This is a genomic window from Streptomyces sp. NPDC060031 (genome assembly GCF_042736805.1).
GTDB lineage: Bacteria > Actinomycetota > Actinomycetes > Streptomycetales > Streptomycetaceae > Streptomyces.
Genome location: NZ_JBHWVM010000002.1, coordinates 55,603 through 111,024, shown reverse-complemented (window position 1 = coordinate 111,024; position 55,422 = coordinate 55,603). Strand labels below are relative to the sequence as shown.

Annotated in this window: 52 protein-coding genes, 1 tRNA gene and 1 pseudogene (1 of these 54 only partly in view); 32 read left to right on the top strand and 22 right to left on the bottom strand. The window is 72.4% G+C overall.

Translation table 11 applies throughout. The annotated features are described in order from the left end of the window. Positions 1–1,235 carry the 5' portion of a S28 family serine protease gene (locus ACFWB8_RS01445; RefSeq protein ID WP_385220761.1) on the bottom strand. The gene continues 208 nt to the left of window position 1, outside the view, so 1,235 of the gene's 1,443 nt are visible here — the first part of the coding sequence; the start codon lies at positions 1,233–1,235; the stop codon falls past the left edge of the window. Between the two features lie 84 nt (positions 1,236–1,319). Then, a complete protein-coding gene (locus ACFWB8_RS01440) occupies positions 1,320–1,769 on the bottom strand; it encodes a hypothetical protein (RefSeq protein ID WP_385220759.1) in 450 nt (149 codons plus the stop codon). Positions 1,770–1,943: 174 nt separating this feature from the next. Between ACFWB8_RS01440 and ACFWB8_RS01435 the strand changes: the two genes are divergently transcribed. Together ACFWB8_RS01435 and ACFWB8_RS01430 are read left to right on the top strand one after the other, a co-directional pair. Beyond that, entirely contained in the window at positions 1,944–2,102 is a 159-nt protein-coding gene (locus ACFWB8_RS01435; RefSeq protein ID WP_385220756.1) for a hypothetical protein, read from the top strand. Next, positions 2,102–2,497, top strand: coding sequence for an EF-hand domain-containing protein (locus ACFWB8_RS01430; protein WP_385220753.1), 396 nt, complete (start codon positions 2,102–2,104; stop codon positions 2,495–2,497). The genes ACFWB8_RS01435 and ACFWB8_RS01430 overlap by 1 nt, the downstream gene beginning before the upstream one ends. A gap of 13 nt (positions 2,498–2,510) precedes the next feature. Here ACFWB8_RS01430 and ACFWB8_RS01425 read toward each other — a convergent pair whose 3' ends face one another. Both ACFWB8_RS01425 and ACFWB8_RS01420 read right to left on the bottom strand, forming a co-directional pair. Further along, positions 2,511–6,380, bottom strand: coding sequence for an ABC transporter ATP-binding protein (locus tag ACFWB8_RS01425; RefSeq protein ID WP_385220750.1), 3,870 nt, complete (start codon positions 6,378–6,380; stop codon positions 2,511–2,513). 160 nt (positions 6,381–6,540) lie between these two features. Next, positions 6,541–6,903, bottom strand: a pseudogene (locus ACFWB8_RS01420) (UTRA domain-containing protein); the annotation flags it as partial. Here ACFWB8_RS01420 and ACFWB8_RS01415 point away from each other — a divergent pair. After that, complete coding sequence (locus ACFWB8_RS01415; protein ID WP_385220892.1) at positions 6,848–7,003, top strand: hypothetical protein; 156 nt, start codon at positions 6,848–6,850, stop codon at positions 7,001–7,003. The pseudogene ACFWB8_RS01420 and the gene ACFWB8_RS01415 sit on opposite strands and share 56 nt — an antisense overlap. A gap of 5 nt (positions 7,004–7,008) precedes the next feature. Here ACFWB8_RS01415 and ACFWB8_RS01410 read toward each other — a convergent pair whose 3' ends face one another. Both ACFWB8_RS01410 and speB read right to left on the bottom strand, forming a co-directional pair. Then, positions 7,009–8,691, bottom strand: a complete 1,683-nt coding sequence (locus tag ACFWB8_RS01410) for a thiamine pyrophosphate-binding protein (RefSeq protein WP_385220747.1) — start codon at positions 8,689–8,691, stop codon at positions 7,009–7,011. Between the two features lie 5 nt (positions 8,692–8,696). Then, positions 8,697–9,665, bottom strand: a complete 969-nt coding sequence (gene speB, locus ACFWB8_RS01405) for an agmatinase (RefSeq protein ID WP_385220745.1) — start codon at positions 9,663–9,665, stop codon at positions 8,697–8,699. A gap of 124 nt (positions 9,666–9,789) precedes the next feature. On the opposite strand from speB, the gene ACFWB8_RS01400 reads away from it, so the two are divergent. Genes ACFWB8_RS01400 through ACFWB8_RS01385 form a run of 4 tightly spaced genes read left to right on the top strand, consistent with a single transcriptional unit; the run spans position 9,790 to position 14,270 of the window. Beyond that, positions 9,790–11,280, top strand: a complete 1,491-nt coding sequence (locus ACFWB8_RS01400) for a helix-turn-helix domain-containing protein (protein ID WP_385220742.1) — start codon at positions 9,790–9,792, stop codon at positions 11,278–11,280. A 57-nt stretch (positions 11,281–11,337) separates the two neighbouring features. Further along, positions 11,338–12,495, top strand: coding sequence for an acyl-CoA dehydrogenase family protein (locus tag ACFWB8_RS01395; protein WP_030384786.1), 1,158 nt, complete (start codon positions 11,338–11,340; stop codon positions 12,493–12,495). Positions 12,496–12,523: 28 nt separating this feature from the next. Further along, positions 12,524–13,399 (top strand): acyl-CoA thioesterase II, encoded by an 876-nt coding sequence (gene tesB / locus ACFWB8_RS01390; protein ID WP_385220739.1) that lies wholly within the window; start codon positions 12,524–12,526, stop codon positions 13,397–13,399. A 22-nt stretch (positions 13,400–13,421) separates the two neighbouring features. Further along, complete coding sequence (locus tag ACFWB8_RS01385; protein ID WP_385220737.1) at positions 13,422–14,270, top strand: cation diffusion facilitator family transporter; 849 nt, start codon at positions 13,422–13,424, stop codon at positions 14,268–14,270. 196 nt (positions 14,271–14,466) lie between these two features. On the opposite strand, the gene ACFWB8_RS01380 is transcribed toward ACFWB8_RS01385, so the two are convergent. Then, the gene (locus tag ACFWB8_RS01380) at positions 14,467–15,273 is read right to left on the bottom strand and encodes a phosphatase (protein WP_385220734.1); all 807 of its coding nucleotides are present in this window, start codon (positions 15,271–15,273) and stop codon (positions 14,467–14,469) included. 67 nt (positions 15,274–15,340) lie between these two features. Beyond that, on the bottom strand, positions 15,341–15,919 hold the full coding sequence (locus ACFWB8_RS01375; protein ID WP_385220731.1) for a TetR/AcrR family transcriptional regulator: 579 nt from the start codon (positions 15,917–15,919) through the stop codon (positions 15,341–15,343). Positions 15,920–16,018: 99 nt separating this feature from the next. On the opposite strand from ACFWB8_RS01375, the gene ACFWB8_RS01370 reads away from it, so the two are divergent. The 10 genes from ACFWB8_RS01370 (at position 16,019) to ACFWB8_RS01325 (ending at position 29,296) form a co-directional block, all read left to right on the top strand. After that, a complete protein-coding gene (locus tag ACFWB8_RS01370; protein ID WP_385220728.1) occupies positions 16,019–17,635 on the top strand; it encodes a carboxyl transferase domain-containing protein in 1,617 nt (538 codons plus the stop codon). Between the two features lie 16 nt (positions 17,636–17,651). After that, positions 17,652–19,742, top strand: coding sequence for a biotin carboxylase N-terminal domain-containing protein (locus tag ACFWB8_RS01365; RefSeq protein WP_385220725.1), 2,091 nt, complete (start codon positions 17,652–17,654; stop codon positions 19,740–19,742). Further along, entirely contained in the window at positions 19,739–20,671 is a 933-nt protein-coding gene (locus ACFWB8_RS01360) for a hydroxymethylglutaryl-CoA lyase (protein ID WP_385220721.1), read from the top strand. Before ACFWB8_RS01365 ends, ACFWB8_RS01360 begins: the two co-directional genes overlap by 4 nt. A gap of 8 nt (positions 20,672–20,679) precedes the next feature. Beyond that, the gene (locus tag ACFWB8_RS01355; protein ID WP_385220719.1) at positions 20,680–21,840 is read left to right on the top strand and encodes an acyl-CoA dehydrogenase family protein; all 1,161 of its coding nucleotides are present in this window, start codon (positions 20,680–20,682) and stop codon (positions 21,838–21,840) included. Between the two features lie 169 nt (positions 21,841–22,009). Next, on the top strand, positions 22,010–23,047 hold the full coding sequence (locus ACFWB8_RS01350) for an ABC transporter substrate-binding protein (protein ID WP_385220716.1): 1,038 nt from the start codon (positions 22,010–22,012) through the stop codon (positions 23,045–23,047). A gap of 52 nt (positions 23,048–23,099) precedes the next feature. Next, positions 23,100–24,002 carry a siderophore-interacting protein gene (locus ACFWB8_RS01345; protein ID WP_385220713.1) on the top strand — a complete coding sequence of 301 codons (903 nt, stop codon included), beginning with the start codon at positions 23,100–23,102 and terminating at the stop codon, positions 24,000–24,002. A gap of 144 nt (positions 24,003–24,146) precedes the next feature. Beyond that, entirely contained in the window at positions 24,147–25,646 is a 1,500-nt protein-coding gene (locus ACFWB8_RS01340) for a pyridoxal phosphate-dependent decarboxylase family protein (protein ID WP_385220711.1), read from the top strand. Continuing rightward, on the top strand, positions 25,630–26,931 hold the full coding sequence (locus tag ACFWB8_RS01335; RefSeq protein WP_385220709.1) for a lysine N(6)-hydroxylase/L-ornithine N(5)-oxygenase family protein: 1,302 nt from the start codon (positions 25,630–25,632) through the stop codon (positions 26,929–26,931). The genes ACFWB8_RS01340 and ACFWB8_RS01335 overlap by 17 nt, the downstream gene beginning before the upstream one ends. After that, on the top strand, positions 26,928–27,518 hold the full coding sequence (locus ACFWB8_RS01330) for a GNAT family N-acetyltransferase (protein WP_385220706.1): 591 nt from the start codon (positions 26,928–26,930) through the stop codon (positions 27,516–27,518). The genes ACFWB8_RS01335 and ACFWB8_RS01330 overlap by 4 nt, the downstream gene beginning before the upstream one ends. Next, positions 27,515–29,296, top strand: coding sequence for an IucA/IucC family protein (locus tag ACFWB8_RS01325; RefSeq protein ID WP_385220703.1), 1,782 nt, complete (start codon positions 27,515–27,517; stop codon positions 29,294–29,296). Before ACFWB8_RS01330 ends, ACFWB8_RS01325 begins: the two co-directional genes overlap by 4 nt. Positions 29,297–29,359: 63 nt before the next feature. Here ACFWB8_RS01325 and ACFWB8_RS01320 read toward each other — a convergent pair whose 3' ends face one another. Further along, positions 29,360–30,937 carry a beta-N-acetylhexosaminidase gene (locus tag ACFWB8_RS01320; protein ID WP_385220700.1) on the bottom strand — a complete coding sequence of 526 codons (1,578 nt, stop codon included), beginning with the start codon at positions 30,935–30,937 and terminating at the stop codon, positions 29,360–29,362. A gap of 63 nt (positions 30,938–31,000) precedes the next feature. Here ACFWB8_RS01320 and ACFWB8_RS01315 point away from each other — a divergent pair, with 63 nt between their 5' ends. The 3 genes from ACFWB8_RS01315 (at position 31,001) to glmS (ending at position 34,175) form a co-directional block, all read left to right on the top strand. Beyond that, entirely contained in the window at positions 31,001–31,909 is a 909-nt protein-coding gene (locus ACFWB8_RS01315) for a DUF4429 domain-containing protein (protein ID WP_385220698.1), read from the top strand. 107 nt (positions 31,910–32,016) lie between these two features. Continuing rightward, positions 32,017–32,292 carry a hypothetical protein gene (locus tag ACFWB8_RS01310; protein ID WP_385220695.1) on the top strand — a complete coding sequence of 92 codons (276 nt, stop codon included), beginning with the start codon at positions 32,017–32,019 and terminating at the stop codon, positions 32,290–32,292. Between the two features lie 65 nt (positions 32,293–32,357). Continuing rightward, positions 32,358–34,175, top strand: coding sequence for a glutamine--fructose-6-phosphate transaminase (isomerizing) (gene glmS / locus ACFWB8_RS01305; protein WP_385220692.1), 1,818 nt, complete (start codon positions 32,358–32,360; stop codon positions 34,173–34,175). A 65-nt stretch (positions 34,176–34,240) separates the two neighbouring features. Here the strand turns inward: glmS and ACFWB8_RS01300 are convergent, their stop codons facing one another. Both ACFWB8_RS01300 and ACFWB8_RS01295 read right to left on the bottom strand, forming a co-directional pair. Then, positions 34,241–34,810 carry an acetate uptake transporter gene (locus ACFWB8_RS01300; protein ID WP_385220689.1) on the bottom strand — a complete coding sequence of 190 codons (570 nt, stop codon included), beginning with the start codon at positions 34,808–34,810 and terminating at the stop codon, positions 34,241–34,243. Positions 34,811–34,909: 99 nt separating this feature from the next. Further along, positions 34,910–35,440 carry a universal stress protein gene (locus ACFWB8_RS01295; RefSeq protein WP_385220687.1) on the bottom strand — a complete coding sequence of 177 codons (531 nt, stop codon included), beginning with the start codon at positions 35,438–35,440 and terminating at the stop codon, positions 34,910–34,912. Positions 35,441–35,881: 441 nt separating this feature from the next. Between ACFWB8_RS01295 and ACFWB8_RS01290 the strand changes: the two genes are divergently transcribed. From ACFWB8_RS01290 to ACFWB8_RS01275, 4 genes are all read left to right on the top strand, one after another. Then, positions 35,882–36,202: a hypothetical protein gene (locus tag ACFWB8_RS01290; protein ID WP_385220684.1), complete on the top strand. Its 321-nt coding sequence runs from the start codon at positions 35,882–35,884 to the stop codon at positions 36,200–36,202. Between the two features lie 374 nt (positions 36,203–36,576). After that, positions 36,577–37,749: a helix-turn-helix domain-containing protein gene (locus ACFWB8_RS01285; RefSeq protein ID WP_385220681.1), complete on the top strand. Its 1,173-nt coding sequence runs from the start codon at positions 36,577–36,579 to the stop codon at positions 37,747–37,749. An 81-nt stretch (positions 37,750–37,830) separates the two neighbouring features. Then, on the top strand, positions 37,831–38,433 hold the full coding sequence (orn, locus tag ACFWB8_RS01280; protein ID WP_385220678.1) for an oligoribonuclease: 603 nt from the start codon (positions 37,831–37,833) through the stop codon (positions 38,431–38,433). 96 nt (positions 38,434–38,529) lie between these two features. Then, a tRNA-His gene (locus ACFWB8_RS01275) sits at positions 38,530–38,602 on the top strand. A 62-nt stretch (positions 38,603–38,664) separates the two neighbouring features. Here ACFWB8_RS01275 and ACFWB8_RS01270 read toward each other — a convergent pair. Further along, on the bottom strand, positions 38,665–39,489 hold the full coding sequence (locus ACFWB8_RS01270) for an NAD(P)H-binding protein (protein WP_385220675.1): 825 nt from the start codon (positions 39,487–39,489) through the stop codon (positions 38,665–38,667). 93 nt (positions 39,490–39,582) lie between these two features. On the opposite strand from ACFWB8_RS01270, the gene ACFWB8_RS01265 reads away from it, so the two are divergent. Continuing rightward, a complete protein-coding gene (locus tag ACFWB8_RS01265; protein WP_385220672.1) occupies positions 39,583–40,104 on the top strand; it encodes a MarR family winged helix-turn-helix transcriptional regulator in 522 nt (173 codons plus the stop codon). 48 nt (positions 40,105–40,152) lie between these two features. Continuing rightward, positions 40,153–40,566, top strand: a complete 414-nt coding sequence (locus ACFWB8_RS01260) for a hypothetical protein (protein WP_385220670.1) — start codon at positions 40,153–40,155, stop codon at positions 40,564–40,566. On the opposite strand, the gene ACFWB8_RS01255 is transcribed toward ACFWB8_RS01260, so the two are convergent. The 6 genes from ACFWB8_RS01255 to ACFWB8_RS01230 form a co-directional block, all read right to left on the bottom strand. Next, positions 40,511–40,810 (bottom strand): hypothetical protein, encoded by a 300-nt coding sequence (locus ACFWB8_RS01255; RefSeq protein WP_385220668.1) that lies wholly within the window; start codon positions 40,808–40,810, stop codon positions 40,511–40,513. The two genes, ACFWB8_RS01260 and ACFWB8_RS01255, sit on opposite strands and share 56 nt — an antisense overlap. A gap of 102 nt (positions 40,811–40,912) precedes the next feature. Next, a complete protein-coding gene (locus ACFWB8_RS01250; protein ID WP_385220665.1) occupies positions 40,913–41,575 on the bottom strand; it encodes an NADPH-dependent F420 reductase in 663 nt (220 codons plus the stop codon). A 68-nt stretch (positions 41,576–41,643) separates the two neighbouring features. Beyond that, positions 41,644–42,300 (bottom strand): disulfide bond formation protein B, encoded by a 657-nt coding sequence (locus ACFWB8_RS01245; RefSeq protein ID WP_385220662.1) that lies wholly within the window; start codon positions 42,298–42,300, stop codon positions 41,644–41,646. 1 nt (position 42,301) lies between these two features. After that, entirely contained in the window at positions 42,302–42,466 is a 165-nt protein-coding gene (locus tag ACFWB8_RS01240) for a DUF5993 family protein (RefSeq protein ID WP_385220659.1), read from the bottom strand. Positions 42,467–42,553: 87 nt separating this feature from the next. Next, a complete protein-coding gene (locus ACFWB8_RS01235) occupies positions 42,554–43,951 on the bottom strand; it encodes a sensor histidine kinase (RefSeq protein ID WP_385220657.1) in 1,398 nt (465 codons plus the stop codon). Next, on the bottom strand, positions 43,948–44,637 hold the full coding sequence (locus tag ACFWB8_RS01230; RefSeq protein WP_385220654.1) for a response regulator transcription factor: 690 nt from the start codon (positions 44,635–44,637) through the stop codon (positions 43,948–43,950). The genes ACFWB8_RS01235 and ACFWB8_RS01230 overlap by 4 nt, the downstream gene beginning before the upstream one ends. Positions 44,638–44,716: 79 nt before the next feature. On the opposite strand from ACFWB8_RS01230, the gene ACFWB8_RS01225 reads away from it, so the two are divergent. Then, complete coding sequence (locus tag ACFWB8_RS01225) at positions 44,717–45,280, top strand: hypothetical protein (RefSeq protein ID WP_385220651.1); 564 nt, start codon at positions 44,717–44,719, stop codon at positions 45,278–45,280. A 12-nt stretch (positions 45,281–45,292) separates the two neighbouring features. Here the strand turns inward: ACFWB8_RS01225 and ACFWB8_RS01220 are convergent, their stop codons facing one another. Together ACFWB8_RS01220 and ACFWB8_RS01215 are read right to left on the bottom strand one after the other, a co-directional pair. Then, positions 45,293–46,171: a spermidine synthase gene (locus ACFWB8_RS01220; protein ID WP_385220648.1), complete on the bottom strand. Its 879-nt coding sequence runs from the start codon at positions 46,169–46,171 to the stop codon at positions 45,293–45,295. A 60-nt stretch (positions 46,172–46,231) separates the two neighbouring features. Continuing rightward, positions 46,232–46,621: a hypothetical protein gene (locus tag ACFWB8_RS01215; protein ID WP_385220645.1), complete on the bottom strand. Its 390-nt coding sequence runs from the start codon at positions 46,619–46,621 to the stop codon at positions 46,232–46,234. Between the two features lie 353 nt (positions 46,622–46,974). On the opposite strand from ACFWB8_RS01215, the gene ACFWB8_RS01210 reads away from it, so the two are divergent. Then, complete coding sequence (locus ACFWB8_RS01210; protein WP_385220642.1) at positions 46,975–48,285, top strand: tetratricopeptide repeat protein; 1,311 nt, start codon at positions 46,975–46,977, stop codon at positions 48,283–48,285. A 104-nt stretch (positions 48,286–48,389) separates the two neighbouring features. Here the strand turns inward: ACFWB8_RS01210 and ACFWB8_RS01205 are convergent, their stop codons facing one another. Next, a complete protein-coding gene (locus ACFWB8_RS01205; protein ID WP_385220639.1) occupies positions 48,390–48,986 on the bottom strand; it encodes a histidine phosphatase family protein in 597 nt (198 codons plus the stop codon). Positions 48,987–49,132: 146 nt separating this feature from the next. Between ACFWB8_RS01205 and ACFWB8_RS01200 the strand changes: the two genes are divergently transcribed. The 4 genes from ACFWB8_RS01200 to ACFWB8_RS01185 are packed head-to-tail and all read left to right on the top strand — an operon-like array spanning position 49,133 to position 53,994. After that, positions 49,133–49,981 carry a phosphatase PAP2 family protein gene (locus ACFWB8_RS01200; RefSeq protein WP_385220636.1) on the top strand — a complete coding sequence of 283 codons (849 nt, stop codon included), beginning with the start codon at positions 49,133–49,135 and terminating at the stop codon, positions 49,979–49,981. Next, a complete protein-coding gene (locus ACFWB8_RS01195; protein WP_385220633.1) occupies positions 49,908–51,092 on the top strand; it encodes a hypothetical protein in 1,185 nt (394 codons plus the stop codon). Before ACFWB8_RS01200 ends, ACFWB8_RS01195 begins: the two co-directional genes overlap by 74 nt. Continuing rightward, positions 51,080–52,666, top strand: coding sequence for a hypothetical protein (locus tag ACFWB8_RS01190; protein ID WP_385220630.1), 1,587 nt, complete (start codon positions 51,080–51,082; stop codon positions 52,664–52,666). Before ACFWB8_RS01195 ends, ACFWB8_RS01190 begins: the two co-directional genes overlap by 13 nt. Beyond that, positions 52,663–53,994: an AAA domain-containing protein gene (locus ACFWB8_RS01185; protein ID WP_385220627.1), complete on the top strand. Its 1,332-nt coding sequence runs from the start codon at positions 52,663–52,665 to the stop codon at positions 53,992–53,994. Before ACFWB8_RS01190 ends, ACFWB8_RS01185 begins: the two co-directional genes overlap by 4 nt. 98 nt (positions 53,995–54,092) lie before the next feature. Here ACFWB8_RS01185 and ACFWB8_RS01180 read toward each other — a convergent pair whose 3' ends face one another. Further along, positions 54,093–55,343 carry a hypothetical protein gene (locus tag ACFWB8_RS01180; RefSeq protein ID WP_385220624.1) on the bottom strand — a complete coding sequence of 417 codons (1,251 nt, stop codon included), beginning with the start codon at positions 55,341–55,343 and terminating at the stop codon, positions 54,093–54,095. Positions 55,344–55,422 lie beyond the last annotated feature (79 nt).

The window sequence follows — 55,422 nt, the reverse complement described above, 5'->3', positions numbered from 1 at the left end:
GCGATCATCACGTAGCTGTCGCGCACCCCGTAGCCGAGGTGGAACGGCTCGGCGCCCCACGGGTCGTTCTGCCCGTAGACGAAGAGCATCTGGTGGGCGTTGCTCCGCACCCAGGTGTCCACGTCCGCCATGGCGGCCGGCTGGAAGGTCATGGGGATGTCGCGGGGGACGAAGTTGCGCGGCGGCTGGTAGCCGTAGCGGCTCAGCCCCTTGAGGTGGGGCTGCTTGATGTCGGGCGAACCGAGCTGCGTGCCCGCCTGGTAGTAGTACGGCGTGTACGTCTCCAGGCCCTGGTCGGCGTAGGCGGAGAAGCCTGAGATCGTGTCGACGGTGTCCCAGATCTCCTGGTCGCTCGCGGTGGCGGCTGCCGGGACGGTGGCGCAGTCGGCGAGCAGGCTGTACTGCCAGAAGGCCCACACGTAGTCGAGCACGACGGCCTCGTAGGCCTTGTCGAGGGTGCCGACGGTGTTGAAGGTCCAGCCGTTCTCGGCGGCGGCGGCCGCGTACTTGGCCTCCAGCGGCTCACGGCGTACGAGCGCCTCGCGCTGCACGGCGTTGAGCTTGTCGCGGCACTCCTTGGTGCCGACCTTGCTGAAGAACCGGTCGTAGGCCGAGTCCTCCTTGTTGACCACGTCGTTCGGCGCGACGTAGGCGACGACGCCGTCCATGTCGCGCGGGTAGAAGCGCTCGAAGTAGGTGGCCGTCATGCCGCCCTTGCTGCCGCCCGTGGCCAGCCAGTTCTTGTTGTAGATCTTCTTGAGGGCGGTGAAGATGCGGTGCTGGTCGCTGGCGGCCTGCCAGATGTCCAGGTTCGCCCAGTTGGCCGGGTCGGGCCGCGACGGCGTGAAGAATCGATACTCCAGGGACACCTGGTTGCCGTCGACTATGGTCGTCGGCTCGCTGCGGCGCGGGCTGGTGTTGACGTTGTAGCCGGAGGTGAAGAAGACCGTCGGCCGGGAGACGTCCTTGTGCAGCAGGGTCAGACGCTGCTTGAAGGTGCCCTTCCACGGCGCCCGGTGGTCGACCGGCTGTTCGTAGTTCAGTACGAAGAAGCGGTAGCCGGGGTACGGCTTCTCCTCGATCAGGCTCATCCCGGGAATGCCGAGGATCTGGTCCTTGATGTCCGTGGCGGCGGCCGGCCCTGCGGCGGTGGCCGCTTGAGCCGTGAAGCTTGCCGCACCCATGGTGCCGATCAGCACCACGAGTGACAGCAGCCATCCGAGCGTCTTGCGCATGCACACTCCCCTTGAGTTCACTTCGGTCGCCGTGAACCTAGTCGGGTCAACACGCCGCTGAACAGACCTTGTTGGGTCGCAGCGTCAGCAAAGAATCCAGCCGGAATCGACCGATCCGCCCGCCACGCCGCCCTTTACATACACACAGCGGTTGATCGCGGGCACGGCGACAGGACCGGCATACCGGACGAACCGCCCCGCATCGCGTACGGGGGCGCCGCCGCGTGGCTGAATGCTCACCGCCATCGCGCGGCGCCCGGCGGGGGCGTGGGCGTGGGCCACGGTCACCGCGCAGGCCCGCGTGCGGGTCTTGTACACGCGGACCTCGCCCGCGCCGAAGGGCAGCGCCTTGACGAGCCGGCCCGCACAGCCCCCGGTCGCGGGCGGCGCCGCCTGCGCGGGCGGCGCCGCGAACAGCCCGGCGACGCTCAGCCACAGCGCCCCCGCGAACACCCCGAGGCCGCCGACCCGCCGACCCCGCCTCCCCCGGCTCCCCCGCCTCAGCAGCACCCCGCCCCCCGTTCGGTCGCGCACACGGTGTGCGTACGCATGTACGACGCCGGAGCCTGCCGGAAGGTTGTGGTGCGCAAGGACTCGACTCCGGTGACCTCGTACGGGTGGATCCGCAACCCCCCGCGCCCATACGGAAGTTCAGAGGGGGCCGGGAGATTACGCTGAGTAACCAGTTACCCACGAGAAGGCACTTCCATGACGAACGACCTGCTCGACCGCAAGCTGGAGCGCGCCTTCCGGCACCTGGACGTCAATTCCGACCAGGTCATCGACGCGAGCGACATCATCGCCCTCGGATCCCGGCTGCTCGACGCACTCGACGAGCCCGCCGACTCGCCCAGGCCGAGCGCGTGATGGCCGGGCTCGCGGACTTCTGGCAGGACCTGTTCACCGAGCTCGACATGGACCGGGACGGCAAGGTCACGCCCGAGGAGTACAAGCTGGGCATGACGCGGCTGTACCAGGGCGGCGGCGCGGCCTACGACCGGTCGCTGCGGCCGATGATGCAGGCGATCCTCACGGTCGTCGACACCAACGGCGACGGACAGATCAGCCCCGAGGAGTTCCACAAGGCCCAGCTGGCCTTCGGCACGAAGCTGGAGCCCGCCGACACGGACGCGCTCTTCGCGAGGATCGACCTGAACCACGACGGATACCTGTCCGTGGACGAACTCCTCGTCGCCGTCCGCGAGTACTACACGGGCAACGACGAGGACGCCCCGGGCAACCTGCTCTTCGGCGAACTCTGAGGCGTGGCCGGGCTCAGGCCGCGGCGCGCTCGTCCTCGCCGGCGAAGGTGCGCCACAGCTCGGCGTACCGGCCGCCGCGCGCCAGGAGTTCGGCGTGCGTGCCGTCCTCCACGACCCCGCCCCGGTCCATCACCACGACCCGGTCGGCGCGCGCGGCGGTGGTCAGCCGGTGCGCCACCACCAGGGTGGTGCGCTTGCCCGCGAGCCGCTGCGTGGCGTGGTTGACCTGCGCCTCCGTGGCCAGGTCGAGCGCGGCCGTGGCCTCGTCCAGCAGCAGCACGTCCGGGTCGACGAGCTCGGCGCGGGCCAGCGCGATCAGCTGGCGCTGGCCCGCCGACAGGTTGCGGCCGCGCTCGGCGACGGTGTGCAGGTAGCCGCCGTCGAGGGTGGCGATCATGTCGTGCGCCCCGACCGCGCGCGCGGCCGCCTCCACCTCGGCGTCGCTCGCCTCGGGCAGCCCGTAGGCGATGGCGTCGCGGACGGTCCCGGGGAAGAGGTACGGCTCCTGCGGGACGACGCCCAGCCGGTGCCGGTACGCCGTCAGGTCGAGGTCGCGCAGGTCGGCGCCGTCGGCGGTGACCCGGCCGGAGGTCGGATCGTAGAACCGGGCCACCATCTTGACCAGCGTGGACTTGCCGGCGCCGGTCTCGCCGACGAAGGCGACGGTCTGCCCGGCGGGTATCCGCAGGCTGATCCCGGCGAGCGCCTCGCCCTTCTCCCCCCGCTCCTCGGCGGTGCCGTAGGCGAAGCGGACGTCCTCGAAGGCGATCTCCCCGCTCAGGGCGGGCACTGCGCGCGGCTCGGCGGCGAGCGGCGTGGTGGTGGGCTCGCGCAGCAGCCCCTGGATGCGGCCCAGCGAGACGGTGGCCTGCTGGTAGCCGTCGAAGACCTGGGACAGCTGCTGGACGGGGGCGAAGAACAGGTCGATGTAGAGCAGGTACGCCACCAGCGCGCCGGTGGTCAGCGTGCCGGCGTCCACCCGCCCCGCGCCGACGATCAGCACGACCGCCGCGGCCCCGGAGGACAACAGCTGCACGAAGGGGAAGTAGACCGAGATCAGCCACTGCCCGCGGACCCGGGCCTCCCGGTACGAGTCGCTGCGCTCCGCGAAGCGGCGGGCGCCGGAGCCCTCGCGGCGGAACGCCTGGACGATGCGCAGCCCGGAGACGGACTCCTGGAGGTCGGCGTTGACCAGGCTGACCCGGTCGCGGGCGAGCTCGTAGGCGGCGACCGACTTGCGGCGGAAGACGAAGGTGCCGAGCACCAGGACGGGGAGGGTCGCGAAGACGATCAGCGCGAGCTCGACGTCGAGGACGAGCAGGGCGATCAGGATGCCGAAGAAGGTGAAGACGGAGACGACGGCGGTGACGAGCCCGGTCTGCAGGAAGCTGGACAGGGCGTCCACGTCGGTGGTCATCCGGGTCATGATCTTGCCGGTCAGCTCGCGCTCGTAGAAGTCGAGGCCGAGTCGCTGGAGCTGGGCGAAGATCTTGACGCGCAGGGCGTACAGCACGCGCTCGCCGGTACGCCCGGTCATCCGGGTCTCGGCGAACTGCGCGGCCCACTGCGCGACGACGACGACCAGGGCGAGCCCGGCGGCCACCCAGACGGCGCCGAGGGCGGCCTGCGTGACGCCCTTGTCGATGCCGTGCCGGATCAGGACCGGCAGCAGCAGCCCGGAGCCCGCGTCGACGGCGACGAGCCCGAGGCTGATGGCGAGCGGCGCCCAGAAGCCGCCCAGCAGGCGGCGCAGGCCGTAGCTCTTCTCCGGGGCGGCGGCACGAGCCTCGTCCACCCCGGGGGTGTCGTCGGCGGGCGGCAGCGCGGCCACCTGCGCGAGCAGTTCGGGGGTGGCGGGCATCCCGGCGACGGCGCCGGCCATGGAGTGCCCGGCGCCGGGCGCGCCGCTGCCCGCGGCGGGGACGGCGGTCGTCTTGTCCTGGCCCTCGCTGCGCTTGTTGTCCTCGCCGCGCCGCCAGAGCTCGGGGGTGACCCCGTCGCTGACCCGTCGCTTGGCGCTCACGGGCTCGGAGTCGATCTCGGCCTCGAGCTCGATGTCGCGTTCCAGGTCCCGGTCGAGATCGCGCTCGAACTCGGCCATCGCGGGCGCGTCGGGGGTCCGCGGGGAGGCCGCCCCGAGGGCGTCGGGGTCGGTCAGCAGCCTGCGGTACAGGGCGGAGCGGTGCTCCAGCTCCTCGTGCGTACCGATGTCGGCGAGCCGCCCGTGTTCGAGTACGGCGATCCGGTCGGCGAGGCCGAGGGTGGAGCGGCGGTGGGCGATGAGCAGGGTGGTGCGGCCGGCCATGACGGACCGCAGCGCCTCGTGGATCTCGTGCTCCACGCGGGCGTCGACGGCCGAGGTGGCGTCGTCGAGGAGGAGCAGGCGGGGGTCGGTGAGGATGGCGCGGGCGAGCGCGATGCGCTGGCGCTGGCCGCCGGAGAGGGTGAGCCCCTGCTCGCCGACCTTGGTGTCGTACCCGGCGGGCAGGGCCGCGATGAACCCGTCGGCCTGGGCGGCGCGGGCGGCGGCCTCGACCTGCTCGTCGGTGGCGTCCGGGTGCCCGTAGGCGATGTTGGAGCGGATGGTGTCCGAGAACAGGAACGAATCCTCGGGCACCAGGCCTATGGCGCCGCGCAGGGATTCGTACGTCAGCTCGCGCACGTCGTGGCCGCCGACCCGGACGGTGCCGCGGTCGGCGTCGTAGAAGCGCGGAAGGAGGAGGGAGACGGTGGACTTGCCGCTGCCGGAGGCGCCGACGACGGCGACGGTCTCGCCTTCGGCGATGGAGAGCGAGAAGCCGTCGAGGACGGGCCGCTGGGGGTCGTAGCCGAAGACGACGTCTTCGAACTCGACGGTGGCGGGGGCGTCGGCGGGCAGTTCGCGGTCGCCCTCCTCGATCACGGGCTCGGTGTCGATGAGCTCGAAGACGCGCTCCACGCCGGCGCGGGCCTGCTGTCCGACCGTGAGGACCATCGCGAGCATGCGGACGGGTCCGACGAGCTGGGCGAGGTAGGTGGAGAAGGCGACGAAGGTACCGAGGGTGACCTGGCCCTTGGTGGCCATCCAGCCGCCGAGGGCCAGCATGGCGACCTGTCCGAGCGCGGGCACGGCCTGGAGGGCGGGGGTGTAGCGCGAGTTGAGCCGGATGCTCCGCATCCGCCCGGCGAACAGCCGGCGGCCGGCGGCGCGCAGCTTGCCGGTCTCCTGCTCCTCCTGGCCGAAGCCCTTGACGACGCGTACGCCGGTCACGGCCCCGTCGACGACGGTGGCGACGGCGGCGGCCTGGGCCTGCGCGTACCAGGTGGCGGGGAAGAGCTTCTTGCGGCTGCGCTTGGCGATGAACCAGAGGGCGGGGGCCATGAGCAGCGCGACGAGGGTCAGCAGCGGCGAGAGCCAGAGCATGATGCCGAGGGATATCCCGAAGAGCAGGAAGTTCCCGATGGTCATGGGCAGCATGAAGAGCAGGCCCTGGATGAGCTGGAGGTCGCTGGTGGCCCGCCCCACCACCTGCCCGGTGGACAGCTCGTCCTGCCGGCGCCCGTCGAGGCGGGCGATGGTGTCGTACATGTCGGTGCGCAGGTCGTGCTGCACGTCGAGGGCGAGGCGTCCGCCGTAGTACCTGCGGACGTAGGTCAGCACGTACACGAGCAGGGCCGCGGCTATGAGCATCCCGGCCCAGGGCGCCATGTCCTTGGTCTTGTCCCCGATGACGTCGTCGATGATCACCCTGGTGACCAGCGGCACGACCGCCATGACGGCCATGCCCGCCAGGGAGGACCCGAGCGCGAGCAGTACGTTGAGCCTGTAGCGCCAGGTGTAGGCGGCCAGCCGCCTGCCCCAGCCCGGTTTGCCTGCGTCGGCTGCCGTCTCTGCCGCCACCACGTGGTGCCTCCCCGTTGGTCGTGTCCTACCGCCACCCCCAACGCCCCGACCGGCGGATTTCATCCCGCCGCAACAATCGAACGGCCTGACGCGGACTCGCGCACGCCCGTCTGACCCGTCCGGGCTTCCCCGGCGGACGCTGGGGGGCGCTGGGGGGCGCCTAGGGGGCGTCGAACTCGTACTCCAGGACGTAGGCGGAGGCGTCGAGCACCATCTCGTTGACCTCGACGGCCCGCCCGTCGGCGGCAAACGCGGTACGGGCGACCAGCACGACCGGGGTCCCGGCGGCCAGCCCGAGCCGTGCGGCCTCATCGGAACTCGGCATCCGGGAGCGGACCTCCTCCCGGAACCGGGCGGGCCCGTGGCCGAGCTCCGCGAGGCGGGCGTAGATGCCGCCGGGCCCGGTGTCGGGCTCGGCGATGGCGCTCGCGGCCACGAGGCCCGCGTCGAGGTACGAGGTCGAGAGCATGACGGCCTTCCCGTCGAGCAGAAACCTCCGCCGCCGCACACAGGCGACCGGGCCGGCCGGGCCGTTGTCGGCACGGCTGGCGCGGGCCATGGACTCCGCGGTGAGCCTCAAGCTGGCCGGGGAGACCTCGCAGGTCGTGGTCAGCGCCGCGTGAGCCGGTCAGAGGTGGGTCGGGGCGAACATTTTGAGGGTCGTCGGGAGGACCAGGACCGAGGGGCCCGGCTCCGACAGGGCCTTCTTCAGGTCCGTGCGCAGGGACTGCGGGGTGGTGGTGGACGCCGGGACGCCGAAGGACTGCGCCAGGGCCACGAAGTCGGGGCGGGTGAGTTCCGTGCCCGTGGCGCGGCCGAAGGCGTCGGTCATGTACTCGCGCAGGATGCCGTAGCCGCCGTCGTCCACGATCAGCCAGGTGACGTCCAGGTCGTGCTGCCTCGCCGTGGCCAGCTCCGCGATCGAGTACATCGCGCCGCCGTCGCCGGAGACGGCGAGCACCGGGGTGCCCGGCTCCGCGACACAAGCGCCGAGCGCCGCCGGGAAGGCGTAGCCGAGGCCGCCCGCGCCCTGGGCCGAGTGCATGGTGTTGGGGTGCTTCGCATCGAAGGCCGACCAGGCCCAGTACGACAGGATCGTCATGTCCCAGAACGACGGGGAACGCGGGGGCAGGGCCGCCCGGATCGACCGCAACAGGTCCTGTTCCAGGGTGACGTCCTGGGTGGACAGGCGGGTCTCGATGGCCGACAGGAGCAGGCGGACGCGCTCGGGCGCGGCCGGGTCCTCGCGCTCGGCCACCGTCTCCAGCAGGGCCTGGAGGGCGAGGCGGGCGTCCGCGTGGATGCCGAGGCCCGCGTGGTTGGACTCCAGCTTGCCGAGGTCCGCGTCGATCTGGACGACCCGGCCCTCGGGGAAGAACGTGTGGTAGTTCGAGGAGAGTTCCCCGAGGCCCGAGCCGACCACCAGCAGGACGTCCGCGTCCTCCAGGAAGTCCGTCATGTGGCGGTCCTCCAGCCAGGACTGGAGCGAGAGCGGGTGCGTCCAGGGGAAGGCGCCCTTGCCGCCGAAGGTGGTGACGACGGGCGCGTTCAGCCGCTCCGCCAGCTGCTTCAGCTTGCCCGCCGCGTCGGCGCGGATCACTCCGCCGCCGGCGATGATCACCGGGCGGGAGGCCCGTGACAGCCAGTGGGCCGCCACCGCCGTCAGCTCGGGCCTCGGGGCCAATTCGTGCGGGGTCGCGTCCATGCCCGTGACCTGCGGGATGACCGTCTCCCCGCGCAGGACGTCCTCCGGGATCTCCACCCAGACCGGGCCGTGCGGGGTCGTGAGGGCCGATTCCCAGGCCTCGGCGATCACCGACGGGATCTGGGAGGGGGTGCGCGCGACGTGGACGGACTTGACCACGTCCCGGAAGGACGCCGCCTGGTCTCGCAGCTCGTGCAGGTGCCCGCGCCGGCCCCCGCCCAGGCCCGGGGACGGGACCTGCGAGGAGATCGCCAGTACCGGGGCGGAGGCGGCGGCCGCCTCCGCGAGGGCCGGCAGGGACATGAGCGCCCCGGGGCCCGTGGAGAGGAGCAGCGGGACCGCCTCGCCCGTCATCCGGCCGTACGCGTCGGCCGCGAAGCCCGCGTTGTTCTCCGTGCGGAGGGTGACCAGGTGGAGGTCGGAGCGGCCGACCGCGTCGAAGAGGGCGAGGGCGTGCTGCCCCGGCAGACCGAAGGCGGTGGTCGCGCCGAGGCCGCGCAGCGTCTCCACGACCAGGTCCCCGCCCGTGCGGCCCGGCGGCGGCGCCAGGGCGGCGGCCGTCTGGGCCTCGGTGGGGCGGAGTACCAGGTCGTGGTCGTGCGTCACGGTGCTTAGTTGCCCTTCGCCTTCGCCGCCGCGATCTGGCGGCTCATGATCGTGGTGAGCTCGTACGCGGTGTGCGAGGCCGCGACCGAGGTGATCTCGGCGTGATCGTACGCCGGGGCGACCTCGACGACATCGGCCGAGACGAGGTTGCAGGAGGAGAGCCCGCGGATGATCTCCAGCAGCTCGCGGGAGGTCATGCCGCCCGCCTCCGGGGTGCCGGTGCCGGGGGCGTGCGCCGGGTCCAGCACGTCGATGTCGATCGAAATGTACAGCGGGCGGTCGCCGATGCGCTGGCGCAGCTGGTCCGCGACCTCGTCGGCGCCGCGGCGGTAGACGTCCGCCGAGGTGACGATGCCGAAGCCCATCTTGGCGTCGTCGTCCAGGTCCTGCTTGCCGTAGAGCGGGCCGCGCGTGCCGACGTGCGACAGCGCCTCGGTGTCGAGGATGCCCTCCTCGACGGCGCGGCGGAACGGGGTGCCGTGGGTGTACTCGGCGCCGAAGTACGTGTCCCAGGTGTCCAGGTGCGCGTCGAAGTGCAGCAGCGCGACCGGGCCGTGCTTCTTCGCCACCGAGCGCAGGAGGGGGAGGGCGATGGTGTGGTCGCCGCCGAGGGTCATCAGGCGGGAGCCGGAGGAGAGCAGCTCGTCGGCCGCGGCCTCGACCTGGTCGACGGCCTCGTTGATGTTGAAGGGGTTCACGGCGATGTCGCCGGCGTCGGCGACCTGCGCGAGGGCGAAGGGGGAGGCGTCCTGCGCCGGGTTGTACGGGCGCAGCAGGCGCGAGGCCTCGCGGATGGCGTTGCCGCCGAAGCGGGCGCCCGGGCGGTAGGAGACGCCGGAGTCGAAGGGCACGCCGACGACGGCGACGTCGGCGGAGCCGACCTCGTCGAGGCGCGGCAGCCGGGCGAAGGTCGCCGGGCCCGCGTAGCGCGGGATGCGGGAGGAGTCGACGGGGCCGCGCGGCTGCGTGCTCATGGGGGGTGCCCTTCTGGAGGTCCTGCGGGGGTCGTACTGGGGGGCCTGCTGGTGCGGTGCTTCGAGCGTAAGCCGACACCCCGGGGGCGCGAAGTGTACGTTTTATCCACCCAGCATCCCCGATATGTACGGAGTATCCATGGAGGCCCCGCCCACCCCGCCGGTCCCCCTGACCGCGCTGCTCGCCGACCGCGAGCTGGGGCTGCGGCACCTCGCGGGGCCCGCCGAGGCCGATGTCCACGGGGTGCACGCGTCCGAGATGGCCGACCCCTCGCCGTACCTGCTGGGCGGGGAACTGCTGCTCACGGCCGGTGCGGAGCCTGGCGTCGACCCCGAGGGCTACGTGGCCGGGCTCGTCGCGGCGGGTGCGGCCGCGCTCGGCTTCGGCGTGGCGCCCGTGCACCAGGAGGTGCCGGCCGCGCTGGCGGCGGCCTGCGCGCGGTACGGGCTGCCGTTGCTGGAGGTCCCGCCGCGCACCCCGTTCACGGCGGTCGCCCGGGGCGTCTGGCGGCTGATGGCGCAGGCCCGTACGCGGGAGCTGCGCCGGGTCACCGAGGCCCAGCAGTCGCTCGCCGCGGCGGCCGCCCGGCCCGAGCCGGTCGCGGCCGTGCTCTCCCGCCTCGCGGCGAGCCTGGGCGGGTGGGCGGCCCTCCTCGCCCCGGGCCGGGGCGGGGCGACGGAAACCGCTGCCGGACCCGGCGGGGCGGCGGACGGCGGGGCCGGGCAGGCCGGATCGGGCCCCGCACCGCACCCGGTCAGGGCGGCGGCCGGCGGCGCTCCCGGCGGGGCGGCGCTCGCCGCCGTGGGCATGCTGGCCGAGCGGGTGGCTTCCGGGGCGGCGGCGACGGCCACCGACACCCTGGGCGGGACGCACCTCGCCGCTTACGCCGTGGGCGGCGCTCAGGTGCTGGCCCTGGCCACCCCGGCGCGGGCCCCGGGCGACCACACCATCGCCTCCGTCGCCGCCGTGCTGCTGACCCTGCTGACCGCGCCCCGCCCCGCCGGGGACGAGGCCGCCGCACTGACCCGGCTGCTCCTCGGCGGGGATCCCGCGAGCGCCCTCGCGCCGGGGCCCTGGTACGCCGTCCACGCCCGCGGCGCCGGCGACCCGCGGGCCCTGGCGGCCGCGCTGGGCACCGTACTGCTGGACCCGCACGGTGACGGCGTACGCCTGCTCACCGACCGGGAGCCCGCCCCGCAGCCCGGGTGGCGCCTCGGCGTGAGCGCCCCGGCCGCCCCCGCGGACCTGCCCACCGCCGGGACCCAGGCCGGGCGGGCCCTGGAGCGCGCCGAAGCGGCCCGGACCCCGCTGGCCCGGCACTCCCCCGGCGGCCTCGCCGCCCTCCTCGACCCGGCCGAGGCCCGCGCCCACGCCGAAGCCCTGCTCGCCCCGCTGAACCGCGCGCACCGGGACACCCTGCGCGCCTGGCTGGCCCACCACGGCAGCTGGGACCGCACCGCCGGGGCCCTGGGGGTCCACCGCAACACCGTCCGCCAGCGCGTGTCCCGCTGCGCGGCGCTCCTCGCCACGGACCTCGACGACCCGGACACCCGCATGGAACTGTGGTTCGCCCTCCGCGCTCTGGACAGCGGGGACAACTCGCCGGTAACTTAGTCTGAGCAAGCGCTTAGCCATAGGCGGCGGACCGCCGCGACCGAAGGGAGCCGGCCCGTGCGCCGCACAGTTTTCAACGAGGACCACGAAGCGTTCCGCGAGACCATCCGCGCCTTCATCGAGGCCGAGGTCGTCCCCGTCTACGACGAGTGGTTCGCGGCCGGCCAGGCGCCGCGCGACTTCTACTACAAGCTCGGCGAGCTGGGCGTCTTCGGCATCAACGTCCCCGAGGAGTTCGGCGGCGCGGGCCTGGACACCCACAAGTTCGAGGCCGTCCTCTACGAGGAGACCTCGCGCGCGGGCGTGAACTTCGGCGGCTCCGGCGTGCACGTGCTGCTCGCCCTGCCCTACATCAAGATGCTCGCCGACGACGAGCAGAAGAAGCGTTACCTCCCGAAGTTCGTCTCCGGTGAGGAGATGTGGGCCCTCGCGATGACCGAGCCGGGCACCGGCTCCGACGTCGCCGGCATGAAGACCACCGCCAAGCTCTCCGAGGACGGCACCCACTACGTCCTCAACGGCTCCAAGACCTTCATCACCGGTGGCGTGCACGCCGACCGCGTCATCGTCTGCGCCCGCACCTCCGCCCCCAGCGAGCAGGACCGCCGCTTCGGCATCTCCCTCTTCGCCGTGGACACCAAGTCCGAGGGCTACTCCATCGGCCGCAAGCTGGACAAGCTCGGCCTGCGCACCTCCGACACCGCCGAGCTGGCGTTCGTCGACGTGAAGGTCCCGGTCGAGGACCTGCTCGGCGAGGAGAACAAGGGCTTCTACTACCTCGGCGCCAACCTGCCCTCCGAGCGCTGGGGCATCGCCTTCGGCGCCTACGCCCAGGCCAAGGCCGCCATCCGGTTCGCCCAGCAGTACGTGACGGAGCGCACCGTCTTCGGCAAGCCCGTCGCGCACTTCCAGAACACCAAGTTCGAGCTGGCCGCCTGCCAGGCCGAGGTGGACGCCGCCGAGGCGGTCGCCGACCGCGCCCTGGAGGCCCTCGACGCCGGTGAGCTGACCGCCGCCGAGGCCGCCTCCGCGAAGCTGTTCTGCACCGAGGTCGCGCACCGCGTCATCGACAAGTGCCTCCAGCTGCACGGCGGTTACGGTTACATGAACGAGTACCCGATCGCCCGCCTGTACGCCGACAACCGCGTCAACCGCATCTACGGCGGCACCAGCGAGGTCATGAAGTCCATCATCGCGAAGTCCATGGGCCTGTAAGGGACTTGGGGCGCTTAGCCTTCCCCTCATGAACGAGGCACTGACGACGCTCCTCGATCTGCTCGACCTGGAGCAGATCGAGGAGAACATCTTCCGCGGTACCAGCCGCTCGGCGCTGGTACCGCGCGTCTTCGGCGGGCAGGTCGCGGCCCAGGCGCTGGTCGCCGCCGGGCGGACCGTGCCCGAGGAGCGGACCGCGCACTCGCTGCACTCGTACTTCCTGCGCGCCGGGGATCCCGGCGCGCCCATCGTGTACTCCGTCGACCGGATCCGCGACGGCCGCTCCTTCACCACCCGCCGGGTCGTCGCCGTCCAGCACGGCCAGCCGATCTTCCACCTCTCGGCGTCCTTCCAGACGTACGAGGAGGGCCTCGACCACCAGGCCGCGATGCCGGACGCGCCCGATCCCGAGACCCTGCCGACGGCGGCCGAGTCGCTGCCCGCGTACCGGGAGATCTTCCGCGACCCGGGCACGGTGGAGCGCCTGATCGAGGCGCGGGGCGCGGTGGACCTGCGGTACGCGACGACCCCGCCCTGGGGCAGCGTCGGGGCGCCGGTGGAACCGCGGTCGCAGGTGTGGTTCCGGACGGCCGGCAAGCTGGAGAGCGACGACGCGCTCCTGCACACCTGCCTGGCCACGTACGTCTCCGACATGACGCTGCTCGATTCGGTGCTGCTCGCCCACGGGCGCGGCGGCTGGGCCGTCGGCGACGTCGTGGGCGCCTCGCTGGACCACGCCATGTGGTTCCACCGGCCCTTCCGCGCCGACGAGTGGCTGCTGTACGACCAGGAGTCGCCCTCGGCGGCCGCCGGGCGCGGGCTCGGCCAGGCGCGGATCTGGACGCAGGACGGCCGGCTGGCCGTGACCGTCATCCAGGAGGGTGTCGTACGCGTGCCGCGCTGAGATCCGGACATACCGTCACCGCATGGCGGAAGAATCCGAGAGCGTCGGCACGGTACTCGTCGCCGTGGTCACCAACCTGGGGATCGCCGCGGCCAAGACGGCCGGCGGGATCGTCAGCGGATCGAGCGCGATGCTGTCCGAGGCCGCGCACTCGGTGGCCGGCACGGTGGCCGACGTCATGCTGCTGGCGTCGCTGAAACGCAGCGCGAAACCGGCGGACGAGGCGCATCCGCTGGGGTACGGGCCCGAGCGGTACATCCGGGCGCTGCTGGCGGCGGTCGCGACCTTCTTCGGCGGTGCGGTGTTCGCCGTGTACGACGGGATCGACACGCTGGTGCACGGCGAGGAGCCGGGCGACCCGACGCTCTCGTACGTGCTCCTCGGCATCGCCTTCCTGCTGGAGGGCCACTCCCTGCTGGTCGCGCGGCGGCGGGTCAAGGGCGAGGCGGCGCGGATGGCGGCGCCGGTCGGCCTCGCGCTGGCGGCGGGCGGGCTGCTGGGGGCGCAGCTGACGGGGTCGGGGGTGTACGACGGGGTGGCGTCGCTGCTGATCGGGCTGCTGCTGGTGTGGGTGGCGTGGGATCTGGGGCGCTCGAACGCGCGGTACCTGATCGGGCGGCCGCTGCCGGAGGCGATGCGGGCGGAGGTCCGGGAGGAGCTGCTGTCGGTGCCGCACATCGAGGGGGTGCTGGAGCTGACGACGCTGGTGCAGGGGCCGGCGGAGGTTCTTGTCGCGGCGAAGATCGACTTTCACGACCTGGCGTCTGCGCGGCAGGTGGAGGGGGCGTGCGAGGACGCCGAGGCGCAGTTGCGGGAACGCTTTCCGGCGATCCGCCGCGTGTACCTGGACCCGACGCCGACGCCTTCCTGACGCGTCCCGCACCGCTTCGCGAGACGGCTGCGCGAAGCACCGGGCTCCGCCCGGACCCGCGCCTCAAACGCCGGCGGGGCTGGATTCGGCTGATGCCGCCGGTTGCGCGCACCCACATCAGCCCCGCCGGCGTTTGAGGCCCGGACCCCGCGGCGGAGCCCCGGGAGCGCCGCCGGGCACCGTCCGGCCCCGCCGGCTACGTGTCCCGCAGGCCGGCCGCAGCCAGCAGGTACGCCACCAGGGGGTCGTAGAAGCGGGGGTCGCGGACGTGGTCGTCCAGGGGTACCGCCACCTGGAGGGTGCCCTCCGCCTCGCCGAGGAACAGCGCCGGGTCGTTGCAGTCGGCGTAGCCCACCGCGTCCAGGCCCCGCTGGGCCGCGCAGCCCGCCCAGCCGTGGTCGGCGACGACCAGGTCCGGCTGCGGGCGGCCCTCCGCCGCGAGCCCGTCCAGGATCGCCGCCATCGGCGCGGGCGAGTGCGTGTGCCACAGCGTCGCACCGCGCTCCAGCACGGCCACGTCCGCGAACTGCCACACGGAGCCCTCGTCCGCCATCAGCCCGGCGGGGATCACCACGATCTCGCAGCCCGCCGCCCGCAGGCCCGCCGCGGTCGCCCGGTGGACGTCCAGCAGGCCGCCCGGGTGCCCGGTGGCCAGCAGCACGCTCTGCCGGTCCAGCGCGGCCTTCCGCAGCCGCGCCGCCAGCCGGTCCAGCCCGGCCAGGGTCAGTTCGGGGTCGATGGTGTCCTGGCCGTAGCGGTGCGCCGGGTCGTCCACGACCCCGCACCGCTCCGCCATCACCGCGAGCACGTCCTGCTCGTCCGTCCAGCGGTCGCCGAGTTCCAGCCCGAGCCAGTAGTGCCGGTCGCCGTTGGCGAGCTTGCGGTAGTGGGAAAGGTTGTTCTCGCGCGGGGTCGCGACCTGCCCCGCGATCCGGGTCCGGACCAGGTGGTCAATGAGTTCGGCGCGGCTCGGCGGCTCTATCGGCTTCGGCATGCGGCCCATTCTGCCGCCGCGCGGCCGGAGCCGTCTGTTCCATTCCGACCACCGGACACCCGGCCTCACCTCGCGCTCACCCCGACAGCGCCCCGAACGCCCCGTGCGCGAGCCGGCGCAGCAGCGACTCCGTCGCCTCCCGTCCCAGCGCCGCCAGGTGCGGGGTGGAGTTCAGCAGTCCGAAGACGGCGTGCACGCCGACCCGTACTTCCGCCTCGCCGACCTGCGGATGCAGTTCCCGTACGACGTCCACCCACAGCTCCACGTACTGGCGCTGCAGCTGCCGTACGAGCTTGCGGTCGGCGTCCCGCAGCCGGTCCAGCTCCCGGTCGTGCAGGATGATCAGCGCCCGGTCGTCGAGGGCGAAGTCGATGTGTCCGTCGATCAGCGAGGACAGCACCCCCGGCGGGTCGCCCGCCGCCTCCGCCACCCGGTGGCGGCCCCCGGTGAGCAGCCGCTCGCTGATGCCCACCAGCAGCTCGGCGAGCATGGCGTCCTTGCCCGCGAAGTGCCGGTACAGGCCGGGGCCGCTGATGCCCACCGCGGCCCCTATCTCGTCCACGCCGACGCCGTGGAAGCCGCGCTCGGCGAAGAGACGAGCGGCCTCGTTGAGGATCTGCTCACGACGGGTGGGTGCGGCCGCTCTGGTGCTCATGGGAATCCATTCTAGACAGGGCCGTTAGCGCTCGTTAACCTGAGCGATACATGCGTTAACGCTCATTAACAGCGTGCACCGAGCAAGGGAGCTCGACCGATGCAGCAGGCACCAGTGCTGACGAGTGCCGCCGACCCGGCGTCCGAGGCCTGGCGGGCCAACGAGGCCGCCCACCGCGAGCTCGCCGAAGGGCTTCGCGCCCGGCTCGACGCGGCCCGCCTCGGCGGCGGGGAGAAGGCCCGCGCCCGCCACACCGCCCGCGGGAAGCTGCTCCCCCGCGACCGCGTGGACACCCTCCTCGACCCCGGATCGCCCTTCCTGGAGCTGGCTCCGCTGGCCGCCGAGGACATGTACGGGGGCGCGGCCCCGGCCGCCGGGGTCATCGCGGGCATCGGGCGGGTCAGCGGCCGCGAGTGCGTGATCGTCGCGAACGACGCCACCGTCAAGGGCGGCACGTACTACCCGATGACCGTCAAGAAGCACCTGCGCGCCCAGGAGGTGGCCCTGGAGAACCGTCTCCCCTGCCTCTACCTGGTCGACTCGGGCGGCGCCTTCCTCCCCATGCAGGACGAGGTCTTCCCCGACCGGGAGCACTTCGGCCGCATCTTCTACAACCAGGCCCGCATGTCCGGGGCCGGGATCCCGCAGATCGCCGCCGTCCTCGGCTCCTGCACGGCGGGCGGCGCGTACGTCCCGGCCATGAGCGACGAGGCCGTCATCGTCCGCGGCCAGGGCACGATCTTCCTCGGCGGCCCGCCGCTGGTGAAGGCGGCCACCGGCGAGGTCGTCACCGCGGAGGAGCTCGGCGGCGGCGAGGTCCACTCCCGGGTCTCCGGCGTGACCGACCACCTCGCCGAGGACGACGCGCACGCGCTGCGGATCGTACGGAACATCGTGGCGACCCTGCCCGAGCGCGGGGCCCTGCCCTGGTCGGTCGAGGCGCCCGAGGAGCCGAAGGTGGACCCGTACGGGCTCTACGGCGCGGTCCCGGTCGACTCCCGCACCCCGTACGACGCCCGCGAGATCATCGCCCGGATCGCGGACGGCTCGCGCTTCCAGGAGTTCAAGGCGGAGTACGGGCAGACGCTGGTCACCGGCTTCGCGCGGATCCACGGGCACCCCGTCGGGATCATCGCCAACAACGGCATCCTGTTCTCCGAATCGGCCCAGAAGGGCGCGCACTTCATCGAGCTGTGCGACCAGCGCGGGATCCCGCTCCTCTTCCTCCAGAACATCTCCGGCTTCATGGTCGGCCGGGACTACGAGGCCGGCGGCATCGCCAAGCACGGCGCCAAGATGGTGACGGCGGTGGCCTGCACCCGGGTTCCGAAGCTGACGGTGGTGGTCGGCGGCTCCTACGGCGCGGGCAACTACTCGATGTGCGGGCGGGCGTACTCGCCGCGGTTCATGTGGATGTGGCCCAACGCCAAGATCTCGGTGATGGGCGGCGAGCAGGCCGCCTCCGTACTGGCCACGGTCAAGCGGGACCAGATCGAGGGCGCCGGCCAGGAGTGGCCGGCCGAGGACGAGGAGGCCTTCAAGGCCCCGGTCCGGGAGCAGTACGAGGCGCAGGGCAACGCGTACTACGCCACCGCGCGGCTGTGGGACGACGGGGTCATCGACCCGATGGAGACCCGGCAGGTGCTGGGACTGGCTCTGACCGCGTGCGCGAACGCCCCGCTGGGCGACCGCGGCTTCGGCATCTTCCGTATGTGACGTGAGGACCTCACTGATGTTCAGCACTGTTCTGGTCGCGAACCGGGGCGAGATCGCGGTACGGGTCATCCGCACGCTGCGGCAGCTCGGCATCCGCTCCGTGGCCGTCTTCAGCGACGCGGACGCGGACGCCCGTCATGTGCGGGAGGCCGACACGGCCGTCCGGATCGGCCCGGCGGCGGCCGCCGAGAGCTACCTGAGCGTGGAGCGGCTCCTGGACGCCGCCCGGCGCACGGGCGCCGAGGCGGTCCACCCCGGGTACGGGTTCCTCGCCGAGAACGCGGCCTTCGCACAGGCCTGCACCGACGCCGGCCTGGCCTTCATCGGTCCGCCGGCCTCCGCGATCTCCCTGATGGGCGACAAGATCCGCGCGAAGGAGACGGTACGGGCGGCGGGCGTGCCCGTGGTCCCCGGCTCCTCCGGCAGCGGCCTGACCGACGCCGAACTCGTGGCGGCGGCCGAGGAGATCGGCATGCCGGTGCTGCTCAAGCCCTCGGCGGGCGGCGGCGGCAAGGGCATGCGGCTGGTCCGCGACGCGTCGGCACTGGCCGAGGAGATCGCGGCGGCCCGGCGCGAGGCGAAGTCCTCCTTCGGCGACGACACGCTGCTCGTCGAGCGGTGGGTGGACCGCCCCCGGCACATCGAGATCCAGGTCCTCGCGGACGCCCACGGGAACGTCGTCCACCTCGGCGAGCGCGAGTGCTCGCTCCAGCGGCGCCACCAGAAGGTGATCGAGGAGGCCCCGTCGGTCCTGCTGACGCCGGAGCTCCGGGCGTCGATGGGCGCGGCGGCCGTGGAGGCGGCCCGCTCGTGCGGGTACGTCGGCGCGGGCACGGTGGAGTTCATCGTCCCGGGCGGGGACCCGTCCTCGTACTACTTCATGGAGATGAACACCCGCCTCCAGGTGGAGCACCCGGTGACGGAGCTGATCACCGGGCTGGACCTGGTGGAGCAGCAACTGCGGGTGGCGGCGGGGCTGCCGCTGGGCTTCGACCAGTCCGGAGTGACCCTGACGGGCCACGCCATCGAGGCGAGGGTCTGCGCGGAGGATCCGGCGCGGGGGTTCCTGCCCTCCGGCGGCACGGTCCTCGCGCTGTCCGAGCCGTCGGGCGGTCCGGTCCGCACGGACTCCGGGCTGACGGCGGGCGTGCCGGTGGGGTCCACGTACGACCCGATGCTGTCGAAGGTGATCGCGTACGGTCCCGACCGCGCGGCTGCCCTTCGGGTGCTGCGGGGGGCCCTCGCGGACACGGTGATCCTGGGCGTCCAGACCAACGCGGGCTTCCTGCGCAGGCTGTTGGCGCACCCGGACGTGGTGTCCGGCGACCTCGACACCGGCTTGGTCGAGCGCGACCTGGCCGAGCTCCTGCCGGAGGGGGTCCCGCCGGAGGTGTACGCGGCGGCCGCGCTGCTGAAGCGGGGCTCCGCCCCGGACCCCGGTCCTCAAACGCCGGACGGGCTGAAATCGTGGGTCGACCCCTTCGACTCCGCCAACGGCTGGCGCCTGGGCGGCACGCCCGCCTGGACGGTGCACCACTTCCGCCTTCCCGGCCAGGAGCCGGTGGCGGTCCGGTCCCGCGCCGAGGGCGCCGACCACGAGCTGCTGATCGACGAGACCGGCACCGATCCGGCCCCGGCGGCGTTCGAGGCGCGGGGGTCCGGGGGCAGCGACCCCAGTACGCCGGCCCGCGTCCGGATCGTGGCCCGCACCCTCAGCACCGTCACCGTCGAACTCGACGGCGTCACCCACCGCTTCAGCCACGCGCCCTCCCCGGAGGGGACCTGGCTCGGGCGCGACGGGGACAGCTGGCACGTCCAGGACCACGACCCCGTATCCGCTCAAGGCGCGGCCGGCGCAGGCGCCGACACCCTCGCCGCCCCCATGCCCGGCACCGTCACGGTCGTCAAGGTCGCCCTCGGCGACAAGGTGGCGGCCGGTCAGAGCCTCCTCGTCGTCGAGGCCATGAAGATGGAGCACGTCATCTCCGCCCCGCACGCGGGCACGGTCACCGAACTCGACGTCTCCCCCGGCACCACCGTCGCCATGGACCAGATCCTGGCCGTGGTCACCCCGGACACCCGGGACACCGAGGAGGGCGCCGCATGAACGGCCTGCCCATGACCGTCCCCGCCCCCGGCCTGCCGCCCCGCGTGCGGATCCACGAGGTCGGCGCCCGCGACGGGCTGCAGAACGAGAAGTCGGCGGTACCGACCGAGGTGAAGGCGGAGTTCATCCACCGCCTCGCCGCCGCCGGCCTGACCACCATCGAGGCCACCAGCTTCGTGCACCCCAAGTGGGTGCCCCAGCTCGCGGACGCCGAGCAGCTCTTCCCGCTGCTCGGCGACGTCGAGGCGGCGCTCCCGGTCCTGGTCCCCAACGAGCGCGGGCTCGACCGGGCCCTCGCCCTGGGAGCCACCCGCATCGCCGTCTTCGGTTCGGCCACCGAAACCTTCGCCTCCCGCAACCTCAACCGCACGGTCGCCGAGTCCCTCGCCATGTTCGAGCCCGTCGTGGCGCGCGCCAAGCAGGAGAAGGCGCATGTGCGGGGCTACCTGTCCATGTGCTTCGGCGACCCCTGGGAGGGCCCGGTCCCGGTCCACCAGGTCGTACGGACCGCCAAGTCCCTGCTCGACCTCGGATGCGACGAGCTGAGCCTCGGCGACACCATCGGCGTCGCGACCCCGGGCCACGTCCAGGAGCTGCTCAGCGGCCTGAACGAGGCGGGTGTGGGCACCGACCGCATCGGCGTGCACTTCCACGACACCTACGGCCAGGCCCTGTCCAACACCCTCGCCGCCCTGCAGCACGGCGTGACCACCGTCGACGCCTCCGCCGGCGGCCTCGGCGGATGCCCGTACGCGAAGAGCGCCACCGGCAACCTCGCCACCGAAGACCTCGTGTGGATGCTCGACGGCCTCGGCATCGAGACCGGGGTCGACCTGGCCGCACTCACCGCCACGAGCGTGTGGATGGCCGAACAGCTGGGGCGTCCCAGCCCCTCCCGTACCGTCCGCGCCCTCTCCCACAAGGAGTAACGAAGACCATGGCCCTCGACCACCGGCTCACCCCCGAGCACGAGGAACTCCGCCGCACCGTCGAGGCGTTCGCCCACGACGTCGTGGCGCCCAAGATCGGCGACCTCTACGAGCGGCACGAGTTCCCGTACGAGATCGTCCGCGAGATGGGCCGCATGGGCCTGTTCGGCCTGCCCTTCCCGGAGGAGTACGGCGGCATGGGCGGCGACTACCTCGCGCTCGGCATCGCCCTGGAGGAGCTGGCCCGCGTCGACTCCTCGGTCGCCATCACCCTGGAGGCCGGGGTCTCCCTCGGCGCGATGCCCCTCCACCTCTTCGGCACCGAGGAGCAGAAGCGGCAGTGGCTGCCGCGGATGTGTTCCGGGGAGATCCTCGGCGCCTTCGGCCTGACCGAGCCGGGTGCGGGCTCGGACGCGGGCGGCACCCGTACCACCGCGGTCCGCGACGGAGACGAGTGGGTGATCAACGGTTCGAAGTGCTTCATCACCAACTCCGGTACGGACATCACCGGTCTGGTCACCGTCACCGCCGTGACGGGCCGCAAGGCGGACGGCCGCCCGGAGATCTCCTCGGTCATCGTCCCGTCCGGCACCCCGGGCTTCACGGTGGCCGCCCCGTACTCCAAGGTCGGCTGGAACTCCTCGGACACCCGTGAGCTGTCCTTCGACGACGTGCGGGTCCCGCTCGCCAACCTGCTGGGCGAAGAGGGCCGCGGCTACGCCCAGTTCCTGCGGATCCTCGACGAGGGCCGCATCGCGATCTCCGCTCTCGCGACGGGCCTGGCCCAGGGCTGCGTGGACGAGTCGGTGAAGTACGCCAAGGAGCGGCACGCCTTCGGCAAGGCGATCGGCGACAACCAGGCCATCCAGTTCAAGCTGGCGGACATGGAGATGCGCGCGCACATGGCCCGCATCGGCTGGCGCGACGCGGCCTCCCGGCTGGTGGCCGGCGAGCCGTTCAAGAAGGAGGCGGCGATCGCCAAGCTGTACTCCTCGACGGTGGCCGTGGACAACGCCCGCGAAGCCACCCAGATCCACGGCGGCTACGGGTTCATGAACGAGTACCCGGTGGCCCGGATGTGGCGGGACTCGAAGATCCTGGAGATCGGCGAGGGCACGAGCGAGGTCCAGCGCATGCTCATCGCCCGCGAGCTGGGCTTCGCGAGCTGAGACGCACGACCGGTCGCACGACCGGTCGCACGACCGGTCGCACGACCCGCCGCACGACCGAGGGGGCCCGGGAAGTTAGGGCCCCCTTACCGCTTTCAGCCAAGGTTAGGCTAACCTTCGTACCGAACGGCCCCGTGGCCGCCCGGTACGTACGAAAGCGGACATCGACATGCCCAAGTCCCGATCCTCCTACCTCTCCCGCCGCGGTCTCATCGCGGCCGGCGGCGCCCTCGGCCTCGTCGCGGCGCTCACCGCCTGCGGCGGTTCCGACACGGCCAAGGGTGACGGCGGCAAGGACAAGGGCGCCGCGGCGTCCGGCCCCTGGTCCTTCAAGGACGACCTCGGCAAGGACGTCACGGCCAAGTCCACGCCGAAGAACATCGTCGCCTTCACCGGCACCGCCGCGGCTCTCCACGACTACGGCATCCCGGTCAAGGGCGTGTTCGGCCCGACCAAGACCACCGACGGCAAGGCCGACGTGCAGGCCGGCTCGATGGACATCTCCAAGGTCGAGATCCTGGGCAACGTGTGGGGCGAGTTCAACGTCGAGAAGTACGCGGCCCTGAACCCCGACCTCCTCGTCACCAACACCTGGGACGGCACCCTCTGGTACGTCCCGGAGGAGTCCAAGGCCAAGATCACCGGCCTCGCCCCGGTCGCCGCCATCTCCGTGGGCGGCGACGCCACCCTCGACAAGGCCCTGGCGCGCACGGCGGACCTCGCCAAGTCGCTCGGCGCCGACATGAACGCCAAGACCACCGTCGACGCGAAGGCCCGCTTCGAGGCCGCCGCCGCGAAGGTCCGCGAGGCCACCAAGGCCAACCCGGGCATCAAGGTGCTCGTCGGCTCCGGCTCCCCGGAGCTGTTCTACGCCTCCACCCCGAAGACCTCGGCCGACCTGAAGTACTTCGAGAGCCTGGGCGTCGAGTTCGCGATCCCGGAGAAGCTCGACGAGGGCGGCTTCTTCGAGAGCCTCAGCTGGGAGAACGCCGGCAAGTACAAGGCCGACGTCATCCTGCTCGACAACCGGACCGGCACCCTGCAGCCGAACGACCTGAAGTCCAAGCCGACCTGGGCCGAGCTGCCCGCGGTCAAGGCCAGCCAGGTCATCCCGCGCGTCACCGAGCCGATCTACTCGTACGACAAGTGCGCGCAGATCCTCGAAGACCTCGCGAAGTCCATCCAGAGCGCCAAGAAGGTCAGCTGACCCTCGGCGCCGGTGGCCGGCGCCGAAATCGACTCCCAGGGGGACTCTCCGCATGACCGTCACCGCATCCGACGCCCCGGCGATCGCGCACTTCCGCTTCTTCGAGATGGAAGTGCTCCGTACGCGCCGCCTCGGGCACTCGTTCCTGCGGGTCACGTTCGGCGGTGAGTCCCTCGCCGGCTTCCGCTCGGGCGGCTACGACCAGAGCCTCTCGCTCTTCCTGCCGCCCCCGGACCGGGAGCACACCGTGCTCCCGTCCACGGACGAGGACACCTGGTTCGGCGCGTGGCGCGCGATGCCGGACGGGGAACGTCCCGTGATGCGCTCGTACACCGTGCGCGAGCAGCGCCGTACGCCCGAGGGTGGGGAGGAGGTCGACATCGACTTCGTCCTCCACGGGGATTCCTCCCCCGCTTCCTTCTGGGCCGGGCGGGCCGTCACCGGCCGCCGGATCATGGCGATCGGCCCGGCCGTCGCGGAGAACAAGTCCGTACGCTTCCAGCCGCCGGCCGCCACCGACGCGCTCTTCATGTACGCGGACGAGACCGCGCTGCCGGCGGCCGCGGCGATCCTGGACCGGCTCCCCGCCGGCGCCCGGGTGCGGGCCTGGTTCGAGGTACCGCACGCGGACGACCGGCTCGCGCTGTCGACGCCCGCCGACGCGGACATCACCTGGGTCGTACGGGAGGGCGGCGCCGGCCGGGAGCGCACCGAGCACCTGCTCGACGTGGTCCGGGCGGCCGAACTGCCCGCCGCGAAAGCCCCGTACGTCTGGCTGGCGGGCGAGGCGGGCACCATTCGGGCCGTCCGCCGGCACTTCGTGCAGGAACGTTCCGTCGACCGCCGCGCGGTGCGCTTCACCGGCTACTGGCGGCTGGGCGCGAGCGAGGAGGAACTCCTCGCCGAGGCGTACGCGGGCAAGGCTCCCAGCGAGGACCCCGGCTCCGCGCTGTAGCTCCAACCTCCTTTCACCACAGGACCGTTCAAGAGACGGGCCCCGGCTTCCGGCCGGGGCCCGTCTTCATTTGGCGGGAAGGTTAGGTTAGGCTAACCTAATCCTCAGATCCCCGCCCCCCTCTCCCTGCCCGGAGGACAGTTGATGCGTCAGCATCTGCTCAACGAGACGACCGCGGACCTCTACCGGCGTTCGGTCACCGAGGGCGTCGAGCGCGTAGCGGCCAAACTCGCCACCACGCGGCGGCCCCACACCGGCGTGTCCGTCGACGAACTCGCCCCGGTCATCGCCGGCATCGACCTGGACCGACCGCTCGAAGACCCCGCCGCCGCGCTCGACGAGCTGGAAGAGGTCTACCTGCGGGACGCGGTGTACTTCCACCACCCGCGCTACCTGGGCCACCTCAACTGCCCGGTCGTCATCCCCGCCGTACTCGGCGAGGCCGTCCTCTCGGCCGTCAACTCCTCCCTCGACACCTGGGACCAGTCGATCGGCGGCACGCTCATCGAGCGCCGCCTCATCGACTGGACCGCGCAGCGCATCGGCCTCGGCCCGGCCGCGGACGGCATCTTCACCTCCGGCGGCAGCCAGTCCAACTTCCACGCGCTGCTGCTCGCCCGTGACGAGGCCTGCCGCATCGTCATGAAGAAGGGGCTGGACGAGGGCCGCGAGCTCACCAAGGCCGAACTCCTCCCGAAGCTGCGCATCTTCACCTCCGAAGCCAGCCACTTCAGCGTGCAGAAGTCGGCCGCCATGCTCGGACTCGGCTACGAGGCCGTCATCGCCGTCCCGGTCGACCGCAACCGCCGCATGGACACCGCCGTGCTCGCCCTGGAGCTGGAGGAGTGCGCCGTCGAGGGCCTCTTCCCCATGGCCGTCGTCGCCACCGCCGGCACCACCGACTTCGGGTCCATCGACCCGCTCCCCGAGATCGCCCGCCTGGCCGCCGAGCACTCCGCCTGGATGCACGTGGACGCCGCGTACGGCTGCGGACTGCTGGTCTCCCCCACCCGCCGGCACCTCCTCGACGGCATCGAGCACGCCGACTCGGTCACGGTCGATTACCACAAGTCCTTCTTCCAGCCCGTCAGTTCGAGCGCCATGCTGGTCCGCGACCGCGACACCCTGAAGCACGCCACGTACCACGCGGACTACCTCAACCCGCGCCGCATGGCCGAGGAGCGCATCCCCAACCAGGTCGACAAGTCCATCCAGACCACGCGCCGCTTCGACGCGCTCAAGCTCTGGATGACCCTGCGCGTGATGGGCGCCGACGCGGTCGGCTCGCTCTTCGACGAGGTCATCGACCTGGCCGCCGCGGGCTGGGACGTCATCGACGCCGACCCGCGCTTCGAGGTCGTCGTCAAGCCGCAGATCTCCACGCTGGTCTTCCGCTACGTACCCCGTCCCGAAGACGCCCCGGTCCGCGCCGACCTGGTCGACGAGGCCAACCTGCACGCCCGCAAGGCGCTGTTCGCCTCGGGTGAGGCGGTCGTCGCCGGCACCAAGGTGGACGGGAAGCAGTACCTGAAGTTCACCCTCCTCAACCCGCAGACCACGACGGCCGACATCGCGGCCGTCCTCGGCCTTCTCGCCGCACACGCCGAGCAGTTCCTTGGAGAGTCCCTTGCCGTCCACCGCTAAGCCCCGTGACTTCATCGGGATCGGCCTCGGGCCCTTCAACCTCGGGCTCGCCTGCCTGACCGCGCCGATCGACGAGCTCGACGGCCTGTTCATCGAGTCGAAGCCGCACTTCGAGTGGCACGCCGGGATGTTCCTGGACGGCGCGCACCTGCAGACGCCGTTCATGTCGGACCTGGTCACCCTCGCCGACCCGACCTCGCCCTTCTCCTTCCTGAACTACCTGAAGGACAAGGACCGGCTGTACTCCTTCTACATCCGGGAGAACTTCTACCCGCTGCGGGCCGAGTACAACGACTACTGCCGCTGGGCCGCCGACCGCCTCGACAACGTCCTGTACTCCACCTCCGTCACCGAGGTCACGTACGACGAGCAGGCCGGCCTGTACGAGGTCCACACCGACCGGGGCGAGACCCACCGGGCCCGCCGCCTGGTCCTGGGCACCGGCACCCCGCCCTTCGTCCCCGAGGCGTGCGGGAACCTCGGCGGCGACTTCCTGCACAACTCCGGCTACATGCAGAACAAGGCGCAGCTGCAGAAGAAGAAGTCGATCACCCTGGTCGGCTCGGGCCAGAGCGCGGCCGAGATCTACCACGACCTCCTCGCCGAGATCGACGTCCACGGCTACCAGCTCAACTGGGTCACCCGCTCCCCGCGGTTCTTCCCGCTGGAGTACACGAAGCTGACCCTGGAGATGACCTCGCCCGAGTACGTGGACTACTTCCACGCCCTCCCCGAGGACACCCGCTACCGGCTGGAGAGCCAGCAGAAGAACCTCTTCAAGGGCATCGACGGCGAACTGATCAACGCGATCTTCGACCTGCTCTACCAGAAGAAGGTCGGCATGCCGGGCCCGGTCCCGACCACCCTGCTCACCAACACCTCGCTGAACACCACGGCGTACGACACCACCACGGGCACGTACACCCTGGGTCTGCGGCAGGAGGAGCAGGAGCGGGACTTCTCCCTGACCACCGAGGGCCTGGTCCTGGCCACCGGCTACAAGTACGTCGTGCCGGAGTTCCTCGCCCCGGTGCGCGAGCGGCTGAACTTCGACGGCCGCGGCCGCCTCGACGCGGCCCGCAACTACAGCGTGGACACCACCGGCCGGGGCGTCTACCTCCAGAACGGGACGACCCACAACCACTCGCTCACCTCGCCCGACCTGGGCATGGCCGCGTACCGCAACGCGTACATCGTCGCCGAGCTCCTCGGCCGCGAGCACTACAAAGTCGAGAAGTCCATCGCGTTCCAGCAGTTCGCAGTTCCGGAAGGCACGCACGCATGAGCACCACCACCGAGACCCTGTACACGCGCACCGACGCCGCCCTCGGGACCTTCGCCGTCCGCCCGCTGGACCCCTTCGCCGACGCGGAGCTCCTGCACGGGTGGGTCACGCACCCCAAGGCCTCGTTCTGGATGATGCAGGACGCCACCCTGCCGGACGTCGAGCGCGAGTACATGAAGATCGCCGCGGCCGAGCACCACCAGGCCTTCATCGGCCTCCACGAGGGCCGGCCCGCCTTCCTGATGGAGACGTACGACCCGGCGCACCTGGAGCTGGTCGGCCTGTACGAGGCGCAGCCCGGCGACGTCGGCATGCACTTCCTCGTCGCGCCCAGCGACACCCCCGTGCACGGGTTCACCCGCGCGGTCATCACCACCGTCATGGCGGCCGTGTTCGCCGACCCGGCGGCCGTGCGCGTCGTCGTGGAGCCGGACGTCCGCAACACCGCCGTGCACGCCCTGAACGAGGCCGTCGGCTTCGTGCCCGACGGCCCGGTCCGCAAGCCCGAGAAGGAAGCCCTGCTGAGCTTCTGCACCCGCGCGCAGTTCGAGGCCGCCACCGGACTCACCACGGGAGAATCGATATGAGCCTCGCCGACGCCGTCGCCCACCTCTCCCCCGAGCTGTGGGACCGCGCCAACCGCGCCCTGGTCCGCAAGGCCCTCGCGGAGTTCTCCCACGAGCGCCTGCTGACCCCGAAGCCGCTGGAGCCCGGCTCCTACTCGGTGCTGAGCGACGACTCCACCGTGGAGTACCGCTTCAAGGCCGAGCTGCACGCGCTGGACCACTGGTCGGTGGACGAATCGTCCATCACCCGGCACCGGGACGGAGCCGAGCTGCCGCTGGACGCCCTCGACTTCCACATCGAGCTGCGCGAGACCCTCGGCCTGAGCGCGGAGGTCCTGCCGGTCTACCTGGAGGAGATCTCCTCCACCCTGGCTGGCTCGGGCTACAAGTACACGAAGCCGCAGACCCCCTCGTCGGTCCTGGCGAAGTCCTCGTTCCAGGACATCGAGACCGGCATGACCGAGGGCCACCCCTGCTTCGTGGCGAACAACGGCCGCCTCGGCTTCGGCGTGCACGAGTACCTCTCGTACGCCCCGGAGACGGCGAGCCCGGTCCACCTGGTGTGGGTGGCGGCCCGCAAGGACGTCTCCACCTTCACGGCGGGCGCGGGCCTGGACCACGACTCCTTCGTCCGCGCGGAGCTGGGCGAGGCCGCCCTCGCGGGCTTCGCGGCCAAGATGGCCTCCCTCGGCCTCGACCTGGCGGACTACCACCTCCTGCCGGTCCACCCCTGGCAGTGGTGGAACAAGACCACGGTCACCTTCGCCGCCGAGATCGCGAACCGCCGCCTCGTCCTGCTGGGCGAGGGCGAGGACGCGTACCTGGCGCAGCAGTCGATCCGTACGTTCTTCAACACGACCACGCCGACGAAGCACTACGTGAAGACGGCCATCTCCGTCATCAACATGGGCTTCATGCGGGGCCTGTCGGCCGCGTACATGGAGGCCACCCCGGCCATCAACGACTGGCTCCACCAGCTGATCGAGGGCGACGAGGTCCTGCGGTCGGTGGACTTCTCGATCATCCGCGAGCGCGCGGCGATCGGCTACCACCACCGCCAGTACGAGCGCGCCACCGACCGCTACTCCCCGTACCGCAAGATGCTCGCCGCCCTGTGGCGCGAGTCGCCGGTGGAGTCCCTGAGCGGGGACGAGCGCCTCGCCACGATGGCCGCCCTGCTCCACGTGGACTCCGAGGGCCGCTCCTTCGCCGGCGCGCTGATCGAGGAGTCGGGCCTCACCCCGTCCGAGTGGCTGCGGCACTACCTGCGCGCCTACCTGGTGCCGCTGCTGCACTGCTTCTACCAGTACGACCTCGCGTACATGCCGCACGGCGAGAACACGATCCTCGTCATCGAGCGCGGCGTGGTGAAGCGGGCGATCTTCAAGGACATCGCCGAGGAGATCGTGGTCATGGATCCGCACGCGGTCCTGCCGCCGGCGGTCGAGCGGGTCCGGGCGGACATCCCGGAGGACATGAAGCTGCTGTCCGTCTTCACGGACGTCTTCGACTGCTTCTTCCGCTTCCTGGGCGCGATCCTGGCCGACGAGGGCATCTGCGAGGAGGACACCTTCTGGCGGGCGGTCGCCGACTGCGGCCACGCCTACCAGGACTCGGTGCCCGCCCTGGCGGAGCGCTTCGAGCGCTACGACCTCTTCGCCGAGGAGTTCCAGCTGTCCTGCCTCAACCGCCTCCAGCTGCGCAACAACAAGCAGATGGTGGACCTCGCCGACCCCGCGGCGGCCCTCCAGCTGATCGGCACCCTCAAGAACCCCGTCGCGCCCTTCGCGCGGCGGTAGCAGGAAGGCGGGCGGCCCCCGACCCGGTCCCTCGGGGGCCGCCCGCACCCCTGCGCCCGGCCGCTACCCCCAGGGGACGTCCGGCGCCCGGTGGTAGTTCACGTCCTGCGCGTCCAGCCGCTGCCCCTGGGCGGAGAGGCGCTGGCGGTAGTTCGCCCAGTTCCGCGGCGCCCGGGACCAGCCCAGTTCCGCCAGGCCCAGGACCCGGGGGAAGGCCATGTACTCCAGGTCCGGACGGGTCCCGATCGTCTCCGTCCACAGCGGCGCCTCGACGCCGAGGACCGCCGGCTCCGCGACCCCGGGCAGGTAGGCGCCCGGGTCCCAGTCGTAGGCCCGCCGGACCGGGACGTACCCAGCCCAGGCCAGACCCGGCCCCGTCGTCACGTCGTACTTCATGTCCAGGTACAGCCGGTCCGCCGGCGACAGGATCAGCCGGTGGCCCGCCTTCGCCGCCGCGGCCACCGCCGCCTTCTCCGCCGCCGGGGTCCGGTCGTGGCCCCAGTACTGCAGCACCGCGTCCTTCGCGGGCCGGGCCGCGGCCAGCTGGTGCCAGGCGACCACCGTCTTCCCGTGCCGGCCGACCACCTGCTGCGCCCGGTCCATGAACGCCGCGTAGTCCGCCGCCGGGGTCGCCTGGGCCTCGTCGCCGCCGATGTGGAGGTAGCGGCCGGGCGTGAGCTCCGCGACCTCGCCGAGCACCTCGTCGATGAACTCGTACGTCCGCTCCTTCGCCACGCACAGCGAGCTGAAGCCGACCTTGATCCCGGTGTAGCGCTCCCGCGCCCTGCCGTCGCAGTTCAGCTCCGCGTACGAGGCCTGCGCCGCGTTCACGTGCCCCGGCATGTCGATCTCGGGGACCACGTCCACGTACCGCTCCCCCGCGTAGGCGACCAGGGAGCGGTACTCGTCCTTCGTCCAGTACCCGCCGGCCCCGCCGCCGACCTCGCTGCCGCCTCCGTACTCCGCGAGCCGCGGCCAGGCGTCGATCGCCAGGCGCCACCCCTGGTCGTCGGTCAGGTGCAGGTGCAGGGTGTTGACCTTGTACTGCACGAGCTGGTCGACGTACCGCTTGACCTGCTCCACCGAGAAGAAGTGCCGCGCCACGTCGACCATCGCCCCCCGGTACGCGAAGCGCGGCGCGTCGGTGACGGTCCCGCCGGGCACCGTCCCCGGGCCGGTCACCGGCAGGAGCTGGCGCAGCGTCTGGCCCGCGTGGAAGAGCCCGGCCGGCGTGCGTGCGGTGAGGGTGATCCCGGTCGGGCCCGACTCCAGCCGGTACCCCTCCTCGCCCACCCCCTCGGCCTCCTCGTCGATCCGCAGCCGGACCCCGTCCCCCTCGGCCCCGTCGACCACGGGCAGCGGCAGCCCGCTGGGACCCCGGAGCTGCTCGGCGAGGAGTTCGCCGACCTGCCGGACCTCCTCGTCCGCGCCCAGGCCGGTACGGATCACCGTGCCCGCCCCGAAGGCGTACCCCGGACCCTGGGCGCGGGCGGAGACCGGCGCCGGCAGGAGGCGCTCGAAGGGGGCGAGGACGGCGGGCCGTTCGTCGCCGGGTTTCGCGTCGTCACCGTGGGCGGCGGTGCAAGAGACGGCGGCACCGAGGACGAGGAGGGTGCCGAGCGTGCGTCGCAGGACTCTCATGGGCCCAGGTATAGGCCAACGCGCGGCCGACTCGCCCGTCCCGGCCGGTGCGAGAATCGCGAGATGGCGGAAATCATCCAGAAGGACGGCACATGGACCTTCGACGGGGACACGGTGCGCATCGTGCCGGGCCGCGACAAGGGGGTGGGGCTGCTGCGCCAGACCCTCGGCGAAGTGGCCGTGCCGCTGAGGGCGCTGGCGGGCATCAGTTACGAACCGGGGCGCAAGGCGGGCCGGTTGCGGCTCCGGCTGCGTGACGGGGCCGACCCCCTCCTCCAGGTCACGGCCGGGCGGCTGCCGGAGGCCTCCGACCCGTACCGGCTGAGCGTGGACTCGGACCGGGCCGGGGTCGCCGAGTACCTCGTGGACGAGGTGCGCAACGCCCTGCTGCTGGAACAGGTGGACCCGGGCTCCTGCGACTCCTACCTGCTGCCGGGGCCGGCCGTGCCGATCACGGTGGGCGCGGGCGACGGGACGGTGGCCTTCGACGGGGACCGGGTGGCCCTGGACTGGAACTGGACGACGGAGGAGGCCAAGCGCTCCGGGGGGCCGCGCGAGTTCCGGCTCGCGGACGTGCGGGCGGTGGAGTGGTACCCGTCGAGGGGGCTGGAGAACGGGTGGATCCGCTTCACCCTGGCGGGCGCCCCGGCGGCCTCGCCCCCGCCGAAGTACGACCCGTGCGCGGTGGAGCTGTTCGGCTTCAAGAAGGACCCGCTGATGGCGCTGGTGGCGGCGGCGGTGGCGCTGAGGCTGCCCCACCCGGCGGCTCCCGCGGCGCCGCCCGAACCCGCGCCCGTGCCGGCGCCGGCGTCCGCGCTCCCCGCCGGGGACTGGACCACGTCCGGCGCGGATCCGGTGGATCACGACGCCCTGCTGCGGCGGCTGCGCGAGCTGGGTGAGCTGCATCAGGCGGGGGTGCTGACCACCGAGGAGTTCGCCACGGCGAAAGCGGCAATTCTGGGCCGTTTCTGATCCAGCTTGACCGGAATTAACGATTCCTCTGGTCCAGACCAGCGGGATCCTGCCCGAAACCGGGCAGGATCTTTGCGTTCCTGGCCGTAGGCCGTCACTATCTACGGATGCTCGACCGCCGCCCGTCGCATGACGATCTTGTCGACCACCTGGTGCGGACCACCTCGCTGCAGCGCGGTGAGGCCGCCCGGGTGGTACTCGACGTCCTCGCGTACTTCGACGAGAAGACCGAGGACTTCGTCCGCCGCCGCCACCGTGAGCTGCAGTCCGGTGGCGCGGTCAACACCGAGATCTTCGAGCGGATCGCGGCCGAACTGCCGCACCGCGCCGTGGCGCCCCCGGAGCTCTCGCTCCGGCAGTTGCGCCGCATCGTGTACGGCTGAGCCGGCCCGCCACAAGCGGGCCCGGCGGACGAGAACAACCGAACTTCAGGAGGGGTAACACCTTTATGTGCGGAATCGTGGGTTACATCGGCAAGCGTGACGTGGCACCGCTGCTGCTGGAGGGCCTCCAGCGCCTCGAGTACCGCGGATACGACTCCGCGGGCATCGTCGTCAACAGCCCGAAGTCCGGTGCGCTCAAGATGGTCAAGGCCAAGGGCCGCGTCCGCGACCTCGAGGCCCGCGTGCCCAAGCGGTTCGCCGGCACCACCGGCATCGCCCACACCCGCTGGGCCACCCACGGCGCCCCGAGCGACATCAACTCGCACCCGCACCTCGACCCCGAGAACAAGGTCGCCGTCGTCCACAACGGCATCGTCGACAACGCCTCCGAGCTGCGCGCCAAGCTCGAAGCCGAAGGCGTGGTCTTCGCGTCCGAGACCGACAGCGAGGTCATCACCCACCTGATCGCCCGCGCCCAGGCTGACACCCTGGAGGAGAAGGTCCGCGAGGCGCTCAAGGTGATCGAGGGCACCTACGGCATCGCCGTCATGCACGCCGACTTCGCCGACCGCATCGTCGTCGCCCGCAACGGCTCCCCCGTCGTCCTCGGCATCGGCGAGAAGGAGATGTTCGTCGCCTCGGACGTCGCCGCGCTGATCGCACACACCCGCCAGGTCGTCACCCTCGACGACGGCGAGATGGCCACCCTCAAGGCCGACGACTTCCGCACCTACACCACCAGTGGTACGACGACCACCGCCACGCCGGAGACCGTGGAGTGGGAGGCCGCCTCGTACGACATGGGCGGCCACGACACGTACATGCACAAGGAGATCTCCGAGCAGCCCGACGCGGTCGACCGCGTGCTGCGCGGCCGGATCGACGACCGCTTCAACACCGTGCACCTGGGCGGCCTGAACCTGGACCCGCGCGAGGCGCGCGGCATCCGCCGGGTCAAGATCCTGGGCTGCGGCACCTCGTACCACGCGGGTCTCATCGGCGCCGGCCTCATCGAGGGCATGGCCCGCATCCCCGCGGACGCCGAGCCGGCCTCCGAGTTCCGCTACCGCAACCCGGTCGTGGACCCCGACACCCTCTACATCGCGGTCTCCCAGTCCGGTGAGACGTACGACGTGCTCGCGGCCGTGCAGGAGCTCAAGCGCAAGGGCGCCCGCGTCCTCGGCGTGGTCAACGTCGTCGGCTCCGCCATCGCCCGCGAGGCCGACGGCGGCGTGTACGTGCACGCCGGCCCCGAGGTCTGCGTCGTCTCCACCAAGTGCTTCACCAACACGGTCGTGGCCTTCGCGCTGCTGGCCGTGCACCTGGGCCGGATCCGCGACCTGTCGGTCACCGACGGCAAGCGGATCATCGAGGGCCTGCGCAAGCTGCCCGCGCAGATCCAGGAGATCCTCGAGGGCGAGGAGGACATCAAGAAGCTGGCGGCCCAGTACGCCGAGGCGAAGTCGATGATGTTCATCGGCCGGGTGCGCGGCTACCCGGTGGCCCTGGAGGCCTCCCTCAAGCTGAAGGAGATCTCCTACATCCACGCCGAGGCCTACCCGGCCTCCGAGCTCAAGCACGGCCCGCTCGCGCTCATCGAGCCGGCGATGCCGACGGTCGCGATCGTCCCGGACGACGACCTGCTGGAGAAGAACCGCGCGGCGCTGGAGGAGATCAAGGCGCGCAGCGGCCGGATCCTGGCGGTGGCCCACCGCGAGCAGGAGAAGGCGGACCACACGATCATCGTTCCCAAGAACGAGGACGAGCTGGACCCGATCCTGATGGGCATCCCGCTCCAGCTGCTGGCGTACCACACGGCCCTGGCCATGGGCCGGGACATCGACAAGCCGCGCAACCTGGCGAAGTCGGTCACCGTCGAGTAGGTCGCACGGACACCGCGAGAACGGCCCCCGGGGATCCCCGGGGGCCGTTCTCGCCGTTACGTCCCTCAGCTCGCGGCCACCGCACCGCGGCCCGAGGCCTTGCCCAGGGCCATGGGCCAGTGGGCCAGCGCCGCGGTGGCGCCGTACCAGGCCAGCAGCCCGGAGACCGCGGCCACCCAGCCGGCGGCCTTGCCCAGTGCGTCGCTGTCGGCGAAGGCGCCTATCGCGAGCAGCACGAGGGAGAGGGTGAACAGGGCGTACACGCCCTGCCCGAACAGTCCGCTCGCGGCCCCCGCGGTGAGGGTGAGCCCGAGCAGGGCGAACAGGATCAGGAACATTCCGGCGGCGTCTGCCGAAACCTTTCCGTCGGCTCCGGAGGCCCAGGTGAACCAGAAGGCGCCGAGGCCCGCGAACGCCGTGCCGTTGAAGCCGTTGCCGCCGCGGAACTCCAGGATTCCGAGGACGAACAGGGCGAGACCGCCGACGTAGGTCGCGAGCGACACGGAGTTGGCCACGGTCACGCCGTCGATGATCCCGGTGTGGCCGATACCGAACGCGAGAAGGGTGAGACCCAGGGCGATGTGCCCGAGGGTCGAAGTCGAGGCCGTGCTTCCCGCAGAGACACCATTGTCCACGGCGGGCTCCCTTCGATCTGCAGTTGTTTGCTGCGTCCCAGCAGCATTTATCTACCCTTTACGAGGGGGTTCACAACCGCACAACCGACGTACAACGGGTTACGGAATGACAACAACGGGTCGCTGTGCCCGCTTGGCGAGCCGGCCCGCCACCGAGCCGAAGATCCGGCCGACGATCCCGTGCGTGGAGCCGACCACGATGGCGTCGGCCGAGTACTCCCGGCCGACCTCCTCCAGCTCGTGGCAGATGTCGCCGCCCCGCTCGACGAGGATCCACGGCACCTCGGCCAGGTAGTCCGCACAGGCCAGCTCCAACCCCAGCACCTCGGTACGGTGGTCCGGCACGTCCACGAAGACGGGCGGCTCGCAGCCGGCCCACATCGTGGCGGGCAGCCGGTTCGCGACATGGACGATGATCAGACCGGAGCCCGAGCGGCGGGCCATCCCGATCGCGTAGGCGAGGGCGCGCTCGCTGGAGGTGGATCCGTCGAATCCCACCACGACGCCGTGCCGGAAGGCCGGGTCGCAGGGATGGCGCGGCTGTTCCACCGCGCGCAGGTCGGCCGATTCAGGATCGGCGAGACGTTTGCGCTTGCGGTCCGCGGGTTCGGAGAATTCGTGACCGGCCATGGATGTCTCGGCGAAGAGGTCCTCGGGGGAAGGGACAGGGGGCGGAGCGAAATCGGCGACTCAGGGTGACGGAGCTCTGTCCGGGAAGCATCTTCCCAAGTCCGTACCCACCAGGGTACGGCGACACTCCTGTCCTGCCCAGGGCTTGCCGCCTCTGGAGAGCGTCCCAGGGAGCATGCCGGAGCCGAGCCCGGTTGGCAATGGCCGCTGTCCCCTACAGCCAGTGACGAGCCACCTGCCCGCCGGGTACGCGCCACCCGTGCGCGCAGTGACCGAGCGCCGTCGAACGGCGTTGGACACGAGTCCGACCGTCCAGGAAGAGCCCGCAGGGAGCACGCCGTGCCCGGTCGTCCGGTTCACCCCGTCCAGCCCGCGCAGCCGACACAGTCCGTCCACTACGTCCGCTCCGTCCACACGTCACCTTCTCCCCTTCACTCGTCCGTGCAAGCCGGCAGGCACCCCCATGACGACGCCGCGGGTGACGTGGTGCGCTGGGCCGCCTTCAGCTGTCTGCTCGTCCCCGTCGTCCTGGTCGTCTACGGGACCTCCTTCGGCGGCGCCGCGGTGGCGACGCTGGGGCTGACCGCCGTCACGGCCGCCTGCCGGGTGCTGCTGAGGCACTCGGAAAAGGTGGAGCGGACCGCCGCCAGGGTCCTCGCGGAGGAACGCTTTCCGGGCGCCCATCGCGGCCGGCACTCGCGCGGCGGGGCCGGAACACACCGCGGCTGCCACGGTTCCGGCGTGATCTCCCCTCACGACTGACCGGTTCGCACACCCACACCCGCATATTTTCAGCCAACTTCCAGGCAGGGTGCCCCCCTTGCCGGAATGTCCCCCCAACCCCCCTACCACCAGCGACGACAGAGCCGGAGGGGCGCCGCGACCCTATGGGTACTGGCCATGGCCAACCTGCGCGCTTCCCACCCAGGTAGCGGAGTGGAACGCTTGCTGATCGAATGCTTTTCGCCAAGTTGCCAAGTCGACATAGCGCTGCGTGCTGAACTTGTCACGCCGACACCACGGGACGCAGTAGATTCGATCATGTATTTACGGCGGGGGATCCACGTGCAAGGCCGAGGGGAAACGTGCAGGTGCGACCAGACCAAGGAGTCGCGACACCCAAGGGGGGCTTAGCCATGAGCCAGGATTCCACCGCCGTCGTCGCGGACGCCGGCCGGAAGCTCGCGGGGCGTCGCCGCAGGGAGATCGTCGCGGTGCTGCTGTTCAGCGGCGGACCGATCTTCGAGAGCTCCATTCCACTTTCCGTGTTCGGCATTGACCGGCAGGACGCGGGAGTTCCACGCTATCGACTGCTCGTGTGCGCCGGGGAGGACGGTCCGCTGCGGACCACCGGCGGACTCGAACTGACCGCGCCGTACGGGTTGGAGGCGATCGCCCGGGCAGGCACGGTCGTCGTTCCCGCGTGGCGTTCCATCACTTCACCGCCGCCGCCGGAGGCGCTCGACGCACTGCGTCTGGCGCACGAGGAAGGCGCCCGGATCGTCGGACTGTGCACGGGAGCCTTCGTGCTCGCCGCGGCCGGTCTGCTGGACGGACGGCCCGCGACGACGCACTGGATGTACGCGCCGACGCTGGCCAAGCGGTACCCGTCCGTCCATGTCGATCCGCGCGAGCTGTTCGTCGACGACGGCGACGTGCTGACGTCCGCGGGCACCGCGGCCGGAATCGACCTGTGCCTGCACATCGTGCGCACGGACCACGGCAGCGAGGCGGCCGGGGCACTGGCCCGCCGGCTCGTCGTCCCGCCGCGCCGTACGGGCGGACAGGAGCGCTACCTCGACCGGTCACTGCCGGAGGAGATCGGCGCCGACCCGCTGGCCGAGGTCGTCGCATGGGCACTTGAACACCTCCACGAGCAGTTCGACGTGGAGACGCTGGCGGCGCGCGCCTACATGAGCAGGCGCACCTTCGACCGGCGGTTCCGCTCGCTCACCGGCAGCGCGCCGCTGCAGTGGCTGATCACCCAGCGGGTGCTCCAGGCGCAGCGGCTGCTGGAGACCTCCGACTACTCGGTCGACGAGGTCGCCGGGCGGTGCGGGTTCCGCTCGCCGGTCGCGCTGCGCGGGCACTTCCGGCGGCAGCTGGGGTCCTCCCCGGCCGCCTACCGCTCCGCCTACCGGGCCCGTCGCCCGCAGGCCGACGTGGCTCAGGTGTCCCAGATCGCGGAGAGCCCGGTTCCGCACCAGCGCACTCCGCAGCACCAGCGGACGGCGGCGGCCCTGGCCGCGGCCGGCCCGTCGGTGACGGAGCTGTACGCCCCCGGCCGGGTCCTGCGCGAGCACGCGTAGCCCGTACGGGTACTGCCTGACGGAGGTCCCCCGTATCGGTACGGCACCGATGCGGGGGACCTTCCGCATAAGGTGGGACACATGAACGATCGCATGGTGTGGATCGACTGCGAGATGACCGGGCTCTCGTTGACGGACGACGCACTTATCGAGGTGGCCGCACTGGTCACCGACTCGGAGCTCAACGTGCTCGGCGAAGGCGTGGACATTGTGATCCGCCCGCCGGACGCGTCCCTGGAGACCATGCCCGACGTGGTGCGCGAGATGCACACCGCCTCCGGCCTGCTCGACGAACTGGCCGGCGGGACCACCCTCGCGGATGCCGAGGCGCAGGTCCTGGCGTACGTACGCAAACACGTGAAGGAGCCCCGCAAGGCCCCGCTCTGCGGAAACTCGGTCGGTACCGACCGCGGCTTCCTGCTGCGCGACATGGCCGCGCTGGAGGGCTACCTGCACTACCGGATCGTGGACGTGTCCTCGGTGAAGGAGCTGGCGCGCCGCTGGTTCCCCCGGGCGTACTTCAACAGTCCCCCGAAGAACGGCAACCACCGGGCGCTCGCGGACATCAAGGATTCCATCGCCGAGCTGCGCTACTACCGGGAGGCCGTCTTCGTGCCGCAGCCCGGTCCCGACTCGGACACCGCGCGGGCCATCGCCGCCAAGCACGTGCTCCCGGGCGAGTAGGACCCACCGGAGGCGGGCGCGGGGAATGGGGGGAGCGAGCACCCTCCCGGACCCTGTAACCTTTTCTTCGGCCGGTCGGTTCTCCGACCGGACATGGTGGGTGTAGCTCAGTTGGTAGAGCACCTGGTTGTGGTCCAGGTGGCCGCGGGTTCAAGTCCCGTCACTCACCCTGCAGGAAGGCCTCGGCACGCGAAAGCGGACCGGGGCCTTTCGCGTACGCGGGACCTTGCGCTAGGCGGCGAATGCTTCGGCGTGGTCCTCGCACCACGTGCCGAAGGAGCGGCCCGGGTGACCGGTGAGCTGCTCGACCGCGTCGGAGAGCTCGGTCGGCAGGCCGTCGGTGGTGGCCCAGTAGTCGAGCAGCGCCTGCGCGTACGGCCCGGGTATGGAGCCGTCGACCTCGGACTTCCACTGCTCGGGGGAGACGGCCTCGAAGGGTACGGGCCGGCCGAGGACACCGCCGAGTATGGCCAGTTGGGTCTCGAACGTCAGCGACTGCGGCCCGGTCAGGGTGTAGGCGCGGCCGGCGAGGGCCGGTTCGGTGAGGACCGCGAAGGCGGCCTCGGCGATGTCGCTCTCGTGGACGGGGTCGCCGTAGGAGCCCGGGTAGGGCAGGTGGACCGGGCGGCCGGACTTCAGCGACCAGGCCCAGCCCAGAGCATTGCCGGCGAAGGCGCCGGGGCGCAGCAGCGTGGTGCGCAGCGGGGAGGCGAGCAGGGCCTCCTCGACCGCGAGGTGGGCGGCGGCCAGGGGGCTGTCGGCGGCGTCGGGGGCGAGGACCGAGGAGGAGGACAGGAGCACGACGTGCTCGACTCCGGCGGCGACCGCCTCCTTGACGAAGGCCTCGATGCCGGACGCCTCGGCGTACAGGAAGACGGAGCGGACACCGGCGAGGGCATCGGGGAAGGTGGCCGGATCGCCGAGGTCGCAGCGCACGGTGTCCGGCCCGTCCGGCTCACGGGAGGCGAGGCGGTACGGGATGCCCTGCGCGGCGAGGAGGGAGGAGAGGCCGCGGGCGATGGCGCCGCGGCCGCCGGTGACGAGGATCTTCGACATGTGCGTTTCCTGTTCTAGACTGAAGACGTGACACAGATTGTGTGCGACGCATCTTCTGCGTCACACAGATAAATTTGGAGCATGGAGAAGCCGATGTCAACCAATTACGCTCGTTCGGGTGCGGAGTGGAGCCGCGCCGAGCTGCTCGCGCGCATCGTCACCGAGAGCCAGCGGCATTACGCCGACTACTCGCTCTTCAGCCAGGCCATGGCCGACCACCTCGGCCTGCACCCCACCGACCTGCAGTGCGTGGCCCTCCTGGACATCGAGCCCGACCCCGTCAGCACCGGCGACATCGCCCGCCTCACCGGCCTGACCTCCGGCTCCGCGACCCGCCTCGTCGACCGCTTGGTCAAGGCCGGCGTCGTCGAGCGGCTGGCCGATCCGAACGACCGCCGCCGCTCGCTCGTCGCGCTCTCCCCCACCGCCCGCGAGCGGATCGGCGCCGCCTGGGACACCCCCGGCCGGGCCTTCGGCGCCGTACTGGAGAGCTACTCCGACAGCGAGCTCGCGGTCATCGGCGACTACCTGCACCGCGCCGCCGAGGTCGGCCGGGCCCAGGCCAAGCGGCTGGCCTCGGGCAACGCCGGCGACCCGGCCGTGACCAGCCCCTAGAGGGGGCTTTCGAACCGCGACGGCATCGGGGACGGGGCCGTCGCCGCCGTGACCGGCTCGATCGCCGGCTTCGTGACGGTGGCCCGGCCCGGTTCTGCCGATCTGACGGTCCGGCTGCGGTGGACCATCGCGGCCCGGGCGCCGCTGACGCTCCCGCTGCCGGCGGGGTCGGGCCCGTGGGGCGCGGCCCTGGCCGTCGCCGGCATCGGACTGGCCGTGGCCCCGCACCTGATCGCGCTGTTCGGGCGGGTGGAACGGGCCGGCCCGGCGGAGGGGGTGGGCGAGGCCATGACCGTGCGCGGCAGCGGGCTGATCGCCGGCCATGCCCTGGCGGCGGCCGCCTCCACGCCCTTCGCACTGACGGCTGCCGGAAAGGGCCGGTTCGGCCCCCGCCCGGCCGGCCCGGCTACGAGGACGACTGGATCGCTGCCAGCGACTTCGCCAGATCCTCTGCGGTCATGACCGGACCGACCTCGATCTCGGCGTTGAACTCATGGAACAGGTCCCACGTCAGCTCCGGCACCCGCGCGCTGTCCTGGAGGTCGAAGACGATCCAGCAGGAACGCACGCCCTCGTGCAGCCCGAAGTAGGCCGCCTCCGGTTTGACCTTCTCCAAGAGCTTCTTGATCGCCTGGGGCAGGCCCCCGGTCGTGATGCCCTCGTTGGTGGCGGCCGTGTCCATGTGGGCCCTGAGCATGACTCTCATGCCTAGCTCCTTCCGTCACGCCCACATTCGGCGCGGGACGGGGGCGCGGCAACATTTGCGCCCCCGTCCGAGCCCCGGTGGGCGCGGCGGATGGACGGAGCGTCAGGCGCCCTGGACGTGGAAGTTGAAGTCCGTGTGTCCCAGGCTGCCCATCAGCCGCAGCCAGACGGGCAGCAGCATCTCCGTCCCCCGCGCCGTCTCGATGCCGCCGAGGTCGAGGACGCTCGCCTCCGGCCAGCCGAAGGAGTACAGCAGCTCGCGCACGGCCTTCTTGGCGTCCGCGTCCTCGCCCGACAGGAAGACGTGGTGGTCGCCGGCGACCCGGGCCGGTTCCACCATGATCCGGCAGTTCATCGTGTTCAGCGTCTTGACCACCCGCAGCCGCGGGAAGGTCCGCTGGATCAGCTCGCCCAGGCTGTCGGTGTCCACCGGGTCCAGGGACGGCGGGAACCCGTGCGAGAAGTCCAGCGGGTTCGCGATGTCGATCAGGACCTTGCCGTCCAGGTGCTCGGCGTCGGCCTCCGTCAGGGCGGCGATGCTGACCCGCCCGCCGGTGGCGTTGACGAGGGTCTCGCCCTGCCGTGCGGCCTCGGGGAAGGCGGCCAGGCCCACCTGCGGGTGCTCGGCCGCCCAGTCGGCGTACTCCTCGCGGGTGAGGGTGGCCTCGGGGTCGCGGGTGCCGATGACGACCTCGTGGTCCAGCGAGACGAGCCGGGCGGCCACGGTTCGGCCGACGATTCCGGTGCCGAGGACTGCGTAGCGCATGATCCGTTCCGTTCCGTTCGAGGGGAAGGAAAATCAACCACCTCGTACGGTATGCCCCGCGGCCTTCGCTACGGGCGGTCCAGGAACCCGAGCTCGTACGGAAGCTCGTAGCGCGTGGGGTCGTCCGGCAGGAACCAGTTGAACCCCTCCTCGAAGAAGACGGCCACCACGCTCACCGCGAGGACCAGCCCGAGGAACCACAGCGCGATCAGCCCCACCGTGCGCAGCGGCCCCGGACCGGCTGCCGGAACCGAACGGTCCGCCGTCGTGTGGGCGAAGGCCAGGACGATGCCGACCGCGACGACCGAGGCCTGGAAGAGGATCCACGCCCACACGTAGAGGTGCAGGCCGAACACCTCGGACCCGTAGCCCTTGTCGCCCGGCAGGACGTGCAGCGTGGTCTGCCGCCACGAGGCGAACGAGCCCGCGATCACGGCGACCAGGGCCAGGCCCCAGCCCATCATGTAGTCGCGTCCGGGCACCGATCCGTGCGTCAGTGCCGTGCGGATGATGTGGGCCGCCCCCATCGCCGCCAGCAGCATGCACATCCGCTGCACGATGCAGAGCGGGCACGGGTACTCCCACAGCCCGAACTGGTACAGCAGCCCGCCGCAGACGACACCCGTCCAGCCGATGGCGAAGAGGCACGCGAACCAGTACTGGGCCCGCCCCAGCAGCCCGCCCTCCGGCTGCGCCTCCGGGAGGAGGACCTGCGTCGCGGCCACGTCAGTAGCTCAGGTCGAGGGCGAGGCTGCGGGTGGTGTGGTGCGCCATCAGCAGGATCACGGCGAAGAGCATGACCCACCAGGCCCCGAGCACGACCATCCGGGAGGAGTCCCGGTACATCGCGATCAGCGTGGCGAGGAGGCCGCCGAAGATGAGGGTGTCCATGGCGCGGACCGTATCGAGACGATCACGTGCGCGCGGCCAGGCGCGCCCCCGCGGGCCGCTCGTGTACGTCGGTTGCCGGTCAGTGGTTCAGCGGTCGGCCGGGGGCCGGGGCCGGCCGCCCCGGCGCTTGCGCCGGCTGCGCCGGTCCCCGTCGCCCCGGCCGCGCCCGTCCAGTGCGATCCACACCCGGACTTCGGTCCCGCCCAGCACCGAGCGGCCCAGCCGGACGTCGCCGCCCGTGGACTCCGCGACCCGGCGCACGATGTCCAGGCCCAGTCCCGTGGAACCGGTGCGTCCGCCGTCGTTGCCGCGACGCAGGGCCGCGTCGGGGTCGGCGATGCCGGGCCCCGCGTCCGAGACGAGCACGATGACGGCGTCCCCCGCGTCGTGCACGTCCACCGCGAACGGGGTGCCCTCGGGGGTGTGCCGGAAGACGTTGCCGAGCATGGCGTCGAGGGCGGCGGCCAGCTCCGGCCGGGCCACGGGGATCCGTACCGTACGGTCCACCCCCGCGAGCCGTACTTCGCGGCCCTCGTCCTCGGCCAGCGCCGACCAGAAGCCCATCCGGTCGCGGATCACCTCCGAGGCGTCGCATCCCGCGCCCCCGCCCGCGCCCGCGGCGGCGGGGGCGCGCTGTTCGCGGGCGGTACGGATGATCGTGTCGACCTCGCGTTCCAGCTGCTCGACCGCCGAGCGGGTCTGCTCGGCCGCCGGGCCGTCGCCGAGCGAGGCCGCGTTGAGCCGCAGCACCGTCAGCGGCGTCCGCAGCCGGTGCGAGAGGTCGGCGGCCAGCTCCCGCTCATTGGCCAGGAGTTCCACCACCTGGTCCGCCATGGAGTTGAACGCGACGGCCGCCGAGCGGAGTTCCTTCGGTCCGTCCTCCGGCACCCGTGCCCCGAGCCGGCCCTCGCCCAGCTGGTGCGCGGCGTCCGCGAGCCGCTCGGCCGGGCGCACCAGGCGGGCGCCGAGCCGGTCCGCGACCGCCACGGAGCCCACGACCAGCGCGAGCCCGACGCCCGCGAGCACCACCCAGGCGGTCGCGACACCGTTGCTGACCTCGCTCTCCGGCACGTGGATCTCCACCACCGCGATGTCACCGGAACCGAGCGCGGTCGGCTGGAGCAGGGCCGAGCCGCCGCCCGCCACGGAGGCCGTCGTGGCGCGCCCGATCCGCCGGGTCTGTGCCACCGCGTGCTCCCCGGCCCAGCCCGTGCCGATGTCGACGGCCGGGCTGTCGCCGATCGGGGGCACGTGCACGGCCATCCGCCGGGCGGCGCCCATCTGCGTGGACTCCACCGCCTTGCGCAGCTGCACGGGGTCGGTGGTGATGGACAGGGTCGGCCCGATGGTGGCGGCCTGCCGCTCGGCGTTGGAGAAGGCCCGGTCGCTGGCCATCTCCTGGACGACCAGCCCGAGCGGCACGGCGAAGGCCACGACCACCATGGCCGTGACCGCGAGGCACACCTTGACCAGCGCCCATCTCACTGGGGCGGCTCCAGCTTGACTCCCACTCCCCGCAGCGTGTGCAGGTAGCGCGGGCTGGCGGCGGTCTCGCCGAGCTTGCGGCGCAGCCAGGACAGGTGCACGTCGATGGTCTGGTCGTCCCCGTACGACTGCTGCCAGACCTCGGCGAGCAGCTCGCGCCGGGCGACGACCACGCCGGGCCGCCCGGCGAGGAAGGCCAGCAGGTCGAACTCCCGGCGGGTCAGGTCCAGTACGGCCCCGTCCAGCTCGGCCTGGCGGCGCAGCGGGTCGATGGCCAGGCCGCCGACGCGCAGGACGCGGGAGGGCGGTTCGGCCCCGGCGGCGGAGCGGGCGCGGCGCAGGACGGCGGCCATCCGGGCGGACAGGTGCTCCACGGAGAAAGGTTTGGTCAGGTAGTCGTCGGCGCCGTCGTTGAGCAGCCGGACGATCTCGGCCTCGTCGTCCCGCGCGGTCGCGATGATCACGGGTACGTCGGTGATGCCGCGCAGCATCTTCAGCGCCTCCGACCCGTCCAGGTCGGGCAGTCCGAGGTCCAGGATGACCACGTCGAAGCGGTGGTGGGCGACTTCGCGCAGCGCTTCCAGGGCCGTGCCGACGCTCCGCACGGTGTGCGAGGCCTCGGTGAGGTGCCGGATGAGGGCGGAACGTACGAACTGGTCGTCCTCGACCACGAGCACACTTGCCATGGCCCGCACCGTAGTCCATTCGGGCGACCCCGGGAGGGGTCGGGCCACCTCTGTGACGGGTGGTGCAGTATGTCCCCTGATGCGACGAGGACTTGTACATGCCATGGCTTGGACGCTGGCGACCGGGGCGGCGGTGACGCTGTCGTGGTGGGGCGTGCACACCGTCATGTCCGGTACGGCCTACGACCGGCCCCTCGCGGTGCCGCTGACCACGCAGCCCCTGTCGTCCTCGACGCACCGGTCGGAGCCCTCGGCTCCGGTCCCGTCCTCGCCCTCGCCCTCGCCCTCGCCCTCGTCCGAGGAGCCCGCCCCGGCGCCGTCGTTGTCGCCTTCGCAGTCCCCCGCGCCCTCCGCCGCCCAGCCCTCGTCGAAGCCGCCGGCCGACCCGGGCGCGGACCGCCGCGGTACGGGGGGCGACTCGGGCGACGTGAAGTCGTACTCCGTCTCGGGGGGCCGGGTCGTCTTCGACCTCGGCACCTCCTCGGCCGAGCTGGTCTCGGCCACCCCGGCGGCCGGCTGGCGGATGCAGGTCTGGAAGCAGGACGTCTGGATCCGGGTCACCTTCACCCGCGACGGCCGCGAGGTGTCGGTCTTCTGCACCTGGCACGACCACCCGCCGGCCGTGGAGGTCTGGAACGGCTGAGGCCCGGACGGGCTAGCGGAAGACCGACGGCGGGGGCTCCGGCGAAGGCTGGGCGGAGGCGTCCGAGACCGGGGCGGCGCCCCCGGCGAAGTCGGTGAGGGCCCGGCCGTGCTCCACCCGGCCGGGGTGGGGGTCGCTCGCCACGCGGCGGGTGAACTCCGCGAGGGGCAGCTCCCGGTCGGCGGCCACCAGGACGGCGTTGCCGAACCGTTTCCCCCGCCAGACCACCGGGTCGGCGGCGAGCGCCAGGTGCTCGAAGCGGGTCGCGGCCGTCGCGATCTGGCCCCGGAGGTGGGCGAGCGGCGGACCGTCGGCGAGGTTGGCCACGTACCAGCCTGCGGGCGCCAGGGCCCGGCGCACGTCGTCCAGGAACTCGGTGCTGGTCAGGTGTGCCGGGGTGCGGGCGCCGCTGAACACGTCCGCGATCACCAGGTCGGCCCAGCCGTCGGGGATCTTGGCGAGGCCGGCCCGCGCGTCGACCGCCCGGACGCGGACCCGCGCCTGCGGGTCCAGCGGCAGGTGTTCCCGTACGAAGGAAACGAGCCCGGCGTCGATCTCCACGATCTGCTGCGTCGAGCGGGGGCGGCCGGCGGCGGTGTAGCGGGCGAGGGTGAAGGCGCCGCCGCCCAGGTGCACCACGTTCAGGGGCTGACGGGCGGGCGCGACGAGGTCGATCAGGTGGCCGATCCGCCGCTGGTACGCGAAGTCCAGGTGGCCGGGGTCGTCCAGGTCCACGTGGGACTGCGGGGCCCCGTCGATCAGCAGGGTCCAGGCGCCCGCGCGCTCCCGGTCGGGCGCCAGCTCGGCCCGGCCGCCGTCCACCTGCCCCACGACCGCCTCGGGGGTGCCGCGTCCGACGCGCTGCTGCTTGCCTCTGCCCTTGCCTGCCACCCTCCCATTGTGACTGGTCAGGGGTGACTGGTCAGCGGGGCCGCAGGTGAGCGGCGGCGGTCAGCAGCAGTTGTCCGCGGCCTCGATCAGCCGGGCCGCCTCGCCGAGCGCCGCGCGCAGCACCTCCGGGTCGGTGACCGGCCCGACGGCCTCCGGGGGGAGCAGCCAGCCGGTGGCCCCGGCGGTGGGCGAGCAGCTGTCGCCGAAGCGCATCCCGCGCCCGTTGGTCTGCGTACACGCGCTGCCGGGCAGGTCCCAGGCATCGGCGGTGCCCGGCGGGACGAGGAAGCCGAGGGTGTCGTCCGATCCGTCGTGCAGCACCGGGCCGACCCCGCCGGCCTGGCTGGCGGCGCGGCGGATGATGTCCACGGCCTCCAGACCCTGGCGGGTGGGCACGGTCACCAGGTCCGGCTCGCCGTCGGGCGCGGTGTTCGTTCCGATGCTCTCCATGCCGCCCTCCACCAAGGGAACCCCTCCTCGATCCGCGTACGACCGGGAGTGGGCAGTCGCCTCCCACTCCGCATGGGTTCAACGCACGGGAACGTCAACGGGTGCGGTGGCAAGACGCTGCAAAGGATGGCAGTTCATGGCGGATCGCGGGTGAGATATCCGTTTTGTAGCCAAACAGTGCGTGAACCCACCGTCACTGGCGGTACGTTCATGCGCGCCGGATCTCAGTGACATCGCACCGTCACACAGCATAGGCAGAGTCGGTTCAGAGCAACCGGAGTCACCCCGGTCCGGCAGGTCACAGTCACCGGCAGTGCGTTCCTTGCCAGAGATGTACCAGAGAGGCCACGTCCATGGCGGCGTCCCCCCACTCACCCAACACCTCCTTCCGGCGTTTGCGCGGACAGCACTCTCCGGCTGAGTTCGCGGCCATGGTCCGCCGGGCGGCCAAGGAAATCGGCGAAACGGTTTCCTGCGACGCCCGCTACATCGGCCGGGTCGAGTCCGGCGAGATCCGCTGCCCCAACTACGCCTACGAGCGGGTCTTCCTGCACATGTTCCCCGGCCGCGCCCTGGCCGACCTCGGCTTCCCACCGCGCGAGAGCGTCCGCGGGCGCTCGGCGCAGCGCGAGGCCCTCGCCTGCGGTGCACGCCTCAAGGAGAGCAAGGAGAGCGACGTGCTGCGTCGCGCGTTCATGGCGGGCGGCTCCGCGACCGTGGCGGCCGCGACGCTCGGCCTCACCCTCGGCGACGCCCGCCGCACCCCCTCCCGCGCCGGCGAGGCCGAGGCCACCGCGGTCGAGGACGCCGTACGCCAGATCCGGCTGCTGGACGACCGGCACGGGGCCGACGCCCTGTACCGGCGGGCCGCGGAACCCCTGCGCACCGCCTACGCGTTGCTCGACGCGGGGGCCACCCGGCAGTCCACCGAGGACCGGTTGCACGCGGGCGCGGGCGAACTGGCCATCTCGGTGGGCTGGCTCGCGCACGACTCCGGCCGCTTCGAGGACGCGCGCTCGCACTACGCGGAGGCCCTGGCCACGGCCCGGGTCTCCGGGGACGCCGCGCTGGAGGCGCACGCGTTCAGCAACATGGCCTTCCTGGCCCGGGACTGCGACCGGCCGCGCGAGTCGGTACGGGCGGCCCAGGCGGGCCGCCGCGCCGCGCGCTCGCTGGGTTCCCCCCGGCTGCTGGCCCTGCTGGCCCTGCGCGAGGCGGGCGGCTGGGCGGGGCTCGCCGACCGCAAGGCCTGCGAGGAGGCACTGGCCCGGGCGCACACCGAGTTCTCCCGGGGCGAGGCCGGCGCGGACCCGGAGTGGATGTCCTTCTTCGGGGAGGCCGAGCTGGAGTCCCTGGAGTCACGGTGCTGGGCATCGCTCGGGGAGCACGCCCGCGCGGCCCGGCACGCCCGCCGGGCCGCGGACCTCCAGGACCCGCACTTCGCCCGGAACGTGGCCCTCTACACCGCCGAGCTCGCCGACAACCTGGCGCACGCGGGCGCCCCCGACGAGGCGGCCTGGGCGGGCGGCCGGGTGCTGGACCTGCTCGCCGAGGTCCAGTCCACGCGGATCCGGTCCATGCTGGCGTCGACGGCCCGCACCCTGGTGCCCCACCAGCGCTCCCCGCGCGTGGGCGCGTTCCTCACCCGCCACGCGTCCGTCTGACGGACGGCTCGCGGGGGCTCGCGGGGGCCGCCGGCCAGTGCTGTGATCCGGTCACAGCGCTGAGCGGTCTCGCGGAAGAACGCACCCCGCTTCCCCGGGACCGCTTAGCCGTCCAGGTGTCCCGTGTCGTTCCAGCGCTCCAGCGCCGGGGCCCCGTACGCCCAGCCCAGGACCGACAGGGAGGTCGGGTCCAGGCGGATGCGGGCGCCGAAGGAGGCGTCGAAGCCGAGCCAGCGCGCGGCCAGGGTGCGCAGGATGTGGCCGTGGGCGAAGACCAGGACGTCGCGCTCCGCCGAGCGGGCCCAGGTGACCACCTCGTCGGCGCGGGCCGAGACGTCGGCGACGGACTCGCCGCCCGGGACCCCGTCGCGCCAGATCAGCCAGCCGGGCCGGACCGCCTGGATCTCGGCCGGGGTCATGCCCTCGTAATCGCCGTAGTCCCACTCCATCAGGGTGTCCCAGGACTCGGCCTGCAGCCCGAAGCCGGCCAGGTCGCAGCTCTCGCTCGCGCGCACGAGCGGGCTGGTGCGGACCGCCAGGCCGCGCAGGCTCTGCCACGGATCGCGGGCCAGGCGCTCGCCGAGCAGTTTCGCGCCCCGCTTGCCCTCCTCCAGCAGGGGCACGTCCGTGCGTCCGGTGTGCTTGCCGAGCTGGGACCACGCCGTCTGGCCGTGGCGGGCCAGGAGGATGCGGGGGGCCATGTGAGTTTCTCCCGGTCCATAGGGTTTGCATGAGTGTGCGCAGGCTGCACGACTTTGATCGCCTTTGCAGCGATTGCGTCGTCCATCCATCATCCATCACATGAACGCCGGGCAACCTCCCCCGCCTTACGCACGTCTTACGCCGTATGACTAATCGGCGTCAGCCCCCGCGATGGTGGGCCGAACTGCTGCTCCTGGGGCTCGTCTACGGCGCGTACTCGGGCGGCAGACTCCTCGCCCGGGGCGACGCGGGGCTCGCGGTCGAGCACGGACTGGCGATCCTGCGCGCCGAGGAACTCCTGCGGATCGACTTCGAACGACCGCTCAACCGGCTCTTCACCCACCACGGCTCGCTGGGCATACCCGCCGACTTCATCTACGCCTCGCTGCACTACCTGGTCACCCCGGCCGTGCTCGTGTGGCTCTACCGCCGCCACCCCCGGCACTACCGCCCGGCCCGCACCTGGCTGATGCTCTCCACCCTCCTCGGGCTCGTCGGCTTCACACTGCTGCCCACCTGCCCGCCCCGGCTGCTCGACACCTCGTACGGGTTCGTAGACACGATGGCCCGGTTCAGCGACTACGGCTGGTGGGGCGCCGAGGCCAGCGCCCCGCGCGGGCTCGGCTCCTTCACCAACCAGTTCGCCGCCATGCCGAGCCTGCACGTCGGCTGGGCCCTGTGGTGCGGGGTCATGCTCTGGCGGTACGGCCGCCACCCGCTGGCACGGGCGCTCGGCGTCGTCTACCCCACCACCACCGCCCTCGTCGTCATGGGCACGGCCAACCACTACTTCCTCGACGCGGCCGCCGGGGTCGCCGTGATGGGCGTCGGCCACCTCGCGGCCCGGGCGCTGACAGCGCGAGCGGGCGGTTTCCGCGGTAAGTCCACGATTGTCAGTGGCGGATGGGACACTTCCGCGGGTGAGCTCCTACCCGCCCAGCGGCCCGCAGCACAGAACGCCGCAGACGACGACGCTTCGGCAGCGGCTCGCTGAGCTGCGCGGCCCCGCCGTGCCCCCGCGGCCGCTCGACGCCCGTGCGCTGGCGGCGCTCGCCGCCAACCCCGGCTGCGGCAGACGCGCCCTGCTCGACGGAGCGGGCGTGGACAAGACCGCCCTGGCCGCGGCCCTCGGCTCGCCCGCCGCCTTCGGGCAGTCCCAGTTCGCCATCGTGCGCGGGAACTCCTTCGAGGCCAAGGTCAAGGGCGACGGCGGAGCCGCGCTGCTGCGCCTGGTGTACGAGCACCTCGGCGCCGGAGCCGAGCCGCCCGGGCCGGACGCCCGCGTCCCCGACCTGACCGCCGCCGGGCCCGAGGGCCGGGCCGCCCGCACCGCGCTCGCGCTGCGCGAGGCCACCGCGGCCGGCGGCTGGACCCTGCTCGACCACCCGATGCTGGCGCTGGAGGTGGCGGGCACGCCCGCGTACCTGGAGCCGGACGCCGTCGTCGTGCACCCCGGTGGCCGCTGGACCGTCGTGGAGATCAAGTCGTTCCCGATGATCGACGGGGCCGCCGACGCCGCGAAGGTGGGCGCCGCCGCGCGCCAGGCCGCCGTGTACGTCCTGGCCCTGGAGACGACCGCCGGGAAGCTGACCGGCGCCGAGGTCGGGCACACGGCGCTGCTGGTGTGCCCCAAGGACTTCTCCAACGTGCCGACCGCGGCGCCCGTGGACATCCGCCGGGAGCGCTCGGTGACCCGCCGCCAGCTGGAGCGCCTCGCCCTGGTCGAGGAACTGGCCGCGGACCTGCCCGAGGGGCTCAGCTTCGATCCGGCGCGGCCCGCCGAGGAGCTGACCGAGGCCGTGTCGGCCGTCGCCGCCGCGTACGCCCCCGAGTGCCTGGCCGCCTGCGAGCTGGCCTTCCACTGCCGGGAGCGGTCCCGCGCCGCCGGGGAGCCGGCCGCGCTGGGCCGGTCCGTCCGGGGCGAGCTGGGCGGGCTGACCACCGTCGAGGCGGCCCTCGCGGCGGCTGCGGGCTGCGGCTCCGCCGAGGATCCGACCGCCGTCGCGCTGCACCGGGCGGCCCGGCTGCGCGCCGAGGCCCTGGACACGGCCGCCGCCGCCCGTCCCCCGCACCACGCCCCGGAGACCCCCGAATGTCCCTGCTGAGCACCCTGGCCCGGCTGGAGGCGGTCCGCGCGGGCCGCGCCCAGCCGCTCGCGACCGTACGCCACCGCCACCTGAGCGAGCGCCCGATGGTCCTCGTACCGCTGACCACGGCCGGCGAGGCGGGGGCGCCGCTCGGGGCGATGCTGGGCACCGACCGGGACGATCCGCGGATCCTCGTGATACCGCAGCCGCGCGACCGGGACCTGCGCTGGGAGTTCCTGGCCGATCTGGCCGCGCAGGTGGTGCCGTACCTGGACTCGTACGCGGACGTCGTGGAGCCGGCCGAGCGGACCGAGACCGACCCGGAGAGCGGCAAGAAGGTCAAGGTCGAGGCCGAGCTGTGCGTGGACGCGCCGCAGATCATCGTGCCGAGCCGGGCGGGCATCGAGTACGTACGCCTGCTGGGCCGGTCGATGCGGTTTCGGCGGACGGCCGAGGAGGATCCGGAAAATCCGTATCCGGCGCCCACTCAGGTCCCGCTGCTGGGACGCTGGTTCACCCACCTCGCCGAGCGTTCGCGCGTGCCCGGATCCTCCATGCTGGTGTCCGCCACGGAGCTGCTCGGGCGGCACTGGGCGAGCGGCCAGAGCAATCTGGAGGACCAGCACCTCGGCGCGCTGCTGGGCTGGATCGCCCCGCCCGAAGGCGCCCGTGGCGCCGAATGGGCGCTGCGGGTGGAGCTCGCACGGGACGGGAAGGGCCAGTTGCTCCACCCGCCGGCCGGTCCGGCCACCGACCCGGCCTTCGACAACAAGCTGCTGGCCCCGGCCATCGCGCGCTTCGACGCGGCGCGGACGGCGGACGGGCCCCGCGACGGCGGGGCCGCGCGCCTGGCCGAGCGGGCCGTCCGGAGCCTGGTCGCGGACCAGATGCGGGACACCTGGCGGCAGACGTGGGAGGCCGTCGACCTGCTGCGCACCCTTCCACCGGGCGAGCGGACCGAGGAGCGGTGGACCCGCGACCGCTGGTCCTTCACCGGCCACCGGGACCGCGTCCGCGCGGGCGAGCCGCCGCAGCCGCGCCGGGACGACGCGGTGACGGCGGCGCAGAAGCTGGCCACGCGGGAGACCGAGCAGGTGCGCCTCGACGCGCAGGAGGCGCTGGACGATCCGCTCGTCATGGCGGGCCGGCGCCTCGCGGGCGAGGCCTTCGCCGGCGAGGTCACCGAGGTGGTGATGGAGTGGACGGAGGCGAAGCGGCCCCGCCCGCGCCCGCTGGTGACGGTGGCCACCGAGGACCGGCCCCCGCTCGCGGACGGGGGCGGGGGCGGCCGCGGCGGGAAGGTGTTCCGCTCGCTGGACGGACGCCAGCAGGCCTTCGAGTTCGTACGCCGCGAGGAGGACGGGCAGTTGGTGCTGCGCGTGCTCGACAAGATGGGCGCGGGCCGCGAGCCGGTGGAGGGCTCGGTGCCGGAGAAGGGCGACCGGGTGTGCTGGACGCTGTTCGAGCACGACGCGCGCGGCGGCCCGAAGCTGCCCGACCCCGAGCACACCCCGTGGACCCACGGGGGGCCGCCCGGGCACGCGATGGCCGTCACCCTGCCCGACGCCGTGACCGACGAGGACGTCCTGTGACCGCCTTCGATCCCGGCGCGGCCGCCGCCCGGGCGACCGCCGCCATCCTGCGCGACACGCTCCACGGCACCGAGCGGGGCGTGGTCGTCGACTCCCCGCCCGGCGCCGGCAAGTCCACGCTCGTGGTCCGCGCCGCGCGGGAACTGGCCGCGGCCGGACGCCGGCTGATGGTGGTGGCGCAGACCAACGCGCAGGTCGACGACCTGGTGCTGCGGCTCGCCGACAAGGACCCGGAGCTGAAGGTCGGCCGGCTGCACAGCAGCGACGGCGACGCCTACGACCCCGCCCTGCGCGAGCTGCCCTCGGTGGTGCTCTCCGCCAAGCCGGGGGATCTGGCCGAGCTGCCGATCACCATCTCCACGGCGGCGAAGTGGGCCTACGTCAAGGACGTGGAGCCCTGGGAGCACGCCATCGTGGACGAGGCGTACCAGATGCGCTCGGACGCGCTGCTGGCCGTGGCCGGGCTGTTCGAGCGTGCGCTGTTCGTGGGCGACCCGGGGCAGCTGGACCCGTTCAGCGTGGTCGGGGCGGAGCAGTGGGCGGGGCTGTCGTACGACCCTTCGGCGTCGGCGGTGTCCACGCTGCTGGCCCACAACCCGCAGCTGCCGCAGCACCGGCTTCCGGTGTCGTGGCGGCTCCCGGCGACGGCCGCGCCGCTGGTCTCCCGCGCCTTCTACCCGTACACGCAGTTCCGCAGCGGTACGGACCTGGGCGACCGGCGGCTGGCCTTCGGGGTCGCGGGCGACGGCTCGGGCCCGGACCGGGTGCTGGACGAGGCCGCCGAGTCGGGCTGGGGGCTGCTGGAGCTGCCGGCCCGGCACACGCCGCGGACCGACCCGGAGGCGGTCCGGGCGGTGGCCCTGGTGGTGCGCCGCGCCCTGGACCGCGGGGCGGTGACCTCCGACGAGCAGTCGCCGGGCCCCCTGCCGCTGACGGCCGACCGGATCGCCGTCGGCACCGCCCACCGCGACCAGGCCTCGGCGGTCCGCGCGGCGCTGGCGGAACTGGGCGTCACCGGGGTCACGGTGGACACCGCGAACCGACTCCAGGGCCGCGAGTACGACCTCACGGTGGTGCTGCACCCTCTGTCGGGCCGCCCCGACGCGACGGCCTTCCACCTGGAGACGGGCCGGCTGTGCGTCCTGGCCTCACGGCACCGGCACGCCTGCGTGGTGGTGGCCCGGGCGGGCATCGCTGAGCTGTTGGACGACCATCCGTCGACGGAACCGGTCCAGCTGGGCGTGACGGTGAAGTTCCCGGACGGCTGGGAGGCGATGATGTCCACGTGGGACTTCTGGTCCAACCACCGCGTCTCGTGGCGGCCATGAGCCGCAGCCGCCCCGCCCGCGTGGTGGCGACCCGGGGCGCTCCCTGATCGCCGGACGGAGTCCGGCACGCCGCCGCGGGCGGCCAAGCCCCTGACGGCTCAGCCCGGGCTCGTCGCGCCGTGCAGCAGTTCCAGCCGCTGCTGGGCCAGTTGCAGGTGCCGGGGTTCGAGGGAGGGCAGCGTCCGCAGGAGCCGGATGAGTTCGGGGCCGGCCTCGATGGCCGCCGAGGGTTCTTTGAGCTGGGTCCAGCAGTAGAGGGCGCCGGTGGCCGCCGCGCGTACGTCGGGTGCGTCCGGCGACTGCCGGTCCAGCCGGATCCGGCTGACCCGGGTCCACAGCAGGGTCGCGAGCCGGAAGTCGCCCGCCATCCGGGCGAGGTCGGCGCGGATCTCCAGCCAGTCGACCGCTTCGGGGGAGGCGTAGCCGTGGGTCTGCAGTACGTACTGCTCCCACGCTTCGGCGAGGTCGGCCGCCTCGTCGTGCCGGCCTGAGCTGGCCAGGTCGTGGATGTGGGGCCGCGGGTCGCGGGGGGCGGCCTCTGCCGCCTCGAGGGGAGCCGCCGGGACCGGGTGGTCCCCGCGTACGGGTTCCCGGCGCTGGAGCGGCAGGGTCTGCCCGTGGCCGCCCTGGGCGGCGTGCCCCGCCACCGCCCCCGGCGCCGACGCGAACGCGGCCCCGAGCTCGCGGGCGGTGGGCAGGACGAGGGCGCCAGGCGGCAGTGCGGCCGCTCCCGCCGCGAGGGCGTGCAGCTGCAGGTTGGGCGGACGGCCCGGGCTGCTGCGGAGCTGGTCGATCCAGTGCCGCGTGTAGCTGCTCACGGCGTTGCCGTTGCCCGCGAATCCCGGCGGGGAGACCACGCCGTACACCTCGGCGGACGGGGACGCCGGCAGGCTCCCGTACTCCTGGAGCAGCGGCCACGCGGCCTTGTCCGCGGCCAGGTCGAGCAGTACGGTCGTCAGCCCGGCCGGGCGGCCGCGAAGCTCCGTACCCAGCCACTCCCACGGCAGCGCCGTGTAGCGCACCGAGCCGGCCGTCGTGCCCGCCAGTGCCAGGTGCAGGCTGTTGCCGCGGCGGTCGACGACGAGCCGGCCCGACAGGTAGACCAGCAGCGGACCCGGTGCGGCAGCGGCCGTGCGCAGCCGCATCAGCACCAGGTTCGGGTCCCGGGCCCCGTCGAGATACGTCGTGTCGCAGGGGACTTCGCTGTTCAGCAGCGCCGGGACCGGCACCACTCCGATCGCGGCCAGGTTGGCGCTCGGCGCCACCTGGACGCTGCGGCGACGTACAGCGGCGTCCCCCGCTATGAGAAGCACGTGCCCGCGCTGCTGTTCCAGCCCGATGTTCTGCATGAGCAGACGGTACTCACATCCCCGGGGGTGCGGGGCGCCCGCGCTGTCCCCGCGCGCTCTTGCGCGGCGTTGGACAATG

Bases quoted from the DNA above. Each gene is read 5' to 3' on its own strand.
- ACFWB8_RS01435 (WP_385220756.1), top strand. From the start codon at position 1,944: ATGACGAACGACCTGCTCGACCGCAAGCTGGAGCGCGCCTTCCGGCAC.
- ACFWB8_RS01430 (WP_385220753.1), top strand. From the start codon at position 2,102: ATGGCCGGGCTCGCGGACTTCTGGCAGGACCTGTTCACCGAGCTCGAC.
- ACFWB8_RS01415 (WP_385220892.1), top strand. From the start codon at position 6,848: ATGACGGCCTTCCCGTCGAGCAGAAACCTCCGCCGCCGCACACAGGCG.
- speB (WP_385220745.1), bottom strand. From the start codon at position 9,665: ATGAGCACGCAGCCGCGCGGCCCCGTCGACTCCTCCCGCATCCCGCGC.
- ACFWB8_RS01400 (WP_385220742.1), top strand. From the start codon at position 9,790: ATGTACGGAGTATCCATGGAGGCCCCGCCCACCCCGCCGGTCCCCCTG.
- tesB (WP_385220739.1), top strand. From the start codon at position 12,524: ATGAACGAGGCACTGACGACGCTCCTCGATCTGCTCGACCTGGAGCAG.
- ACFWB8_RS01385 (WP_385220737.1), top strand. From the start codon at position 13,422: ATGGCGGAAGAATCCGAGAGCGTCGGCACGGTACTCGTCGCCGTGGTC.
- ACFWB8_RS01380 (WP_385220734.1), bottom strand. From the start codon at position 15,273: ATGGGCCGCATGCCGAAGCCGATAGAGCCGCCGAGCCGCGCCGAACTC.
- ACFWB8_RS01375 (WP_385220731.1), bottom strand. From the start codon at position 15,919: ATGAGCACCAGAGCGGCCGCACCCACCCGTCGTGAGCAGATCCTCAAC.
- ACFWB8_RS01370 (WP_385220728.1), top strand. From the start codon at position 16,019: ATGCAGCAGGCACCAGTGCTGACGAGTGCCGCCGACCCGGCGTCCGAG.
- ACFWB8_RS01365 (WP_385220725.1), top strand. From the start codon at position 17,652: ATGTTCAGCACTGTTCTGGTCGCGAACCGGGGCGAGATCGCGGTACGG.
- ACFWB8_RS01360 (WP_385220721.1), top strand. From the start codon at position 19,739: ATGAACGGCCTGCCCATGACCGTCCCCGCCCCCGGCCTGCCGCCCCGC.
- ACFWB8_RS01355 (WP_385220719.1), top strand. From the start codon at position 20,680: ATGGCCCTCGACCACCGGCTCACCCCCGAGCACGAGGAACTCCGCCGC.
- ACFWB8_RS01350 (WP_385220716.1), top strand. From the start codon at position 22,010: ATGCCCAAGTCCCGATCCTCCTACCTCTCCCGCCGCGGTCTCATCGCG.
- ACFWB8_RS01345 (WP_385220713.1), top strand. From the start codon at position 23,100: ATGACCGTCACCGCATCCGACGCCCCGGCGATCGCGCACTTCCGCTTC.
- ACFWB8_RS01340 (WP_385220711.1), top strand. From the start codon at position 24,147: ATGCGTCAGCATCTGCTCAACGAGACGACCGCGGACCTCTACCGGCGT.
- ACFWB8_RS01330 (WP_385220706.1), top strand. From the start codon at position 26,928: ATGAGCACCACCACCGAGACCCTGTACACGCGCACCGACGCCGCCCTC.
- ACFWB8_RS01325 (WP_385220703.1), top strand. From the start codon at position 27,515: ATGAGCCTCGCCGACGCCGTCGCCCACCTCTCCCCCGAGCTGTGGGAC.
- ACFWB8_RS01320 (WP_385220700.1), bottom strand. From the start codon at position 30,937: ATGAGAGTCCTGCGACGCACGCTCGGCACCCTCCTCGTCCTCGGTGCC.
- ACFWB8_RS01315 (WP_385220698.1), top strand. From the start codon at position 31,001: ATGGCGGAAATCATCCAGAAGGACGGCACATGGACCTTCGACGGGGAC.
- ACFWB8_RS01310 (WP_385220695.1), top strand. From the start codon at position 32,017: ATGCTCGACCGCCGCCCGTCGCATGACGATCTTGTCGACCACCTGGTG.
- glmS (WP_385220692.1), top strand. From the start codon at position 32,358: ATGTGCGGAATCGTGGGTTACATCGGCAAGCGTGACGTGGCACCGCTG.
- ACFWB8_RS01295 (WP_385220687.1), bottom strand. From the start codon at position 35,440: ATGGCCGGTCACGAATTCTCCGAACCCGCGGACCGCAAGCGCAAACGT.
- ACFWB8_RS01285 (WP_385220681.1), top strand. From the start codon at position 36,577: ATGAGCCAGGATTCCACCGCCGTCGTCGCGGACGCCGGCCGGAAGCTC.
- orn (WP_385220678.1), top strand. From the start codon at position 37,831: ATGAACGATCGCATGGTGTGGATCGACTGCGAGATGACCGGGCTCTCG.
- ACFWB8_RS01270 (WP_385220675.1), bottom strand. From the start codon at position 39,489: ATGTCGAAGATCCTCGTCACCGGCGGCCGCGGCGCCATCGCCCGCGGC.
- ACFWB8_RS01265 (WP_385220672.1), top strand. From the start codon at position 39,583: ATGTCAACCAATTACGCTCGTTCGGGTGCGGAGTGGAGCCGCGCCGAG.
- ACFWB8_RS01255 (WP_385220668.1), bottom strand. From the start codon at position 40,810: ATGAGAGTCATGCTCAGGGCCCACATGGACACGGCCGCCACCAACGAG.
- ACFWB8_RS01250 (WP_385220665.1), bottom strand. From the start codon at position 41,575: ATGCGCTACGCAGTCCTCGGCACCGGAATCGTCGGCCGAACCGTGGCC.
- ACFWB8_RS01240 (WP_385220659.1), bottom strand. From the start codon at position 42,466: ATGGACACCCTCATCTTCGGCGGCCTCCTCGCCACGCTGATCGCGATG.
- ACFWB8_RS01230 (WP_385220654.1), bottom strand. From the start codon at position 44,637: ATGGCAAGTGTGCTCGTGGTCGAGGACGACCAGTTCGTACGTTCCGCC.
- ACFWB8_RS01225 (WP_385220651.1), top strand. From the start codon at position 44,717: ATGCGACGAGGACTTGTACATGCCATGGCTTGGACGCTGGCGACCGGG.
- ACFWB8_RS01215 (WP_385220645.1), bottom strand. From the start codon at position 46,621: ATGGAGAGCATCGGAACGAACACCGCGCCCGACGGCGAGCCGGACCTG.
- ACFWB8_RS01210 (WP_385220642.1), top strand. From the start codon at position 46,975: ATGGCGGCGTCCCCCCACTCACCCAACACCTCCTTCCGGCGTTTGCGC.
- ACFWB8_RS01205 (WP_385220639.1), bottom strand. From the start codon at position 48,986: ATGGCCCCCCGCATCCTCCTGGCCCGCCACGGCCAGACGGCGTGGTCC.
- ACFWB8_RS01200 (WP_385220636.1), top strand. From the start codon at position 49,133: ATGACTAATCGGCGTCAGCCCCCGCGATGGTGGGCCGAACTGCTGCTC.
- ACFWB8_RS01190 (WP_385220630.1), top strand. From the start codon at position 51,080: ATGTCCCTGCTGAGCACCCTGGCCCGGCTGGAGGCGGTCCGCGCGGGC.
- ACFWB8_RS01180 (WP_385220624.1), bottom strand. From the start codon at position 55,343: ATGCAGAACATCGGGCTGGAACAGCAGCGCGGGCACGTGCTTCTCATA.